We start from the raw sequence: 54375 nt of genomic DNA, 5'->3' as shown, positions 1-54375 counted from the left end.
GGCCGATGCCCGGGAACTCGGTGAGCCGCCGACGCAGCCCGGCGGGGTCGCCCTGGGCGTCGCGGTGCAGCCGTCGCAGGTCACCGTGCCAGCGGTCCAGGCACAGTCGGGCGCCGGTGCCGAGCATGGTGGCGGTGCGCTCGTCGTAGCGGCGGTAGTGGCCCCGGCCCAGCGCGTCGACGCGTTCCTGCCAACTGGCCGCCTCCATCGCCTGCGGCGTGCGGTAGCCCGCGGCGAACAGCTCGCGTGCCGCGTCCACCGCCACGCACGCCCGGATCCGGGTGCTCAGCAGGGTGGTCAGCACCAGCAGCTGGTACAGCGGCCCGGGGCGGTCGGAGAGCCGGATACCGGCCTCCTCCGCGTACGTGCGGCCACGCCGGTCCAGCAGGACCCGCACCACCGTTCGATCGTTGCCCACACCCACCGGGTACCCGATCCGGGCCCTGCTAGCCGTCGCGTCGGCAACCACTGTCGGAATGCCGCCGGGGTGGGCGGGTATGCGACGGTGGAGGCGGTCGATGCCGCCCGCCGTACCGGGAGGGAGACACCCATGGTCAACCCGCAGCAGGAGGAATTCCGGCGTAACGCCAAGGGCGCCACCAGTCAGGACAGCAAGGGGCCCAAGCCGACCGGTCATCCACTCAACCGCGGATCGTCGCGGGGCGATGAGGGTCGCCCGGTGCCCAAGGGGCAGGTGTCGCCGTACGGCCCGGCCGGTGAACCGGTGGCCGAGGACGACAGCGACACCCGCTGACCAGACCTTCAGCTAGCGACCGCGATCTGACGGCCGCCGCAACCTGTTCCAGGTGGCGGCGGCCGTCAGGCCGTACGCCAGGTGCGGAACGATGTCGGAGATCCAGTCGGAGCGCCGCCAGGTACGCGGGTCGCTGATGCCCAGCGCGGTGATGGACCCGTCGGTCATCGTCATCACGCCGGCCCCGAGCACGCCGGCGGCCATCGGCAGCGGCTGGCGCCGGCCACCGGCGTAGAGCGCGAAGGCGACGCCGGCGGCGATGCCCAGTCCGTAGCCGATCAGCGGGCCGAGGCCCGAGCGGCGGTTGGCCGCCCGGGCCCCGGACCCCAGGTTCACGTGCGCTATATCGGCCAACCGGTCGACGGTCTCACCGGGGACGTCGCTCTCCGGGCGAGCCCGCAGCGCCACGTCCAGATAGCTGACCACGTTCAGCGCGGTGCTGCCGACGGCGCCAGCGATGGCGCCGTCGGCAAGGTCGACCCTCCTCATTTCGGGTCGCCCGGTTCGCGCTCACTCTTGGGACCGTACGTGCGCTCACCACGCACCACGCCCCGCTGGCCGCGATCCTCCTGCAGGATCCTGTTCGCGACCTGGTTGGCCTTGCCGTCGGGTACCCGGCGTCCGGAGTCGTCGATCGCGTTGCGCAACCGCGCCCGCTGCTTGTCGTACGCGTTGCTGCCCGGCCGTGGTCCTGGCATCTGCTGCCTCCTTCGTCGGTCCGGACGTCTACCCGTCTCGCGACGGGCCAACCCCGGCCTAACGCGGCGCGCGGACCACGGCGACCGGGCAGTGCGCGTGGTGCAGCAGCGACTGGCTCACCGACCCCAGCAGCAACCCGGACACCTCGCCGCGCCCCTGCCCACCGGCCACCACGAGTTGGGCGGAGCGGGACGCCTCGGCGAGCACGGCGCCCGGCCGGCCGTGGACCGCCCGGCAGGTGAGTCGCACCGCCGGGTGCTGCTCGGTCAGCCCGCTCAGCCACTCGGCGACCATCCGGTCCTGCTCGCCGTGCAGCTTCCCCTCGTCGTACACCAGGGGTTGCATGTCGCCCGGGCCGCTGCTGCCCGGGTGCCGGTAGGCGTGCATCGCCACCAGCGGCACCCCGCGCGACACGGCGGTCTCGGCGGCGAAGTCGGCCGCCTGCCGGGAGGCCGCCGAACCGTCCACCGCGACCAGCACCGGTTCGTCGGGTCGTTGCTCACCGCGGGCCACCAGCACCGGGCAGTCGGCGTACGCGGCGACCTGCACCGCGACCGAGCCGACCACCAGCGCGGAGAAGCCGCCCAACCCACGGTCGCCGAGCACGATGAGCGCGGCCGTGGGGGATTCGCCCACCAGCACCGCCGCGGCCTCGCCGTCGATGATCTCGCCGGAGATCGACAGCCCGGGTACGGTCGCCTCGGCCTCGGCCACCGCGGCCTCGACGAGCTCCTCGGCCTGGTGGCGAAGCCCACCGCCGGGCGGCGCGTCCGGGGCGGGGGAGACCGGCACGTGCAGCAGCGGCCAGATGAAGCCGTGCACGACCCGCAGGGGTCGCTGCCGGCGCGCCGCCTCGGTGGCGGCGAGGCGAACGGCGCGCAGCGCCGGCTCCGAGCCGTCGACGCCGACCACCACCGCCGCGTTGTTCGCCGAGTTCACCGCCCACCTCCCGCTCGCGGCCAGTATCGCGGGCCCGGGCGCCTCCGCGTCGCGATACCGCCGACAGCGTCCCGGTCGGTACGCTGGCGACGAGCGGTCGGGGAGGGGGAGTCATCGATGGGTGAACCGGACCAGCCGAGCACGGCACGCATGATCGACTTCTGGCTCGGCGGGGAGCATCACTTCCCGGTCGACGTGGCCGCCGCGAACGCTTTCGAGCAGGCGTACGGGCCGTGCGCGCCGGTGTTCCGGGAGCTGCGGGCGTTCCTGGGTCGGGCCGTGCGGGCGATGGCCGAGCAGGGCGTGGACGGGTTCCTGGTGTTCGGCGCGGGGGTGCCCACGATGGGCAACGTGCACGAGGTCGCCACCGACGCGACGGTGCTCTACACCGACGTCGACCCGGTCACCATCCGGCTGGGGCAGAGCATCCTCGCGGGCAGCGACCGGGCCGGCTACGGCTTCGGCGACGCGACCGACATCGGCACTATCGACCCGGCGCAGCTGCACCGCTTCGTCCCGGGCTGGGGTCGACGGCCGGTCGGGGTGGTCTTTCTCGGGCTCGCCGCGTTCCTCGACGACGACACGCTGACCCGCACGCTCGACGAGCTGTACGCCGCCGCCGCGCCGGGCAGCCTGCTCGCCGTGGACTTCGACACCGAGGAGCTGGCGGGTCACCCGCAGGCGCTGGCGATGATGGGGCCACAGTTCCGGATGCGCCCACCGGCGGCGTTCGCGCCGCTGCTGGGTCGCTGGGTGCCGACGGCGGACGGGATCGTCCCGGTCGCCCAGTGGCGGCCGGAGGGTCCGCCGACGCAGGTGCCGGACGCGTTCCACGGCGTGCTCGCGGCCCGGGACGGCGACTGACCGCGCCGGTTTGGTCGTCCGGGGGCGTCCGTATGATGCTTGCCCTGTAGCAAGCTTCTGGAGAGGACGAGCATGGTTGACGTGCCGGACGTGGTGTCGCGCGCACTGCGCGATGCCCCGCCCGACCAACTGGCGGAGGCGGCGGACCGGGTGATCCGGTCGACGATGGGCGCGCTGCGCACCGACGTGTTCGTCGCCGACTACCGGATCAGTGGGCTCTGGCCGCTGCTGGATCCGGATCTGCCGGCGGCGGGCTTCCTGGCCTGTCACACCGTGGCTCAGCGGTGTTTCAGCAGCCAGCAACCGGTGCGCGACGGCGATGGCCCGTGCCGGCTCTACCTGCCGTTGACGGTGTGGGGGGAACGGCTGGGTGTGCTGCTGATCGAGCTTCCCGACGTGGCCAACCCGGCCGTCACGGGCCGGGCGACGGACATCGCCGGCGCCCTGGCGGTGGCGATGCGTGCGGCGGACCGGGAGACCGACCGTTACCGGCGGGCGCGCCGCCGCGAGCGAATGACGATGGCCGCCGAGATGCAGTGGGATCTGTTGCCGGGCCGCAGTGTGGCGCACCACGCGTTCGATCTGGCCGGTCAACTCGAACCTGCCTACACGGTGGGTGGGGACCACTTCGACTGGTCCCTGGACGGCGACCGCCTGACCGTGACGGTGCTCAACGGCGAGGGCAACGGTCTGACCGCGTCGATGCTGACCTCGGTCACGGTCAACGCGATGCGTAACGCGCGCCGCTCCGGCGGGGGCCTGGTGGAGCAGGCCGAGCTGGCCTCGGACACCGTGTTCTACCAACACCGGGGTCGCCGGTACGTGGCCACCCTGCTGCTGGAGGTGGACATCCGCACGGGTCAGGTACGGGCTGTCGATGCCGGTTCCCCGCACATGCTGCGGGTGCGGGGGTCCGTGGTGGAGCCGGTGAAGCTGGATCAGCAGATGCCGCTGGGCATGTTCGCGGAAACTCGTTACGAGCTGCAGGAGTTGCAACTCGCCCCCGGTGAGCGCCTCTTCGTGGTCAGCGACGGGGTGTGGGCCGCCGAGCCGGCGGGTCGGGAACCGTACGGGGACCGGGCGATGGCGCGTTCCCTGCGCGCCACGCGGTTGCAGCCAGCGGCCGAAGCGGTTGGTACGGTGATGCGCGAACTGCACGCCTACCACGCGGATTCCGATCTGCGCGACGACGCCGTCGTGGTCTGTCTGGACTGGCACGGTCCGCGTGGGCGGAGCGGCGGGTGAGGGTGGCCGCCGCCCGGCTGGGCGGTCAGCAGCGCGACGACGGCAGGGGACATCGGGTGGAGCGACCTGCGGATCTCGCCGCGGCGATCGACGCGGCTGCCGAGACACTGATCGCCGTTCTCGACTCTGCCGCGTCGCGGCACCAGGTGCCGCCGACCCAGTTGCGGGTGCTGGCGCTGATCAGCAGCCGGCAGGAGACAAACGTCAACGGGTTGGCGGAGCTGCTGGACGTGGTGCCGTCGTCGGCGAGTCGCCTCTGTGACCGGCTGGAGGCGACCGGGCTGTTGCGTCGGGTGGCGGATCCACGCGACCGGCGTGAGGTGCGACTGGTGCCGACCGCGGCGGCGCTGACCCTGCTGGGGGAGTTGGCCGAGCGGCGGCAGCGGGCGGTGCAGGCGGTGTTGGATCGGATGCCGGCGCGGATGCAGCACGACCTGTTGCTGGCGTTGCTCGCGTTCGGCCGGGCGGCGACGCAGTCGGTGCCCGAGCAGCAGACCGATCCCGCAGCGCAGACGGCATGAGCACGCCCCGCCTTCCACTAGTATCCTAGGACGCTCTACGCGTGGTGATCCACGCCACAGAGCGGCAGAGCCTCAGCCGGACGCCGCACGGCGGCACCCGGGACGCTGGGGCAAGCCCGATATAGTGACAGCGCACTTACCCGGCCCGCGATCATCGAGATCGCGGGCCGCATCAGGGGAGGGCCCCGCCAGGGGCCGCAGGGGGAGCCGGCGGTGGCCGGCCCGACAGCGCGTACGACCCTCAGCCACGCTCGACGTCGGCTCGGGGCCCACGTGCCGTGGAGGAGGATCGGTGTCGCGTCGGCCGGCTCGGGCAGAGCAACCGCCGGACACCGGTGACCAGACTCCCGGCAACCAGGTGCTCACCCTGCCCAACCTGATCAGCTTCGGGCGGCTGCTGGGCGTGCCGCTCTTCCTCTACCTGTTCCTGGTCGAGCGGGCCGACGTGGCGGCGATCATCGTGCTGGCCATCGGCGGCACCACCGACTGGGTCGACGGTTGGATCGCCCGCCGACTGCGCCAGGTGAGCCGACTCGGTGAGCTGCTCGACCCCTTGGCCGATCGGCTCTACATCCTCGCCACCCTGCTCGCCTTCACCGCGCGGGAGGTGGTGCCGTGGCAGTTCACGGCGGCGCTGCTGGCCCGTGAGCTGCTCCTGCTCGCCTCGCTGGCGGTGTTGCGCCGCTACGGCTACGGGCCGCCGCCGGTGCACTACGTGGGCAAGACCGCCACGTTCCTGCTGCTCGCGGCGTTCCCGGTGCTGCTGTTGGCCACCGAGTGGAGTGCGGCGTCGACGGCGATGGCCGCGATCGGCTGGGGGCTGGCCTGGTGGGGGCTGGTGCTCTACTGGGTGGCCGGTGGGATGTACGTCGTGCAGGCGGCTCGGCTGGTGCGTGCGGCGCGCGGCCCGGGGGCGGCGGCGTGAGCGCGCCCGAACCGGGCAAGCCCCGCCAGGACCGGGTGTACGCGCCGGATTTCCTCACCGAACTGTTCCGCAACCCCCTGGACCCGGGCTACGCGGACGCGGCGGCTGCCCGTCAGCGGTCGGCGTCCACCGGGCGCGCCGCGGGATGGCGGGCCTGGCCGACGCGGTCGGTCAGTCTGGTCGTGCTGGTGATGCTCGGTTTCCTGTTCGCGGTCGCGTACCGGCAGACGATGGCGGACGAGCCGGGGCGCAGCCAGGCCCGTTCCGGCCTGGTGGCGCAGATCAAGGAACGGGAGAACCAGACCGACCGGTTGTCCACGCGCGCGGATCAGCTGCGCGAGGAGGTCAGCCGACAGCGCGACGCGGCGTTGAGCGGGACGGCCGCCGCCCGGTTGCGGGACATGGAGGCGAGCACGGGGCTGGGTCGGGTGCGCGGCGACGGTGTCGTGGTGCGGTTGGCGGATGCTCCGGACAAGGCCGACGTGGTGACCGGTGCTGGCGCTGGGCCGTCGCGGGTGCTCTACAGCGATCTGCAGGGGGTGGCGAACGCGTTGTGGAGTGCCGGCGCGGAGGCGGTCTCCATCAACGGGCAGCGGTTGACGTCGACGTCGACGATCCGGTCGGCGGGTGAGGCGATGCTGGTGGATTTCCGGCCGGTGACCGGGCCGTACGAGGTGTCGGCGATCGGGCCGGGTTCGATGCGGCGCAAGTTCGAGGACAGTCGTAACGCGGCGTTGATGCGGGAGGTCGCGCAGAAGACCGGGTTGTCGTTCGGTGTGCGGGAGGCGGATGACCTCACCCTGCCGGCGGCTCCGGAGCCGCAGCTACGCTACGCCAAGCCGTCGGTCAGTCCGAGCCCTTCCGCGTCGGGTGTCCGTTCCGGCAGTCCTGGGTCGTCTGGTCCGACGACGACCGTTAGCCCCTCCGGAGGTGGCCGATGATCGCGGTGCTGGCGTTGCTCGCCGGTGTGGTGCTCGGTGTGTGGCTTGATCCCACGGTGCCGGCGGCGTTGCAGCCGTACCTGCCGATCGCGGTGGTGGCCGCGTTGGACGCGGTGTTCGGTGGGGTGCGGGCGAGGTTGGACCGCATCTTCGACGACAAGCAGTTCGTGGTGTCGTTCATCTCCAACGTGCTGGTCGCTGGTCTGATCGTGTATCTGGGTGACCAGTTGGGGGTGGGCGGGCAGTTGTCCACCGGTGTGGTGGTGGTGCTGGGTGTGCGCATCTTCGGCAACGTGGCGGCGATCCGCCGGCACCTGTTCCGGGCGTAGGTTGGGTTGCGATGAGTGACGAGCAGACCGACACGGGGACGGGGTGGCCGCAGCCTGCGGGTCCGGCGCGGCCGGGTGGGCCGGCGGGTGAGCCGGATCCTCGTCCGGACGCGCCGGATCCGGACGAGTTGAGCCCGTTGGCGCCGCAGGGGCCGGCGGAGCGCGAGCCGGTCGATGAGCCGGCGGTGGAGGATGAGCCGGCGGTGGAGCCGGTCGACGACGGTGCGACGGTGGACCTGAGCGCGGTGCCGCGGTCGGGGGAGCCGGTTGCGGGTTCCGACGGGTTGGGTGAGCCGGTTGGTGAGTCGGCGGCGCCGGCGGCGGGTCGGTCCCGGTGGAGTACGGCCGGGGTGATGATCGCCGCGTTGTTGGCGTTGCTGGGTTTCACGTTGGTGGTGCAGTTGAAGACGACGTCGACGGATCCGACGTTGGGTGCGACGCGCCAGGAGGACCTGGTCCGGATCCTGTCGGATCTGGATGCGCGGGAGAACCGTCTTCAGCAGGACATCCGGGCTCTGGAGGACAGTCAGCGGCAGTTGCAGTCGGGTGAGCAGGGGCGTCAGGCGGCGTTGGACGAGGCGACGCGGCGGGCGGACGAGTTGGGCATCCTGGCGGGCACGTTGCCGGCGGTCGGGCCGGGGTTGACGGTGCGGTTCGACGCCGGTGCCAAGCCGATCTCGGCGAATCGGGTGCTGGACGCGGTGCAGGAGCTGCGGGGCGCTGGCGCGGAGGCGATGCAGATTTCCGGCGGTGACGGGGCGTCGGTGCGGATCATCGCGTCGACGTACTTCCTCGACGGGGACAACGGGTCGTTGGTGGTGGAGGGGCGTCGGTTGACGGCGCCGTTCACGATCACGGTGATTGGTGATCCGGCGACGATGCGCACGGCGTTGAACATTCCTGGTGGGGTGGTGGCGTCGGTCCGTGGTGTCGGCGGTAACGTGACGTTTGGGGAGCGTGAGGTTGCCGAGGTTTCGGCGCTGCACGTGCCGATCAAGTTGGAACACGCCCGTCCGGTCTCCTGACCGGCGCGGCCGCGCCGGATCCGGGTGGTCCGGGGCACCGATGGATGAAGGACGCGTCTGGTGATTCCCGAGGATCTGCGATACACCGCCGAGCATGAGTGGGTGGCGGGTGACGGCACGGGTTCGATCCGGGTCGGCATCACGCACTTCGCGCAGGACGCGCTGGGTGACATCGTGTACGTGCAGTTGCCCGAGGCGGGTGCGGTGGTCGCGGCCGGTGACTCGTTGGGTGAGATCGAGTCGACCAAGAGCGTGTCGGAGATCTACGCCCCGGTCGCTGGTACGGTCGCTTCCCGCAATGAGGCGTTGGGTGACACGCCGGAGCTGATCAACACTGATCCGTACGGTGAGGGTTGGTTGGTGGAGATCACGCCGAATGATCCGACCGCGACGGACGGGTTGCTCACGGCCGGCGCGTATCAGAAGATCACCGAAGGCTGAGTGTGCTTGATCCGGCGCGTGGGTTGTCTGCGCGCGTCCGGTTGCCCTGCATTTCGGCGCTGGCTAGGCTCGCCCAGTCGACCGAGAACCCAATAGTTGAGCGTTGCGGAATTGCCTTCCCGGGCACGGGGAGCCAGCCGCCGGGTGTTCAAGTGCCCGGCGGCCAGACCCGCCATTACCCGACGCCGACCGAACAGATCCGTGAGGTGGTCCCATGACGCGGCCAGACGACGAGTTCCCCCCGCTCGACGTCACTTCGACGCTCAATCTCGGTTCGCTCGACGAAGTGCTGGAGGGTCCGGACACCGATGTGGTGCCGAGCCGGATGTCCGGTTCGTTGCCGCCGGGTATGGCGCTGCTGGTGGTTCGTCGAGGCCCGAATGCGGGTGCCCGGTTCTTGTTGGACCACGATGTGACGACCAGTGGCCGGCATCCGGACAGTGACATCTTCCTCGATGACGTGACGGTGTCGCGTCGGCACGCGGAGTTCCACCGTGACGGTGGCACGTTCACGGTGCGGGACGTGGGTAGTTTGAACGGCACCTATGTGAATCGTGAGCGCGTCGAGGCAGCCACGTTGAGTAATGGTGATGAGGTTCAGATCGGTAAGTTCCGGGTCGTGTTCATCGCCGGTCCGCGCCCGGAGGAGGAGGCCGGCCGGGGGTGAACGAGCCTGCGGCCTCCACGTCACCCGGTGCGGCCCGGTCTCAGCCGCTGATGAGCATCGGTGAGGTGCTCGGGCAGTTGCGGGTGGATTTCCCGGACACCACGATTTCGAAGCTGCGGTTTCTTGAGGCTGAGGGTCTGGTCGAGCCGCAGCGGACGGCTGCGGGTTACCGGAAGTACAGCTGGGACGATGTGGCGCGGTTGCGGTTCGTGTTGACCGCGCAGCGGGACAAGTACCTGCCGTTGCGGGTGATCCGTGAGCAGTTGGCGCAGTGGGATTCGTCCGGTGAGCAGCCGGGGCGGTCGCGGCCGGCGTTGGTGGCGGTTGGTCCCGATGGTGCTGTGCCGGGCCGTGAGTTGGCGGAGCCGGCCGAGTCGTCGCAGGTGCGGCTCGGCCGGGCGGATCTCGTGGCGCGCAGTGGGATCGACGAGTCGACGTTGGTGGAGTTGGAGCGGCTCGGTGTGCTGGTGTCGGACCCGCCGGGGTGGTATGACGCGGACGCGTTGATCATCGCGTCGGCGGTGGCGGGGTTGGCGTCGTACGGGTTGGAGCCGCGGCATCTGCGGGGTTACCGGACTGCGGCTGACCGTGAGGTTGGTTTGTTCGCGCAGTTGGTGGCGCCGTTGGCGCGGCAGAGTGATCCGGCGGCGCGGGCGCGTGCGGCGGAGATGGCGCGGGAGTTGGTGGCGTTGTCGGAGCAGTTGCACGCGGCGTTGGTGCGGGTGGGTTTGCGGTCGACGTTGGGTCGGTGATGTGCCCGGTGGGTGGCGGCTGAGCGGAAAGATCTCTTCCGGGAAGCGTGCCGTAGGCTTGCCGGGGTAACCCCTTTCTGGCGCGGGCGTGGTGCTGTAGCGCATGGGACGGCCGTGTCGCGGTCCGTGTACCGTGCAGGGAAGGGCGCGGTGCGGCGTAGGTGACAACGACACGGAGGCGGCGGTGCGCGAGCTGAGCGTGGTCGGAGTTCGGGTGGAGCTGCCCAGCAACCAGCCGATCGTCCTGCTCAGGGAGGTCGAGGGTGACCGCTATCTGCCGATCTGGATCGGCGCGGTCGAGGCGACGGCTATCGCTTACGAGCAGCAGGGGGTCAAGCCGGCCCGGCCGTTGACCCACGATCTTCTGCGGGATGTGTTGGCGGCGTTGAAGGCGCCCTTGCAGGCGGTGGAGATCACCGAGCTCAAGGAGAACGTGTTCTACGCGGATCTGTTGATCGGTGATGGGGTGCGGGTGTCGGCGCGGCCGAGCGATTCGATCGCGTTGGCGTTGCGTGTCGGTGCGCCGATTCGTTGTTCGGAGCAGGTCCTCAGCGAGGCGGGGATCGTTATCCCTGACGAGCAGGAGGACGAGGTGGAGAAGTTCCGCGAGTTCCTGGAGCAGGTGCGTCCGGAGGATTTCGCGGGCTGAGGTGGGCCTGGGCTCTGCGCCTTGAAGTGTCACTGTGGGTGATGCTGCGGGCGGGTTGGTGATCTTTCTCGGTGGCTGCGCGGCGTGTCGCGTCGGTTCCTCCCTGGTAACCCCTGGCGGTGGCGTTAGGGTTGCCATGTCGAGGGGTGCGCGTCCCGGAAACGACGCGTCGCCACACTGACGGGGAGGTTGTCCGGATGCACGAGCCGCGGGATTCTGATCCGGGTGGACAGTTCGATGAGCCTGGTGCCTCGTCGCCTCATGGGGTGGCTGAGGGTGAGGGTTCGGTTGGCTACCGGGGTGTGACGGCCTGCCACGCGGTGGGCATCAGTTACCGGCAGTTGGATTACTGGGCGCGGACGACGCTGGTGGTGCCGAGCGTGCGGGACGCCTCGGGTTCGGGGACGCAGCGGTTGTATTCGTTCCGGGACCTGGTGGTGTTGAAGGTCGTGAAGCGGTTGTTGGACGCGGGGGTTTCTCTGCAGAACATCCGTAAGGCGATCGAGGCGTTGCGGTCGCGTGGTGTGGAGGATCTGGCCGGGATCACGCTGATCTCCGATGGGACGACGGTGTATGAGTGCCGGTCTCCGGAGGAGGTGGTCGACCTGTTGCAGGGTGGCCAGGGTGTCTTCGGGATCGCGATCGGTGGGGCTTTCAAGGAGATCCAGGGGTCGTTGTCGCATCTGCCGGCGGAGCCGGCGACGAGCGGCCCGGTGGAGCCGGCGGCGGCGTCCGAGTCGGATCCGGTCGGTGACGAGTTGGCGGCGCGGCGGGCGCGGCGGCGGGCTGGCTGAGCGCCGGGGGCGTTGGCGGGTTCCGGGTTTTCTTTCGGTTCGTTTTATTCGCGACCGTCGGTGACGGTGGGCGGGTTCGCCAGGCCTTGTTGTCTACTGTGGACACTGTGGGTGTCGTTGTGGTGGCTCCTTGTGGAGATACTCATCGGTAGTGGTGACGCAGCGTGTCTTCGTGTTGTCGGGAACCCGATAAGGGGGCACTGACCGGAGGCGGTTGACACGCTATGGTCCGACACGGTTCTGGCCCCTTCACCCCCCGGAGGAATGACCGTGACGGTTACCGAAGAGACCGCGCCCGCCTCGCACTACGACCGCATTGGCGGTGCCAGCGCGGTGAAGGCGGCCGTTGACCTGTTCTACGACAAGGTGCTCGTCGACCCGGAGTTGGCGGGTTACTTCTCCGATGTGGACATGGTGGGTCAGCGGCGGCATCTGACGTTGATGTTGACCACGGTGCTGGGTGGCCCTGACGAGTACGCCGGTCGTGGGTTGGCGGAGGCGCACCAGCCGTTGAACATCCCGGTGGAGCACTACGCGATGGTCGGTGGGCACCTGGTGGCGACGCTGACCGAGTTGGGTGTGCCGGCGGACATCCTGGCGGACGTGCAGACGGTGCTGGGGCAGGTGCAGGACCAGGTGGTGTCCCGCGGAAACCGGTCGGGCGTCTGAGCGTGGACGCGGCCCGGCTCAAGCAGAGTTGGTCGGTGGTCGCCGGGCACGGTGATCAGGTGCCGCTCTACTTCTACTCGACGTTGTTCCTCGCTCATCCCGAGACGCGGCAGATGTTCCCCACGAACATGGCCGGGCAGCGGGATCGCCTGGTGACGGCGTTGGGTCACATCGTGTCGAACGTGGACCAGGTGGAGCACCTGGTGGGTTTCCTGCAGGACCTCGGTGCGGACCACCGCAAGTTCGCGGTCCGCGCGGAGCACTACCCGGCGGTCGGTGAGGCGCTGTTGGCGACGTTGCAGCATTTCCTCGCCGAGCAGTGGACCGACGAGTTGGCGTCGGACTGGGCGGCCGCGTACGGGTTGGTGGCCCAGGTGATGACGGAGGCCGCGCAGGCCGCCGAGGCGGTGAACCCGCCGTGGTGGGTGGCGGAGATCGTGGCCCACGAGCGGCGGGCGTTCGACGTGGCGGTGTTGACGGTGCGCCCGCAGTATCTGTTGCCGTTCACTCCGGGTCAGTCGATCGGGGTGTCGCATCCGGCTGTGCGGTCGTGGCGGTACTACTCGCCGGCGAACGCGCCGCGTGCGGACGGCACGTTGGAGTTGCATGTGCGGGCCGCGCCGGGTGGGGCGGTGTCGTCTCGGTTGGTGTACGGGTCGGCGGTGGGGGATCGGATCCACCTGGCGGCGCCGGTGGGGGATCGGCTGGGGTTGTGGTCGGCGGGTTCCAGTGACCTTTTGTTGGTGGCCGCGGGGACGGGCTGGGCGCCGGTGAAGGCGTTGGTGGAGCAGGTCGCGGCGGAGGGTTCCCGCCGGCGGGTGGATCTCTACGTGGGGGCCCGTTCCCGCAGTGAGCTCTATGACAGCGAGGCGATCGACAAGTTGGCGTCGTCGTACCCGTGGTTGACGGTGACCTACGTGGTGGGTGCCGACGTGCACCGGCCGGGGGAGTTCGTGCACGCGGTGGATCGGGCGTTGGCCGACGGTGACTGGCGTTCCCGGCACGTGTTCGTGTGCGGGTCCGACGAGATGGTTTCGCATGCGGTGCGGACGTTGGCCCAGGCGGGTTTCCACGCGGGTCAGGTGCACCACGAGGGCCTGGGCGCGCAGTGGTATGGCGCGGCCTGGCGCACGGCGGTGCAGGAGACGACCGCCGGTGACACTTCGGGAGGTGGGCTCAGGTGAGCGCGAGAGGTGAGCTTGCGGGTCCCGCAGTCGCGATCGGAGGGGCGGACAGGTGAGCGCGACCCCGATCAGTCGGTATGACGGGATGCAGGTTTCCGGTGGTGTGCAGGTGCGGATGACCGCCGACCGGGTTCGGCGGTGGGAGTTCGGCGCCGCGTCGTTCGCCCGGCGTGGTTACGACAACGCCGACGTGGACCGGTTCCGGATGCAGGTGGCCGACGAGTTGGACCTGTTGGCGACGCAGATCGCGACGTTGCGGGCGGAGAACGAGCGGCTGACCGACCGGGTGGAGTTGCACCGGCACGGGGTGATCCCGAGTACGGGGGCGGCGGCGAAGGTCCCGGCGGCGCGGGAGGTGAATCTGCTGTCCGCGGCGCAGCGGGAGGCGGAGCAGATCATCGCGCAGGCGCATGACTACGCGCGGCGGGTCGCCGAGTACGCCCGGGTGCAGTACGAGAGTTACCTGCATGCGGCGGAGGCGGAGGCGAAGCAGGAGGCGGAACGGGCGGTGGCGGAGTATCGCAGCGCGGCGGGGCCGAGCTTCGACGACACGGTGGCCACCCGGGAGGCGTTGCGGATCTTCGGCGAGATGATGGTGTCGCACATGCAGGCGGCGGCGCGGCATCTCGACGATGGCAGTGAGCAGTTGGCCCGCACGATGGACCGGATCGCCGCGGAGACGCCGGGTGCGCCCTTCGTGGGGGGCACGGCGGGGCAGTCGGCGTTGCCGCGGCACCAGCAGCGGTGACGCCGCCGGGGTGGGGTCCGCTTCTGCCGGACCTCACCCCGGCTCCGGGGTGGGTGGGAACGACGAACCGCCGAGTTCGAGGTGGGTCCGCGAGGGCATGAAGATCGAGGGAGCTGCTGTGGCGCTGCCCGGGTCTTTCAGAGCCGGGGCGTAGCCGGGGCCGGTGGCCCACATGGCGCATTCCGCTTGTCGTGGATCGACATAGACAGCATGACGCTATCTGTCGGAATCGACATAGACAGTGTGACGCTATCTGTTCAAATGCGAACAGGTGCAGTTTCGGCGACCGCTTTCAGGCCCTTGTCGCCTGTGAAGTAACTTTACGCGAAGATCAGTTACCGCTCGTTCAGGCGGCCGAAATTCGCGCGCGTTTGCAACTGTGAGAGAAGACATGACTACCGATAGTGGTGGCAGGGATCGTTCGTCGGTGACTACCAATCGTCATGGCCAGCGTGGTGCGGAGTTGGGCGGGGTTGAGCCTCCGCAACGCCATCGTCGCCGGCCTCGGCTCCGGAACAGATTTCTTGTGCTGACCTCTGTCGTTGTCGCGGGACTGGTAGTCGCCGCCACGACGAATTACGCGGGGATCATGGACAAGCTGTCACCGGGCTCGTCCTGCGGGAAGGGCGCGGAGTCCCTGCGCGTCGTCGTGGCCCCCGAGATTGTGCCTGCGGTGGCAGCGGCGGTGGGAAAGATGGGTGATGTCTGCGGTGCGGTGGATGTCGTCGGGGAAGATCCGGCGATCACGGCACAGAAGGGTGCGCCGGAAGGGCTGCAGGTGTGGATCCCGTCGTCTCGCATCTGGCTGGACAGCGTCGACCCGGACCGGCGTGTCTACCCCATCCACGACGACTCCCTGGCACGGTCTCCTGTGGTTCTTGCTGCGCCCGCGGGTGTGGCTGGTTCGCCCTGGGCCCGATCCGGCTTTTCGTGGGCGACGTTGTTGAGCGGTGTCGTGGGAGGGTCGGTCAAGCTCAGTATGGGTGACCCGACCCGGGACACCGCCGGTCTGCTGTCTTTCGTGGCGGTGCAGGCCGCCGCGGCCGTGCCTGGAACCGAGCCCGGCGTAGCGAAGCTTCGGGCCCTCGCGCTGCGCAGCAGGCTGCTCGACGCGGACGCGTCGGCCGGTGAGTTGCTACGTGTCGCCGCCGAGCAGGGCGGCGACAGAAAGGCCCTTGCCGACCTCGGGATGTTCCTGGTGCTCGAGCAGCAGCTCTGGAAGCACAACGATGGCCGGGACAATCCAGTGCTGAACCTGTATGCCACCGACATCGCGGTCGAGGCTGACTACCCCGTGGCGATCGCAGGTCAGTCCACCGCCACTGCCGTGCAGCGCCGGCTGCTCACCCAGTTCATTGGGGCGCTGCGATCGGTGGACACCAGCAACGCCCTGGTGGCCGCAGGTTTTCGCCTCACCGGTTTCGGGGGGCCGTCGCCTCGGGTCGGCGTACCCAAGGGTCTGCCCTTGAAGATCGCCGAGCCGACGGCGGTCGCAGACGTGAGCTTGGGCCTGGAAGCGGCCGAATGGTCCCGCTACCTACCGGAACGCTTTCGGGTGCTCGTGGTCGTCGACCGTTCAGGCTCCATGGCCGCTCCCGTGGTCGTCGGGCCGGGTCGCACCGAGACCAAGGCGACGCTGCTTCGGTCCTTCGGCGCTGTCGCCGCGCAGACGTTCACCAATGACACGGAACTCGGATTGTGGTTCTTTGGCACGCCAACTGCGAAAAGCCCGCCAACCGAGGTGGTTGTTCCCCTAGGGCCCATCACCGGCACCGTAAAGAGCGAAACGCGTCGCGAAGCCGTCGGCCGAAAGATTGCGGCATACACTCCTATTCCTGATGGCGGAACGCCGCTGTATAAGGCGGTGCTCGACGCCGTGGAGTATATGCAAACCAAGATCAGGCCAGATCGCAGGGCGATCGTCGTCGTCTTGACCGACGGTCGAGACGGAAACTCACCCCATGCCATGGACAAGGCGCAATTTCTCAAGCAGCTCACCCAGAGCCAGCCCCCGGTGCCGGTGTTCTCGATCGGCATCGGCGAAAGCGCGGACCTGGACACGTTGCGCGCGGTCGCCGAGACAACCGGCGGCCGGGCCGAGGCCGCGCAGAACCCCAAAGATCTTGCCGCTGCGATGGCGAACATCTTCCTGGCAGCGGCTGGAGCAGGCGACTAGCAGCCCGGGGCGGGCGGCGCTGTCCCCGTCAGGCGTGGGCGGCCTGGACGGCGTCGGCGATCGGGGTGGGCCCGTCGACGAGTTCCAGGGTCGCACCGGCGGTGCCGGGTGTGTCCAGCAGTGCGGCGAGGACCAGGGCGACGTCGGCGCGGCTGATCGCGCCACGGCCGGCGTGCCGGGTGAGGGTGACCCGCCCGGTGGGCTCGTTGTCGGTGAGCTGGCCGGGTCGCAGCACCGTCCAGGCCAGGTCGCGGCCGCGCAGGTCGTCCTCGGCGGCGCGTTTCGCCCTCAGGTACGCCGCCCACACGTCGTCGGTGCCGGCGGCCGGTGGGTCGTCCACGCCCATCGAGGAGACCAGCAGGTAGCGGTGGACACCGGCGCGGGTGGCGGCGTCGGCGAGCAGCGCGGCGGCCCCCCGGTCGACGCTGTCCTTGCGGGCGGCGCTGCTGCCGGGGCCGGCGCCCGCGGCGAAGATCACCGCGTCGGCGCGGTCGAGGTGCGCGGCGACCTCGGTGACGTCGGCGTGTTCCAGGTCGCAGACGACGGGGGTGGCTCCGGCGGCGTGCAGTGTCGCGGCCTGCTCGGGGTTGCGGATCAGACCCACCGGGGTGTCACCGCGCCCGGCGAGGTGACGTTGCAGCAGTAGGGCGATCTTGCCGTGACCTCCGGCGATGACGACTCGCATATGACCAAACTACCGGCGGTGCCGCCAGCACGTGCGGCACAAGGCGTCCCAACCCGAAGCGCGCGGTCCGGGTCTTGACGTTGACCTTTGGTCAAGGCCCAGTCTGGTGCCTGTCGGTCGCCGTGACCGGCACGAGGAGGAAGCCGACGTGGGGCTGCTGACCATCGGGGCGTTCGCCCAGGCGGCGGGACTGACACCGAAGGCCCTGCGCCTGTACGACCAGGTGGGGGTGCTGCTGCCGGCGGCGGTCGATCCCGAGTCGGGGTACCGGCTCTACGATCCGGACCAGGTGCCGCTGGCCCGGCTGGTCGCCCAGCTGCGTCGCATCGGCATGCCGCTGGCCATGATCCGCACCGTGTGTGGGTTGGCGCCCGCGGCGGCGGCTGAGGCGATCACCGCGTACTGGCGGCAGGTCACCGCCGACACCGCGGCGCGCGCCCGGCTCGCCACCATCCTCGTGGATCATCTGTCCGGAGGGAGCACCACCGTGTCATCACCGAACCCCACCCTTGCCGTCCGTTACGCCTCCGACTGTGAGACCGGTGCCGTGCGCGACAGCAACGAGGACGCCGCGTACGCCAGCCAGCGGTTGCTCGCCGTCGCCGACGGGATGCGAGGGGCCGGTGGCGCGGACGCGAGCGCTGCCGCCATCGACGCCCTCAGGCCGCTGGAGCTCACGGACGCGCCGGCCGTGGAGCTGCTGACGATGCTCGCCGGTGCGGTCGCCGACGCCGACCGTGCGGTGCGCGGGTTGGCGACCGACGATCATCAGCCGGTCACCACGCTGACCGCGTTGCTGCGCAGCGGCTCCCAACTGGCCCTCGTGCACGTCGGTGACACCCGGGCGTACCTGTTGCGCGACGGTGAGCTGTCGCTGTTGACGCAGGACCACACGTGGGTGCGGGCCCAGGTGGATCAGGGTCGCCTCGACCCCGTTGAGGCCGCCACGCATCCGCAGCGGGCGATGCTGGTGCGTGCCCTCGGCGCCGGTCCGCAGGTCGAGGCGGATCTCGCGCTCCGTACGGCGCTGCCCGGTGACCGGTACCTGCTGTGCTCCGACGGGTTGTCCGCCGTCGTCGACCGGGCCGATCTGTGCGCGGTGCTGGGCGCGGCCACCGATCCCGAGCAGACGGTGCGGGGGTTGATGGACCTGGCGCGGGCCGAGGGTGCGCCGGACAACATCGCCTGCGTCGTCGCCGACATGGTGGCGGTGTAGACGTCGCGGCGCTTCCCGCCGGGGTGAGGGCTCGGCGTCGGCGGGTGCGCTGAGGCAGCATGGAGGGGTGACGGAGAGCTTCGACGCGTTGACCTCGCTGGTGGCCGGTGGTGGGGTGGTGGTGCTCAGCGGTGCGGGCCTGTCCACCGAGTCGGGCATCCCCGACTATCGGGGGCCCAGCGGGGTGGCCCGGCGGCACACCCCGATGACGTTCCAGGCGTTCACCCGTGACCCCCTCGCCCGGCGGCGCTACTGGGCGCGCAGCCACCTGGGATGGCGGTTGATCGCGGGCGCGGCGCCCAACGCCGGGCACCGGGCGGTCGCCGGGCTGCAACGGGCCGGGCTGGTCGACGCGGTGATCACCCAGAACGTCGACGGTCTGCACGGCGCGGCCGGCAGCACGTCGGTGATCGAGTTGCATGGTCGCCTCGACGAGGTGACCTGCCTGGACTGCGGCAACCTGACCTCCCGGGAGGAACTGGACCGGCGGCTGCGCGAGGCCAACCCGGATTTCGTGGCCCGGGTCGCCGCGGTCAACCCGGACGGTGATGTGGATCTCCCCGACGAGCAGGTGGCGGCGTTCCGGCCGGTGGACTGCGGGATCTGCGGCACCGGCATGTTGAAGCCCGACGTGGTGTTCTTCGGCGAGACGGTGCCGCCGCAGCGGGTGGCGCGCTGCTTCGCGGCCGTGGGGCAGGCCCGGTCGTTGCTGGTGCTGGGGTCGTCGTTGACGGTGATGTCGGGGCGACGTTTCGTGATTCGGGCGGCGAAACAGGGCATCCCGGTGGCGATCGTCAACCAGGGTCCGACGCGGGGCGACGCACACGCCAGCGTGTGCGTCGACGCCCCGTTGGGTGCGCTGCTGCCGGAGCTGGCCGCCCGGGTCGCCGGCAACGCGGCGACGGTCGGGGTCTGAACGGCGGGCACGGGGGCCGGGGGTAGGACATCTGCGGGAAACACCGGCGCTGGTAGCGTTGGGAGCGCCGGTAACACCCACGTGGGAGAGACCGCCCGACAGCACGCAGGGCGGCGCCGAAGGGGCAAATCCTCCCCGGAACCTCTCAGGCAAAAGGACCTCGTGGGCAGGCACTGTGGAGCGCCCCCTGGGGTGCGACAGAGGGGGAGGCCGACACGTCGACCTCGCCCCGGGAGTGCCTCCTATGACCGTAGAGCAGTTCGCCACCCGTCACATCGGTCCCGGCCCCGACGACGAGCGTCGGATGTTGGAGGTCGTCGGGCACGGCTCGATCGACGAGCTGATGGACGCCGCGATCCCCGAGGTGATCCGCTGGCACGGCACCCTCGACCTGCCGGACCCGGCCACCGAGGCCGAGACGATCGCCGAGCTGCGCGCCCTGGCGGCCCGCAACACCGTCGCCGTCTCCATGATCGGTCTCGGCTACCACGGCACGCACACCCCGGCGGTGATCCGCCGTAACGTGCTGGAGGACCCGGCCTGGTACACGGCGTACACGCCGTACCAGCCGGAGATCAGCCAGGGCCGCCTGGAGGCGCTGCTGAACTTCCAGACGATGGTCACCGACCTGACCGGCCTGGCCACCGCGAACGCCTCCATGCTCGACGAGGGCACCGCCGCGGCCGAGGCCATGACCCTCGCGCGGCGGGCCTCCAAGAGCAAGAGCCGGGTGTACGTGGTCGACGCCGACGCGTTGCCGCAGACCATCGCGGTCATCGCCAGTCGGGCCGAGCCGCTGGGCATCGAGGTGCGGGTCGTCGACGTCGAGCGCGACGAGGTGCCGGCGGAGTTCTTCGGCCTGCACCTGCAGTACCCGGGGGCGTCCGGGACGGTCCGGGACCACAGCGCCCTCGTCGAGGCCGCACACGCCGCCGGGGCTCTCGTCACGGTCGCCGCGGACCTGTTGGCGTTGACGCTGCTGCGGGCGCCGGGCGAGATCGGGGCGGACATCGCCGCCGGCACCACCCAGCGCTTCGGCGTACCGATGGGCTTCGGTGGGCCGCATGCCGGTTACCTGGCGGTGCGGGCAGGCCTGGAGCGGATGCTGCCCGGGCGCCTGGTCGGGGTGTCGCGCGACGCGGACGGCAACCCGGCCTACCGGCTGGCGTTGCAGACCCGCGAGCAGCACATCCGGCGGGAGAAGGCGACCAGCAACATCTGCACCGCGCAGGTGCTGCTCGCCGTGATGGCCGGCATGTACGCCGTCTACCACGGCCCGGACGGGCTGCGTGACATCGCGGGGCGTACCCATCAGATGGCGGCGCGGCTCGCGGCCGGGCTGCGCGCCGGCGGCGTGGACGTCGCGGACGTCGCGTTCTTCGACACCGTGACCGTCAGCGTGCCGGGCCGGGCCGCGCAGGTCGTCGCGGCGGCCGCCGAGCGGGGCGTGAACCTGCGGCTGGTCGACGCCGACCGGGTGGGCGTGTCCTGCGACGAGACCACCACGCTCGCGCACCTGGCGCAGGTGTGGGCGGCGTTCGGGGTGCCCGCGTTCGACGGGGCAGTGGACGCGGCCCTGCCTGTCGACCTGGCCCGCACCAGTGACTTCCTCACCCACCCGGTGTTCCGCAGCCACCACTCCGAGACGGCGATGCTGCGCTACCTGCGCCGGCTGTCGGACTTCGACTACGCCCTGGACCGGGGCATGATCCCGCTCGGGTCGTGCACGATGAAGCTGAACGCGACCACCGAGATGGAGCCGATCAGCTGGGCGGAGTTCGCGCACATCCACCCGTTCGCGCCGGACGCGCAGACCGCCGGGTACCGGGAGATGATCGGCCAGCTGGAGTCGTGGCTGGCCGAGGTGACCGGCTACGACGCGGTCAGCGTGCAGCCCAACGCGGGCTCCCAGGGTGAGCTGGCCGGGTTGCTGGCGATCCGCTCCTACCACGCCTCGCGGGGTGAGTCGCACCGCGACGTGTGCCTGATCCCGTCGTCGGCGCACGGCACGAACGCGGCGTCGGCGGTGATGGCCGGCATGCGGGTCGTCGTGGTGGCCTGCGACGACGACGGCAACGTCGACCTGGTCGACCTCGACGCGAAGATCGACAAGCACCGGGACGCGCTCGCCGGGATCATGGTGACGTACCCGTCGACGCACGGCGTGTACGAGACCGGCATCGCGTCGCTGTGCGCGAAGGTCCACGACGCCGGCGGTCAGGTGTACGTCGACGGGGCGAACCTCAACGCCCTGGTCGGGTTCGCGAAGCCGGGCAAGTTCGGCGCGGACGTGTCGCACCTGAACCTGCACAAGACGTTCTGCATCCCGCACGGCGGCGGTGGCCCCGGCGTGGGCCCGGTCGCGGTGCGCGCGCACCTGGCGCCGTTCCTGCCCGGTGACCCGCTGGGCGCGCACGCGGACTCCACGCTGGCGATCTCGGCGGCGAAGTACGGGTCGGCGGGGATCCTGCCGATCCCGTGGGCGTACCTGCGGATGATGGGCGCCGAGGGGCTGACCCGGGCGACCGGTGTGGCGGTCCTGGCGGCGAACTACGTGGCGGCGCGCCTGCGGGGACACTTCCCGGTGCTGTACGCCGGCAACAAGGGCCTGGTGGCGCACGAGTGCATCCTCGACCTGCGGCCGTTGACGAAGGCGACCGGGGTCAGCGTCGACGACGTGGCGAAGCGGCTGATCGACTACGGCTTCCATGCGCCGACGATGTCGTTCCCGGTGGCGGGGACGCTGATGGTGGAGCCGACCGAGAGCGAGGACCTGGCCGAGCTGGACCGGTTCTGCGACGCGATGATCGCGATCCGGGCGGAGATCGAGCAGGTGGGTTCGGGGCAGTGGCCGGCGGCCGACAACCCCCTGGCCAACGCGCCGCACACCGCGGCGATGGTCAGCGGTGACGAGTGGCCGCACCCGTACCCGCGGTCGGTGGGCGCGTACCCGGCCGGGGTGGACCGGGCCGGGAAGTACTGGCCGCCGGTGCGGCGTATCGACGGCGCGTACGGCGACCGGAACCTGGTCTGCTCGTGCCCGTCGCCGGGGGCGTTCGAGGACTGACAACGCCGGGGGCGTTCGAGGACGAACGACGGCGAGCCGGGGCGGGCGGTGTTGGCCGCCCCGGCAGCCGCTGCGACCTGGGCTCGGTGTCCCTTACCGGGGGACCAGCCTGGGTCGACGGCGGCTATTCGGTGACTCTGAGTGGTCGATCAGGCGACGAGGGCGTGACGGGCGGGGCCACGGTGCGGTGCGATGCTGCTGCCGTCAGGGAGCAGCTCGCCGGTGTCCTCGAAGACGATGACACCATTGCAGAGCAGGCTCCAGCCCTGCTCACGGAAGCAAGCGAGGACTCGCGCGGCTTCCCGATCGGTGGCTTCAGCAGAGGGGCAGGTCGGTTGGTGCTGGCACATCGGGTTCTCCGGACTGTGGGGGCACTGTGTCATGGTTCACATGACCAGTGACGCACAGTACCAAGCGAAAGTGTCCAGCATCGAGCAGGTGCCCACCTGGCGCACCGGAAATCCACTGAACGGATGAGGAAGGTCGGACCGTACGGCGTGGAAACGCTCCCACAGGTTGGTGCCGCGGGCAGCGGCTCAGCTCAGTTGGCCGCGGGCAGCGGCCCGACCGCGTTGGTCGATGTGCCGGCGGCGCCGGCCGCGTGCCGAGGCGCCCTGACCGAACGCGCCCGACTGCAGTGGCGCCTCAGTGACGGCGGCGACCCCGCCGCACTCGCCGAGGAGTTCCTCGCCGCGCACGGCCTGCCACTGCACGACCTCACCCGACCCGCCACCCGCCAGCACGACACCGGGGTCTGCGGGGCGGCGCTCTACCTGTCCGCCGCGGCCGGGGCCCACCTGGCCGGCGCACCCGGCGCGGCGCCCGAGCCCGCGCCGACCCTGCCCGACCTCGCCGTCGTCGTCTACGACCACCGCCCCACCCGGGCCACCCCACCGGGCGCACCGGCGTCGCCGTGGTGGCTCGGCGAGTGGACCGAGAGCTGGACGCCGCGTCAACACGCCGACGCCGTCGACCAGGTCCGCGCCGCCATCGGCCGCGGCGACGTCTACCAGACCAACCTCGTCGGTCACGCCGCCGCCCGCTACGCCGGCGACCCCCTGCCCGCCCTCAGCCGCCTCGGCGCGCTCCCCGGCGCCCGCTACGGCGGCGTCCTCACCGGCGAGGGCTGGGCCATCGGCTGCGCCTCCCCGGAAACCCTCATCGAGGTGACCGACGGACATCTGATCACCCGACCCATCAAGGGCACCCGCCCGGCCACCGCCACCGGCCGCGCCGAACTCCTCGCCAGCGCCAAGGAACGCGCCGAACACGTCATGATCGTCGACCTGGAACGCAACGACCTCGCCCGCATCGCCCGCACCGGCACCGTCACCGTCGACGACCTGTTCACCGTCCGCCGCTGGTGCGACCTGTGGCAGGCCGAGTCGACAGTCCGCGCCGCGGCCGCTGACGGCCTCGGCCTCGCCGACCTGTTGCGCGCCACCTGCCCCGGCGGGTCCGTCACCGGCGCGCCCAAGCGCGCCGCCCTCACCCAGATCGCCGCCCTCGAACCCGTCGGTCGCGGCGCCAGCATGGGCGCGCTGGGATGGGTCGCCCCCGGCCGCGTCGACCTCGGCCTGACCATCCGTACCGCCGCCGCCGACGGCCAGCACCTGCACACCTGGGCAGGCGGCGGCATCACCTGGGACAGCGACGCGTCCGCCGAGGTCGCCGAAGCCGCCGCGAAGACAGCCCCGATCCGCGCCACCCTGGCCGGGCGGTGACCCCACCGCCACCGGCGATACGCTGACCGACATGACCATGCGGCCCATCCGGATCATCGGCGACCCCGTCCTGCGCACCGAATGTGAACCGGTCACCACCTTCGACGCCGAGCTGCGGGCCCTGGTCACCGACCTGATGGACACCCTGCTCGGCGCCCCCGGCCGCGCCGGCGTCGCCGCACCCCAGATCGGCGTCAGCGCCCAGGTGTTCGTCTACGACGCCGACGGGCACCGCGGCCACCTGATCAACCCCACCCTCGAACTGTCCGACGAGCTCCAGGACGACGAGGAGGGCTGCCTGTCCATCCCCGGGCTGTACTTCCCGACCGCCCGGGCCCTGCACGCCACCGCCCGCGGCGTCGACCAGCACGGCGAACCGTTGACCATCGCCGGCAGTGGGTTCCTCGCCCGCGCCCTGCAACACGAGACCGACCACCTGCGCGGCACGCTCTACGTCGACACCCTGCGCGGTGACATCCGCCGCCGGGCCCTGCGCGAGATCCGCGCCGGCCGCTTCGACTCACCCAGCCGCCGCCGCTGACCCGACCGCGGGCGGCACCACCCGAGACGAGCGGCGAGGCGTCACCGGGCCGTCAGCGTCCACTCCTCGTAGTCGGCGACCCGGGTGAACCCCACCCGCTCGTAGAGCCTTACCGCCGCCGTGTTGTCCGCCTTCACGTTCAACGTGACGTGCTCCACGGTATCGCGCAGCCGCACACACAACGCCGCCACCACCGCCGCGCCCAGCCCTCGCCCACGCCACAGCGGATGGGTCGTGACGTTGCCCAACGCCGCCACCCGGTAGGCCGGGGACCACACATGCACCCCGGCCACCGCCACCAGCTCACCGCCCTCGCGTACGCCCAGGTACTGCCCGGTGTCCAGCATCCGAGGATCGAACCAGTTCCCCGGGTACGCCCGCTCGTACAGGTGGCGCAGCCCCGGCAGGTCCGCCGGCCCGAGCACCACACCCTCCGGACGCACCGCCGACAACCGGACCGGATCGGTCAACGCCATCCGGTGGTGCGCACCACCGGAGTCCAACCGGAACGACCCGGCCAGCACGTCGGACAGCCCGGGGGAGAGGTGCGCGTACAACCGGGCGGGCAACCCCGGCGCAAGGTCGGCCAGCAGCGCCGCCAGCGCCCCGGTGTCCGCCGGCGCCGCGAACGCCAGCAGCGTCGGCGGGTCCACCCCGCGATAGAGCAACGCGACCTGCTCCCCGGAGCGGAACCACGAGGTGTACGGCCAGAAGAAGTCGTCCAGGTCACCCAACTGGTAGGCGTGCAGCACCGGATCACGGCCCAGCAACCGCGCCAGGACCGCACGGTCATGCTCGGGGCGTACCGCCATCAGCGGGCCACCCACTGGTCGTACCCGAGCTTCGCGACCAACGCCACCACCACGACCAGCAGTACCACCCGCACGAACCCCGACCCGCGGCGCAACGCCATCCGCGCCCCCAGCACCGCGCCGGCGATGTTGCACACCGCCATCCCCGCGCCCAGCAGCCACCACACGTGCCCGGTCACCCCGAACACCACCAACGCACCCAGGTTCGTGCCCGCGTTGACGACCTTCGCCATCGCCGAGCCGTGCACGAAGTCCGCCCCGACGACAGCGGTGAACGCCAACACCAGGAACGTGCCGGTCCCCGGACCGATCAGACCGTCGTACAGGGCGATGCCCACCCCGGCCACCGCGATCACCACCGCCACCCGCACCGGAGTCCGCTTCGCCGGCACCGCCACCACCCCCATCCGGGGACGCAGCAGCACGAACACCGCCACCGACACCAGCACCACCAGCACGACCGGCCGGTACGCCGATGCCGGCACCGCCCCGGCCAGCGCCGCGCCCACCCCCGCGCTGAGCACCGCCACCCCCGCCGCCGGTGCCGCCACCCGCCAGTCGACCTTCGTCCGGCGGGCGTACGTCGCCGCCGCGGTGGCCGTACCGAAGATCGCGGCCAGCTTGTTCGTGCCCAACGCGGTGGCCACCGGCAACCCCGGGGCAGCCACCAACAACGCCGGCAGCAGCAACAACCCACCACCACCGACCACGGCATCCACCCACCCGGCCATCGCGGCGGCGGCCAGCAGGGTACTCAGCGTCACGGCGTCCACGGGCGGCAATTCTCCCTACCCGACGCGCCCGACCAGCACCCGAGTGGCCAGCCTCACCCGGTCACCGACCCCTCGTACGCCGCAACCACACCCCCAACGCGCCGACCGCCACGAACACCAGCACGGAACACAGCAGCACCTTCAGCACCCGGCAACCATGCCACGGGCACGTAAGGTGCAGGAGTGCGCCTGGCCACCTTCAACCTGCTGCACGGACGATCCCTCACCGACGGGCTCGTCGACTCCGACCGCCTCGCCGACGCCGTACGCGCCCTCGATGCCGACGTGCTCGCCCTGCAGGAGGTCGACCGCGACCAACACCGCAGCGGCAAACTCGACCTCACCGCCATCGCCGCCCGCGCCCTCGACGCACCCCACCACCGCTTCGCCGCCGCCGTCGTCGGCACCCCCGGGGAACACTTCCGCCCGCTGCGCCACGACGACGACGGGCACGGCGAACCCTGCTACGGCATCGGCCTCATCAGCCGACACCCCGTACGCAGCTGGCACATCACCCGACTCAAACCGGCACCCGTCCGCTCACCGGTCTACGTGCCAGGCCCCCGCGGCGGCCTGATCCTCCTGCACGACGAACCCCGCGTCGTACTCGCCGCCATCCTCGACACCCCGTACGGCCCGCTCACCGTGGCCGCGACACACCTGTCCTTCGTGCCCGGCTGGAACGCCCGCCAACTGCGACAGACCGTCCGCGCCCTGCGCGCCCTGCCCGCCCCCCGCGTCCTGCTCGGCGACCTCAACCTGCCCGCCGGCGCGGCCCGCCTCGTCTCCGGCTGGCATCCACTGGGCCGCCGCCCCACCTACCCCTCCGGGCAGCCCCGCGTCCAACTCGACCACATCCTCGCCGACCGGCACGCCCTCGACCAGCTCCCACCGGTACGGGCGGTCACCGCACCGGCGTCCACCATCTCCGACCACCGCCCCCTGCTGGTCGACCTCGGCTGAGCGTCATCGCCCGACCGGCCGCACCGTGGCTCAGCCGCGCCCGGGGGAGCACCGCCCCGAGACGCAAGATTCCCTCAAGATCATTGCATCGACCCACTTCGACGATCATGCTGGTCGACACGCGCCACGATCAACTCGTCGGAGGCCACATGAGACGTCAGCGATCCACCTTCATCGCCGTATCCACCCTCATCGCTCTCACCCTCACCACCGCACCCACCCCCGCCAACGCCCAGAGCGCCGCGGAACCCCACCAGGTCACCGCCCTCACCGTCCGCCAAGCCGACGGGTACGCCACCCTCGCCTGGCAACCCGTCGACGGCGCCACCGACTACCAGATCGAACGCACCGCCATCGACGCCACCGGCACCCCCACCGGCGCACCGACCATCGTCGGTATCTGGCGACCCAACCGCCAGATCAACCAACAGGCACCCACCTTCGCCGACGCCGGCTTCAACCCCGGCGACACCTTCCAGTGGCGCGTACGCGCCCGCACCGACACCACCGAACAGCCCTACTCCGACCCGGTCGTCGCCACCACCACCGCACCCTGGGGCAACCCCACGACCCCCGGCGAGCAACTGCGCACCGGCTGGGAGACCACCAACGCCGCGCAGTACACCAGCGACACCGACGAGTACGCCTACACCGCCGCCATCGACGCCCTCAGCGACCGCGTCCGCGTCGTCGAACTCGGCCGCACCGTGCAGAACCGACCCATCAACATGATGGTCATCGGCCACCCCACCCCGGCGACCACCCCGGAGGCAGTCGCCGCCACCGCACCGGTGGCCATCAACTGCAACGTGCACGGCAACGAACCGGGCGACCGCGAGGCCTGCCTCATCATGGCCCGGCAACTCGCCTTCAGCACCGACCCCCGGATCACGGACCTGCTCAGCCGAACCACCGTCCTGATCGTCCCCACCATCAACGGCGACGGCCGGGCCAACAACACCCGCGGCAACTCCACCGGCCAGGACCTCAACCGCGACTACTCGCTCATCCGCCAGCCGGAAACCGCCGCGTACATCAAGATGGTCCGCGACTACCGACCCGTCGCCGGCTACGACGGCCACGAGTTCGGCAACTCCCGCGCCGGGGACCTGCCCATGCTGCCCCCGCGGCACCAGAACGTCGCCCAACCCATCTTCGACCAGTCCCAGGACATGATCGAAGGTCACATGTACGCCAAGGGCGCCGAAGCCGGCTGGTGGGCCTGCCCCTACGGTTGCGAAGGCGGCGGCAACATCGGCCTCAGCGAGGAAACCATCCTGCGCAACACCCTCGGCCTCAAGAACGTCGCCAACTCCCTGCTCGAACTGCGCAGCTCCGGCGGTCAGACCCGACCCGACGAGGGCAACACCGCCAACAACCGGCGCCGCAAGACCTACTCCGCGCTGTGGACGTTCCAGCAGTTCCTCGACTACCACCGCGCCGACCGTGCCGACATCCTCAACTCCCGCGCCGAGTCCATCGAGATCCAGGCCGCCAACACCGGCCGCCTCGTCTTCCGCGGCTCCCGACCCATCCCGGCCTACCCCGCCCCGCACCCCGGCGACAGCCCGCCGCCGCTGGACGCACCCCGCGCCGACCTCATCCTCGACAACGCCCCCTGCGCCTACAAACTCACCGACGAGCAGTACAACGGGGCCCGCACCGACGGACCCGGCGGCGTCGGCACCACCGTCGCGCAACGCATCGCCGCACACGGCTGGAAGGTCATCAAAACCGAGGACGGCTACTACGTCCCCCTCAACCAACCCGAACGCGGCCTCATCCCGCTGCTGCTCGACACCAAGGGCGTGGAGAAGCTGACCGACGGCGAACGCGTCTACCCGACCCTCACCGGCCGACGCAACGGACCACTGACCGTCTCCGGCTTCACCTGCGCCGACGACGCCACCATCAACGGCCCCGTCACCGTCCGGGCCGGCGCGGCACTCGTCGCGACCGGAACGACCATCAGCGGCCCGGTCACCGCCACCGGCGCCGCCGGCATCCTCCTCGCCGACAGCACCATCAACGGCCCGGTCCAGATCGCGAAGACCACCAACGCGGTCTCCGTCATCGACGTCACCATCGCCGGTCCGGTCAGCCTGACCGGCAACACCACCGGCACCGACGCACCCTTGCTGGCCGGAAACACCATCCGCGGCCCGCTCAACTGCACGGCAAACAGCCCCGCCCCGACCAACCTGGGCGTCGCCAACACCGTGCACGGCCCCCGCACCACCCAGTGCGCGGCACTGTGACGGCCACCTGACCGAACCGAACTGCCGGCGGCGCGGGTCTCGAACCCGCGCCGCCGGCACATCCCCACCCACCCGAAACCGTGGAGGCCGCCGTGTCGCAACCCGCCACCCCACCGCGACGCCCCCGACTGCTCACCCTCGGGCTCCTCGCGCCGACACTGCTGCTCGCCGCCTGCACCAGCAGCCCCGCGACTCCCCGCACCGACGCCGCACCACCGGCCAACGCACCCCAGGTCACCGGACCCCTCTGCGCCGCCCTGCCCACCGGCACCGACCCCGGAAACCCGACCTTCCTCGCCAGTCAGCCCGTCGACCAGGCGCTTCGGTGGATCCCCACCCTCACCACCTTCGAAGCGGCAGTGCGTACCAGCGGAGTCCTCACCGACCTGCCCACCGGCGCCGGCGTCACCATCCTCGCCCCCTCCGACGACGCCTTCGCCGCCAAGTTCTCCGAGGACAACTGGGACGACCTGATGACCCGCCACACCGACCAGCTGCGCACCCTGCTGAAGGCCCACCTGATCCAGGGAACCCACCCGATCGGCGAACTGGCGAACAGCGGCACCGCCACCACCCTCGACGGCACCACCGTCGCCATCACCCGCAACGGTCCCATCGTCCGCCTGGCCGACCGCGCCGACGCCGTCTGCGCCGACTACCAGGCCACCGACACCCGCATCCACATCATCAACGCGGTCCTCGGCCCGCTGCCCACCACCGCCAACGACAGCGACCACCGGGCACACTGACCGCGCTCACTCCTGGTTCACCGGCACCAGACCCGCCAGCGCCCGGTTGGTCCGGTTCGCGCGCACCGCGTCGCGCTGCTGCCCAGCCGTCACCTCGATGTACGTCTGCGACGACGCCAACGACGCGTGCCCCAACAAACGCATGATCTCCGCGGCGCTCGCCCCGTCCTCGGCCAACCGGGTCGCGAACGTGTGCCGCAACGCGTGCAACCGCGCACCCCGCGGCACCCGGTCACCGATACCCGCCCGCCGAAAACACGACTCGACGAGATACTGCAGCCCACCCCGGCGCAACGGCTCACCACGCCGATCCACCAGCAACGCCGAGCCGGGGCGCACCGACCGCGAACCGAAGCGCCGCGCCCGACTGTCCAGGTAGTCCACCAGCACCCGGTCCAGATCCGCCTCGATCGGCACCACCCGGGGCCGCCCACCCTTCCCGAGCACCTCGATCCGCCGCTCACCAGGCCGGCCACCCAGCGAGCCGACCCGTAGCGCCAGCAGCTCCGACAGGCGCAGCCCCGCGCAGAGCGCCACCGCCAACACCGCGACGTCCCGCTCCGGCCACGGGTCGCGCTGCCGACCCTCGTCGCGCGCGGCGGACGCGAGCAGCACCTCGGGAGTGTCCGCCCCCCGAAGCGGCTTCGGCTGGGGGAGTAGCGCCCGAGGTCGCCCGACCGCCGGCATCGGGTTGCCGGCCACGATCCCGTCGGCCACCAGGAACGTGAAGAAACTGTTCCAGGTGGACCAGGCCCGGTGCACCGACGCCGGCGCGCGGGGCCCGGCGAACCGGGCGAAGGCCGCCCGCATCACCCTGGGGGAGAGATCGGTGATCGACAGCGCGCCCAGGGGGAGGGGAGTGGCGGCGTCCCTGGCGACCAGGGCCGCCACCGCGTGCAGATCCCGACGGTACGCGGCCAGGGTGTGGGGGGAGGGCTTGCGGGTCGCTCGGGCGGTCAGGAACTCCTCGATCAGCACCATGAGCGATTCGTCCTGTTTGTCATGCATAAGGGATATTATGCAGCATTTTCGCGTTGCGGGGAAGCGTGGGGAGAGGGGGAGCGGACCCGGTCCGCACGGGAGGCGCCGCTGTCTCCTCAGGTGCCTGTAGAGCTGCCCCACGTGTGGGGCGGATGCCCGGCGCGTGGACCAGGTGTGGTTGGTTCTTCGAAGCCGACCACGTCCCGGCAAACACCATCCCGCTGTGGGTGGATGACCAGCGGTGAGGGTCGGCCCGTCCCTGCGCCGATGCGGGCGGTTCAAGCGCCGCTGGTCGGCGCGCCCCACGGATGCGCCGATGCGGGCGGTTCAGGCGCCGCTGGTCGGCGCGCCCCACGAATGGGGCAGCTCTACAGGCACCGAGCGACACATCGGCTCGCCTCCAGCGCCGCAGGCCAGTGGCGCTGCTGAAGAAGCACGTATCGTGCGCGGCATGACGTCGCCCGTCGCCACCTGCCCCGCCTGTGGTCGACCCGGCACGCCCACCGTCTACCGGGACCCGGTCCACCCCGTCGATGTGGTCTGCCCCGAGGGGCACCAGTGGCGGCCGGACGGCGAACCCGGGTGGGCTCCCTCAGCATCGCCCACCGTCGTGGCTGGACGCCCTCACGCTGACGGCGCCTCGACACAACCCCTGGACGTCCACAAGGACGGACGGAACTGGCGGATCGGCACGGCCAGCGACGTCGCCTGGCTCGCCGGTCACACCACACAGGGCCTCGCGATCACCACCGCGATCCCGGAGGTGTTCGACGCGTACGCCACCTTCCACCCGCCCGAGGGTGTCGGTGTGGACGCCCACGAACAGGCCGTGGTCCGCGAGCTGGCGGCACGTACCGCGGAGCAGCCCTGGTGGCTGGGCTACCTCGACACCGGCGCGCACGACGTCGTCTTTCCGCGTGCCCCGAGGGTGTCGCTCTACTGGGGTTGGCCCTACGTCCTGGTCGAAGCGGGACCCGAGCAGGCACTCACCTGGCGGACCGGTCACATGCGCGGTGACGGTCCGCTGCCCGACCTGTTCTTCCCGGCGGATCACTCCTGGCTCGTCTCCGCCCTGTGGGACGACACCTGGACCGACGTCGGCGGCAGCGCCGCTGTCATCGCCGGTCTGCAACGCAACCCGCTGGTCAGTGCCCGCCGCGTGCGACCCGACGAGGACGCGTGTCCGCCGGGGCTGACGCGCGACTGAGAGTGCCCATCGGTGGTCGAGGGGGCCGTCAGATAACGCAGCTTTACATAATGTGCATTATCGAATCAGGATTCAGGTCGCGGATAGAGGGGGTAGCCGGTCAAAACTCTCCGACGACGGTGTCGGCCCACCTGGCCCAAGCGTCACGCCAGCGTCGGTCGACGGCCTCGCGCTCGCTGATGGGCGCGCCCTGTCGGGGCATGAGATGTTGCCGTTCGCGCCAGGCGCGTTGAGCCGGGTGGCTGGACACGCCTTCACCCAGCCCGGTGCCGTACAGCAGGATCTCGTTGATGGCGCGGTCACGCAGCGTCGGGTGCTCATCGAACCAGGTGGTGTCGTCAGCGAGGCTGGTGACGTGGGCGACGATGTCGCTCACCGTACGGTCGGCGTCTGGTTTGTCCTGATCGGTGAGTTGCCTCTGTCGGCGTACGGCGGCCTGCCAGAGCGTCGACCAGTACGGGGGCAGGTGCGGCGGTGCTCCCCCGTCGGCCATCCAGGCGTTGTGGTCCCGACGGGTGCGCAGGGCGGCGTCGATGAGCGCCCTATGTGGTTCCCGGGCCAGGCCGGGCGGCAGGGCGACCGGTTCCGTGGGCGGTGTCTCCCCCGCAGGGCGGCTGCCCAGTGCGTCGAGCAGTGGCGTGAGGTCGGTGACCGAGCCGAGGTGGACGGTGGCCGGGTGCCAGTCGCGGGCCGTCACGGTGATCTCGACACCGTCGCGTTCGCAGCGGGTCGCCCACCACCGGTGGCCGGCTCGTACCGTGCGGCCGGGAACTGGCTGCTCGTCGACCAGGACAGTCGTGTCGTTCTCGGTCCATTCGACGTCGGAGAACCGGTCTCCGGTGAGTCGCATGCCGTGTTCGAGGTGCGCGCGTAACGGGCCGGCGTTGACCGGGAGGTCGGCCCAGCGGGCAGTGTCGACGGTTGCCCACGGTCCGGCGGTGGGGTCGCCGTGCACGATCCGGACGACGGTGATCGTGCCGTTGAAGGTCTCGGTGCCGGCGAAGCACCCGGCCGCCGGGCGGTCGGGGCCGGTGAGCGCAACGACCGGTGTCGCGCTGTCCAGCAGTTCCTGGCGGACGCGTTCGGTCTGTTGCACGAAGCGTTCATCCGGGCCGGGCGACGGGTCACGTTTCATCCCGGCCTCCTCGTCGGTACTGGCTGTCCCCTGCTGCCGTTCACCATGGTGCCAGTGCGGGCGAGATCGGGCGAAGGTGCTGGCCGGGCTGGGTATGGCCCGGCCAGCACCCAGGGTCGCTTCCGCTCAGGTGATGGTCGTGGAGGTGGTCGGCGAGTACGAGTAGCAGAGCCAGCCGTTCGCGGTGATCGTGAAGCTGCCCCAGGTGACGGTGGCGTTCGCCCAGCCGCGGGTCAGGTTCAGAGTGCGGGCCTTGGCGGCCCAGCCGAGGCCGATGCCGGAGTAGTAGCCGTCGTACTCGTCGTAGTTCTGGGTGGAGTAACCGCCGTTGTCGGCGATCTCGACGTGCCAGTGAATGTCCCACGGGCCGCCGGAGTCGTGCACGAGGGTCATGCCGGTCGTCAGTACGGCACGACCGCCGCCTCTCGGGTCGAGGCCGACCCAGGAGGTGCCGCAGTCGCCCGTTGCCTGGCCGTAGCTGTTGGTCGAGAAGGAGCTGCCCTTCTTCAGGACGCCCTGTCGGGGCACGTAGGTGCCTTTGGTGGCTGCCTCTGCCTTGTCGGTGGGCACCGAGGCCTGGGATCCGTCGGGCAGGGTCACGATCCGGTGGCCGTGAGCGTTGGCTACCTCGGCGTCGAAGCCGACCAGGGTCATGCCCAGTGTCGCGGTGGAGGCGGTGGAGTCCGGTGCGGCGGCGTTCGCCGGGATGGAGGTCAGACCGGAGGCCGCCAGCGCGAGAGCCAGCAGTGCCGCCGCAGAGATGGACCTGCGGCGCGCGCTTGTACGCGTCATTCAGTTCTCCCCGTGTTGGTTGGTGCCGCTCCCCAAGTTCGGGCTGTCAGGTGTTCGTGCGGCGCAGCCAGTCCTGAGTGAGCGACCGCAGCAACGCGGGTTGTTCGTACGGCAGGTAGTGCCCCGCCGCGTCGATCACGGTGAAGGTGCCGCGCGGATAGCGGCGCATGGCGCGGAACTGGTCGGCGTAGCCGACGATCCTGTCCTGTCGGCCGGTGATCACCGTGACCGGGCCGTCGAAGACGACGTCGGCGTTTTCGTCGGGCAACGCGTAGTCGGGCCCGGTCTGCAGCTTCTCCTGGAAGGTCGCGTCACCGGGACCGCCGGAGTTCAGTGCCGCGAGCACCGTCGCGACGACAGTTGACGTGCGATTGCCCAGGGCGGCGTCGAGGTGGGCGTGCAGGGCTGCGGGAGCTTCGTCGAGCCAGCCCTCGGGCGCTTCCGGCGGCGGGTCGTCGGGCAGGTCCCGGCTGTCGCGGGCGATAGTGACGCCCGGGCAGACGAGAAGCAGGCCGCGGACGAGTTCGGGTCGTCGGCGGGCGATGCCGGTGGCCAGGTACGCGCCGTAGGAGCCGCCGGCGAGCAGGACCGGCGCGTCGACGTGGTGGTCGAGCCACCCGCACACGGTGTCCAGCACCGCCTGGGACGTTGGTGGGCAGTCCGTGGGGCTGTCGCCGTGGCCGGGTAGGTCCAGGTATGTCTCTCGCAGGCCCGCGCCCGCGAGGGCTGGGCCGAACGCGGCAGCCGTGGCGGTGCGGGTCATGCCGAACATCGGCAGGCACACCACCTCTGGTGCTGTGCCCGGTGACTGGTCGACTGCCAGGTTCATTGTCGGGCTCTCCCCTGCTGGCCGGTGCGGTCCATTCTGTACTGCTCGTCAGGGGTTCGGTTGCCCGCCGTGAATGTGGGTGAGGGTGGTCTCAGCGCTGGCGTACCTGCCTCCCTGGGGCGCGCGGGAGTCGATGGGGTCGTCGGCGCCGACGACGTGGGCGGCGTGGTCTTCCGCGTTGTCGACTGGCGTGTAGCCGAGTTGGATGCCGGCGTCGAGGTCCCAGAACCGGCGGGTGTTGGCGGAAACGGCGTAGGCGGTGGCGAAGGAGACGTCGGGTGCGGTGATGGCCGCTCGGATGAACCCGAGGCAGTCGCGTGGGCTGAGCCAGGTGGCGAGATATCGGGCGTCGTCTGGTCTGTCCTCGTAGCTGCCGATGCGCAGGCACACCACGGACAGGGCGAACTTGTCCGCGTACAGGCGGGCGAGAGCCTCGATTGTCACCTTGCTCACTCCGTAGAAGCCGTCCGGTCGGACCGGGTCTTCGGGGTTGACGGTCTTTCCGACGGGGTGGAAGCCGGTGACCCGGTTGCTGCTGGCGAGGACGACCCTGTCGACCTGTTGCCGGCGGGCGGCCTCGAGGACGTGGAACGTGCCCAGCACGTTGGCGTCCAGCAGGTCGGCGAGTGGGGCCTCGTCCGGCAGCCCGGCGAGGTGGATCACCACGTCAGCGCCCTCGAACGCCGAGATCAGGGCGTCGAGGTCGGTGAGGTCCAGGCGGATGACCCGCTCCACCGGTGACTGCGCGGTCAGTGGGTCGCGATCGATGAGGACGAGGTGGCGGGTCTCGGCGCGCAGGGCGTGGCGGAGTGCGCTGCCGATGCGGCCGGCGGCGCCCGTGATGACCACGGTCCCGAAGGGTGGACTCATGTCGGCAGTCTCTCCTCCCCTACCGACAGGTCTTCGCAGGCATTATGATGATCGAACTTCGTCGATCACGGTGGGGCGTTGCCCGCATCACACCTGAGCTGCGAACCTTCTTAGGGTAAGCGCCGTCGCTGTCGCCGACCTCACGTGCGCCCCTCGCAGGGGAATTCTCGCGCTGGGCCGCGCCGTTGTCCGTTCGGAAGATCAGAATTACATGATCGAATGGAAGTGTCATGCGCATGCGTTCAGACGCGGTCGTGCTGTTCGGCGTCACGGGAGACCTCGTTTCGAAGAAGCTGTTCCCGGCGTTGTACGAGTTGACCCGGCGCGACCGTCTGGACGTCCCGGTGATCGGGGTGGCCCGCTCCCCCTGGGATGATCAACAGCTCGTCACGATGGCCCGCAAGTCGGTCGCTGAGGCCAACGACGAGGTCGACGACGAGACTTTCGACCGGCTGGCGGGGAACCTTTCGATGATCTCCGGCAACTACGCGGATCCGGTCACCTATCAGCGGTTGGCGGAGCGTCTGCGGGGTGCCGAGCGGCCGGTCTTCTACCTGGCGATTCCTCCGGCGGTGTTCGGTGCCGTCGTCGACGGTCTCGCGGCGGTCGGTCTGGCTGACCGGGGCCGGGTGATCGTGGAGAAGCCGTTCGGGCGGGACGTGGAGTCCTCCCGCGAGCTGGACCGCACGCTGCGGGCGACCTTCGACCCGGAGCGGGTGTTCCGCATCGATCACTACCTCGGTAAGGAAGCCGTCGAGGGCCTCTACGCCTTCCGGTTCGCCAACCGGCTGTTCGAGCCGTTGTGGAACAGCGAGCACATCGACAACGTTCAGGTCACTCTTGCCGAGGGTTTCGGCACGCAGGGTCGGGCCGGTTTCTACGACACCGTCGGCGCCACCCGTGACGTGTTGCAGAACCACATTCTGCAGGTTGTCGCGCTGGTGGCGATGGAGGCGCCCGCCGCTGACGACGCGGCCGCGTTCCGTGAGGCTGAGGTCGCGGTGCTGCGGCAGATCGAGGCGCTGTCGCCGCAGTCCACGGTGCGGGGTCAGTACGCCGGGTACCGCGACGAGCCGGGTGTGGCTGCGGACTCGAACACGGAGACGTTCGTGTCCACCCGGTTGACGATCGACTCCCCCCGCTGGGCGGGTGTGCCGTTCTACCTGCGTGCCGGTAAGTCCCTTGCGGGGACGGCGACGGAGGTCGTGGTCGAGTTCAAGCAGCCGCAGCGGTCGCTCATCCCGGCCGAGCGGGGCACGGTGACGGCTGCGAACCTGTTGCGGTTCCGCCTCGGGCGTGGTGACGGCATCACGATGTCGATCCAGGCGAAGAGCCCGGGCGCCGAGGTGGCGAGCCGTGCGGTGGACCTGTCGGTCGACTTCGGCATGGCGCTGGGTCGCCGTCAGGAGGCGTACGAGCGGTTGCTCGACGACGCGATGGATGGGCAGCATCTGCGCTTCGCGCGTGAGGAGACGATCGAGCAGGAGTGGCGCATTGTCGAGCCGATCCTGGATCTGCCGGCGGCGGTGCAGTCGTACGAGAAGGGCAGTTGGGGTCCGGCGGACGCCGACGCGTTGGCTGGCGGCTGGCACACCCCGGATCTGCGCTGATCGTCAGGTCCGTGCGGTCGCTGACTGACCGCTCAGCTCACCGGGATGACCGTCCGGCGACGGTGAGGTTTGCGGTGTGCGTGTGGTGTGGGCACGTTGTGCGGGACGTCCTTCGTCCTCCTCGGAGAGGAAGCACCGCATGCTTTCCGCACTCGATCGTCGGCACACCGTCGCGCCGCCCGGTTACAGCAGGTGGCTCATTCCCCCGGCGGCGTTGGCCATCCACCTCTGCATCGGCCAGGTTTACGCGACCAGCGTCTACAAGAACTCGCTGATCGCCCACTTCGACGCCAGTCAGACGGCGATCGGGGTGATTTTCAGTATCGCGATCGTGATGCTCGGGTTGTCCGCGGCCGTGGCCGGGACCTGGGTGGAGGCGAACGGCCCGCGTAAGGCGATGTTCGTCTCGGCCTGTTTCTGGGCGGCGGGCTTCCTGGTGGGTTCGCTGGGCATCGCCACGAAGCAGCTGTGGTTGCTGTATCTGGGCTACGGGTTGCTCGGCGGCATTGGTCTGGGCATCGGTTACATCTCCCCTGTCTCCACGTTGATCAAGTGGTTCCCGGACCGGCCGGGTCTGGCCACCGGGTTGGCGATCATGGGGTTTGGTGGTGGGGCGATGGTCGCCTCTCCCCTGTCCCGGCAGTTGTTGTCGTTCTTCGACGCCGGTTACGACCCGTCCAACGCGGGGTCGACGGCGTCGGGCAGCGCCCTGGTGTGGTTGTTCGTGACGCTCGGCCTGGGTTACTTCGTGATCATGATGTTCGGGGTGGCGAACGTTCGGGTGCCCGCGGAGGGCTGGCGCCCGGCCGGCTTCGACCCGGCGAGCGTCGCGGCGAAACCGCTGGTCACCACGGCGAACGTGTCGGCGGCGAACGCGGTGAAGACCCGCTCGTTCTGGCTGCTGTGGGTGGTGTTGTTCTGCAACGTCACGGCGGGCATCGGCATCCTGGAGCAGGCCAGCCCGATGATCCAGGACTTCTTCCGGGACAACGGCACCTCGGCGGTGAGCGTCGCCGCGGCCGGCGGGTTCGTGGGTCTGCTGTCGCTGTTCAACATGGCGGGCCGGTTCGTGTGGTCGTCGACGTCGGACGTCATCGGCCGCAAGCCGATCTACATGGTGTACCTGGGTGTCGGGATGGTGCTGTACGCGCTGCTGGCTCTCGTGGGGCAGACCGCGACGGCACTGTTCGTGTTGTTGGCGTGCGTGATCCTGTCGTTCTACGGCGGCGGGTTCGCGACAGTGCCGGCGTACCTGCGGGACCTGTTCGGCACGTTCCAGGTCGGTGCGATCCACGGCCGGTTGTTGACCGCCTGGTCGGCGGCGGGGATCGCGGGTCCGCTGATCGTCAACGGGTTCCTCGACGCGCAGGGTGAGCCGGGTTCGTTGACGGCGGCGGCGTACCGGCCGGCGCTGTTCACGATGGTGGGGGTGCTGGCTGTGGGCTTCGTGGCGAACCTGTTGGTGCGGCCGGTGCCGCAGCGCTACCACGAGCCGTCGGCGGATCGGGACGTTGACGAGGACAAGACGGCGCAGAGGAGTGGTACGCGATGAGCGACGACAGCCGATCCGGGCAGCAGGCCCGGTTGTGGATTTCGTGGTTGGTGGTGGCGGCGCTGCTGGGCTACGGGGTGACGCAGACGGTCATCACCGCGGCGAAGCTGTTCACCCAGTGACCCGGGTCCGGCGGTCTCTGACTGGGCGAAAGCGAGGTCAGAGGCCGCCGGAGACCCGCAGGACCGTGCCGGTGGCGTACGAGGCGTCGGCGCTGAGCAGCCAGGCGATGGCGGCGGCGATCTCGTCGGGTTCGCCGGCGCGGCCCAATGGGATGCGACCGACGGCGGTGTCGGCGCGGTCGGGTACGCCGGAGTCGGCGTGGATGTCGGTGCGCACGATGCCGGGTGCGACGGCGTTGACCCGGATGCCCTTCGGGGCGAGTTCCTTGGCCAGGCCGACGGTGAGGGTGTCGGTGGCGGCCTTCACGGCGGCGTAGTGCACGTATTCGCCGGGGCTGCCGAGGGTCGCGGCGGCCGACGAGACGTTGACGATCGCGCCGCCGTCGGTGAGGCGGCGGGCGGCTTGCTGGGCGCAGAGGACGTAGCCGACGAGGTTGACGTCGACGACGCGGCGCAGGTCGTCGACGCGCAACTCGGTGAAGGGCCCGATCGGGCTGGTGACCCCTGCGTTGTTGACCAGGCCGGTGAGCGGGCCGAGGTGGGCGGCTGCGTCGAACAGCTCGGCGACCTGGTCGGGGTCGGTGGTGTCGGCGCGTACCGCGATGGCCTGTGCGCCGGCGGCGCGCAGGTCGGCCAGGACGGCGGTGGCGGCGGCTTCGTCACGGCGGTAGCACAGGGCGACGTGGTGACCGGCGTTGGCGAGGCGGCGGGCAGTGGCCGCGCCGATGCCGCGACCACCGCCGGTGATGACGGTGACGGGTGCCACGGTGCCTCCCCAGGGGTGCTGACGGCTGCGCAGGTGTCGTGCCGACGCTACCGTGACCGGCGCGGGTCGGTCGTCGAGAGGAGAGTCACATGCGGCGGGCTTTGGTGCTCGGTGGTGGCGGGGTGACCGGGGTGGCCTGGGAGTTGGGGCTGCTGGCGGGTCTGGTCGAGCGGGGTGTGCCGGTCACGGAGGCGGACCTGGTGGTGGGGACGTCGGCGGGTTCGGTGGTCGGCGCGCTGGTGTGCTCCGAGCTTCCGGTGCAGCGGTTCTACGAGGAGCAGTTGGCGCCGCCGTCGAGTGAGGTGGCGGCGCGGTTGGGCTTCGCGACGCTGGCGCGGCTGGTGTGGGCTGGTGGTCGTACCCGCGACGCGGCGCGTTCCCGGGCCCGGATCGGGGCGATGGCGTTGGCGGCGCGTACCCCGTCGGAGGCGTCGCGACGCGCGGTGATCGAGGCCCGCCTGCCGGAGCGGGAGTGGCCGCGGCGGCGGCTGCTGGTCACGGCGGTGGACGCGTCGTCCGGTGAGTTCGTGGTGTTCGACCGGGACAGCGAGGTGTCCCTGGTGGACGCGGTGGGTGCGAGTTGCGCGGTGCCCGGGGTGTGGCCGCCGGTGACGATCGGCGCGCGCCGGTTCGTCGACGGCGGGATGCGCTCGACGGTGAACGCGGACCTCGCGGCCGGCGCGGAGCGGGTCCTGGTGCTCGCGCCGACGTCGGCGGCGATCGGGCCGATGCCGCGGCTGTCGGCGCAGGTCGACGGGTTGCGGGCGGCCGGGTCGCGGGTGTCGGTGCTGACGCCGGACGCGGCGGCGCGCACGGCGATCGGCCGCAACGTGCTGGATCCGGCCCGGCGGGCGGGCGCGGCGCGGGCCGGGCGGGCCCAGGCCGCCGCGGTGCTGGACGAGGTGGCGGCGCTCTGGGCTTGATCGCTTACGCTCACCGCCTGTCCGGTCTGACGATGGAGGTGCGCGGTGGCGAGTGTGGGTGTCGGCGACGTGGTCGAGGATTTCGAGCTGCCTGATGAGACGGGCACGCCGCGGCGGCTGTCGGAGTTCCTGGCGGCGGGGCCGGTGGTGCTGTTCTTCTACCCGGGGGCGATGACCCGTGGGTGCACGGCGGAGAGCTGCCACTTCCGGGACCTCGCGGCGGAGTTTACGGCGTTGGGCGCGTCCCGGGTGGGCATCAGCCGCGACCCGGTGGCGAAGCAGGCGGAGTTCTCCAAGCTCAACGGGTTCGACTATCCGCTGCTCTCGGATGAGGACGGGACTGTGGCGCAGCAGCTCGGGGTGAAGCGGCGGCTGCCGTTGGGGCCGTTGAGCACGAAGCGGATGACGTTCGTCATCGGCGCCGACAGTCGGGTCATCGAGGTGATCCACAGCGAGGTCAGCATGAACGACCACGCGGACCGGGCGCTGCGGGCGTTGGGCGGCTGAGTGGGCGCGAGCCCTGTGCGGCGGGTGTCGCAGCCGGCTGGTATCAAGACAGCAATCAAACAGGTGTACGGAAGAGGGTTGTGATGGATGCCGGCCAGGGTTTGTCCACTAGCGAGGTGCAGAGCATCCGGGAGGCGTTGGCTGCCGGGCGTAAGCCGCGGGTGGTGTTCACCGCGTCGGCGGGGCAGATCGCCGGTCAGGTCGGTCAGGTGATCGAGCTGACCGACCCCGAGGTGTCCGACGAGTTCGTGGTGGTGCGTTTCGGCCGCGACGAGTTGCCGTTCTCCCCCGCGGACCTGGCCGTGGCGCCCAAGGGTGTGACGCGTCGGGTGGTGGAGCCGAAACCGGAGCCGGAGCCGCAGGAGTCGCCGGTGGCGGCGGCGCCGGAGTTCGTGTTGGACACGCCGCGGGTGCCCGCGCAGCGACAGGAGGAGCCGAAGGTGGAGCAGACCGAGAAGCCGCCGGCGCGGCGGGCGGTCAAGGCCGTCAAGCCGAAGGGTCCCGCGGGTCTCACGGTGACGCTGGCGTACGCCGACGGTGAGTGGACCGTCGCCGCGCAGCAGGGCAGCAAGGCCCTGGCGAAGCCGTACGTGGTGAAGCCGGCGGAGGCGTTGAAGATGGTGGGCCTGGTCGACGTGCCGGGTGTGCAGGAGGCGGTGGAGCAGATCCTCGGCACCGAACGGGCCGAGGCGGAGCAGCAGGCGGACAAGCTGCGCGCCGAGCTGGCCGAGATCGAGGCCCGGTTGGCGGAGTTGCGCGAGGCCCGCTGAGGCGGGTCACGGCCGGCTGTGGTGCGCCAGCAGCCGGGTGAGCAGGCGGGTCAGCTGGTCGCGCTCGGTGGCGGACAGCGGGGCGAGCAGGTCACGTTGGACGCGGTCGAGGGTGTCGCCCAGCCGGCGGGCCTCGTCGGCGCCGACGTCGGTGATGCTGATGACGTTGCGGCGGCGATCGGCCGGGTCGGGGGCGCGCACGACGAGCCCTCGGCCGGCCAGGTCGTTGATGGCCGCGACGACGTCGCTGCGGTCGATGGCGCAGCGGCGGCCGAGGTCGGCCTGACTGGCCGGGCCGTCCTCGGCGAGCGCGGTGAGCAGCCGGTAGTGGTAGCCACGGAGGTCGTGGGCGGCGAAGCCCTCGCTGAGCAGGCGGGCGGCATGGCCGGCGGTCTGGTTGAGCAGCCAGGTCGGGGCGCTGCGGAGCCCGGCGGGTGACTGCGGGGCCACGGGATCCATGGGTGCAGCCTACCAGTAATCGTTGGCGCGACCCACGATCTGGTGTTACGTTGGCGGCTCCAACGTTGGCGTTGCCAACGTTTTGAAGGAGGCCCCATGTCCACCGCCCCCACCCTCAACGGCCAGGTCATCGGCCAGGCCCACTACGCCACCCGCGCCCTGCTCGAACGGGCCGTGGCACCGCTCGGGCTCAGCTTCGGTCAGGTGCTCGCGCTCAACGTCCTCGCCGCCGGCCCCGTCGAGCGGGCCCGGCTCGTGCACCGGGTCACCAGCACTCTCAAGATCGACGAGCCGGCCGTGCGCGAGGTGACCGACGCCCTCGTCGACGCCGACCTCGCCCAGGTCGACGGACCCGCCCCGCACATGCGGCTCACCGACACCGGTCACGCCACGCAGGCCCGCGTCGCCGACGCCGTCGCGGGCATCACCGCCCGGCTGTACGGGGACATCCCGGCCGACGAACTCGCCGCCGCCGCCCGGGTGCTCACCCTGGTCACCCAGCGGGCCAACGACGAACTGGCGGGTGTCGTCTGACCTGACAGCGGCTCAGGTGAGCCGGTTCATGGCGGCCCGGATCCTCAGCCAGGACGGGTCGGTCCCGGAGTCCTCGCTGACCACTTCCAGGTCACCCGGCTGCCAGGTCCGCGTCCCGTCGGTGAGGTCGAGCTGGTCCATGTCGACAACCGACGCCTCGGAGGTGGCGGCGAGGAACTCGGTCACCGCGGCCCGGGGCGCCTCGTCCGTGCCGATCCGCCCTCCCGACAGCAGGAGAAGCATGCCGTCGTTGCCCGCGACGACGAGGTCACCCGCGGCGGTGGCCGCCAGCGCCGTCACCGCGGCCCCCGGCAGCACCTCGTGCTCAGTCACCCGTTTCCCGTCGATCTCCAGCTCGACCACCGCGCCCTCGGGTGTCCCGATCCAGAGGACCCCGGCAACGGACCGAACACGACGTTGTGGCGGGACCAGGCGTGCATCTCGTCCAGCCATTCCTGCGGGTACGGGTACCCCGGACTCGGCTCCCCCAGCGTCATGCTCAGGACGCGCCGTAGCGAGGGGAACTCGAACACCTCCAGCGAGTTGTCGTACGCGTTGCCGCGTACCGCGAAGTGCCGGCCGTCCGAGCTGAAGGTCGGAGCCTCGTAGCCGTCGCAGTCCAGGACCAGCGCACGGCGCAACGGCCGCAGCACCGGCCCGGTGTCCTCAGAGAAGAGCACCAGCGTGGCACCTTGGCCGCTCTGGAGGGTGCACACGAGGCCGCCCGCCGGGTGCGCCACCACCCCGGTGTCCCACCCAGGGCCGATGGAGGTCGTTCCCGAGGCGAGGTCGAGCGCGACTGACTGTTCCCATCCGTTCTCCCCGTCGGCGGGCGACAACCAGAGCGTCCGACCGTCCGGACTGAACGCCACCTCGCGTTGGTACTCGGTCGGCGCAACGCCGTCGATCGGCGAGGTGCCTGACGGTGTCCAGCGGGCGACGCTCTCGGCGTCCGCGACCACCAGCAGCGCCTCGCCAGGATGCCAGGCGGCGGAGGGTGTCCGCTTGGACCGCTCATAGCCGATGTCGTCGCCGTAGACGGACGAACCGGCGCCGACGGCCCCGCACTCCCGCAGCTGCCCGTCCCCGTACTCCCAGATCCTGACCGCCGGACGGTCGGCGTCCCAACCGGCCACCAGCGGAAGGTGGGGGTGGCACAGCAGCCGCTGCACCGTCGCTCCAGAGTGGATCCGCGCCAGAATTTCCACCGGCACACCGTACCGGCGAGGCGGACCCGTGATCGTCCCCGACGGGCAATCACCGGAGTAGATGCGAGCTCGAACGCCCGGCTCCGGGAACGCCGTCAGAAGTAGTCGAGCAACTGCGCCGGCCCGCCAGCGCCGAGGAGGTCGAGCGCGGCCGGGTCGACACCCGCGCTGTGGTGCAGCAGCCCGGCCTGCGCGACCGCGCGGGCCCGCGCGGCGCCGGCGTAGAGCAGGGCGAAGCCGCGTACGTCCAACCGCAGGTCAGCCTCGCCGCTGACCCGGGTCAGCTCGGCGGCGCCGTCGGCGACGGTCAACCGCCAGGTGCCGGTGTTCCACTCAGCGAGGGTGTCGGTGAGGCCGAAGTCGACGACGCCCCGGGTGTGGGCGGGCCACCCCCGCGCGCTCACCGCGCGGGCGACGTCGACGGGTCGGTGCATCCACAGGTCCCGCTCGTGGTCACGGGCCGACTCCAGTGGCAGGACGGTGCTGACCGCGTCGCCGTCGAGCGGGCACAGCCGCAGCGTCGGCGCGACACTGGCCCAACTGCCGAGCACCCCGACGAGCTCCCGCGCGGCCTCGGCGGTAACGGCCAGGGCCTCGTCGACGGTGAGCACCGAGTCGGCGCCGTAGCCCGATCCCCGCTGCCAGGTGGCGTAGCCGACCAGGTCGCCGCCGCGCTCGACGAGGGTGAGACCGTCGCCGGGCAGACCCCGGTCGGCGGCGAAGAAGTCGAACAGCTCACCCCGGCGGGTCAGCATGCCGTTGCGGTGGCAGGCGACCCGCTCGTACAGGTCGGCGACGGCGGGCAGGTCGACCACCGCGCCGGCCCGCACGGTCAGGTCCGGGGAGGGCCGGTGCCGGGGCAGCGCGGCGGTGGCCAGATCGACGGTACGCAGCACACCGGCGGCCTCCCACCCACAGGCCCGGTAGGGGGCGGCGACGGTCGGGTAGAGCGCGCTGATCGCCGCCCCCCGCTCGTGGGCCCCGCGCAGCAGACCGGTGAGCATGGCACGGCCCACGCCCCGCCCCCGGGCCTCGGGGGCGACCGCCACACCGGCGACGTCGGCGGCCGGCACCGCCCGGCCCGACCACCACTGGTCGTGGTGCAGGTCGACGGCCTTGCCGACGAGCCGACCGCTGGCGTCGAACGCGCCGTAGCGGCTCATGCCGGGCACCGCGACGGTGGTGCTGGCGGCTCGTTCCGAGGTGGCGCCGAACGCGACCCGTCCCAGCTCCCAGGCGGCGTCGAGGTCGTCGGTGGTGAGTTCGCGAACGTGCACAGGCTCGGGCATCGGCACACCCTAGCGGGGGCGACTCCCGACGACCGCCGATTTACCGCCGGCGGCGTGCTCCCCCGGCCGCCGGTCAGTGCTGCGGGATGTTGGCCACGCCGATGCGCTTGCGGAACACCCAGTAGGTCCAGCCCTGGTAGGCCAGCACGATCGGAGTGAAGATCACCGCCACCCAGGTCATGATCTTCAGGGTGTACGGGGTGGAGGCGGCGTTGGTGGCCGTCAGCGTGCCGGCCGCGTCCAGGGTGGACGGCAGCACGTTCGGGAACAACGCCGCGAACAGGGTCGCCACGGCCAGGCCGATCGCCACGGCGGTGCCGGCGAACGCCCAGCCCTCCCGGCGTACCCGGGCGGCGGCCAGACCACCGAGCAGGGCGAGGGCCGCGCCGACGGCGAGCACGACGGCCGCCGCGCTGGAGCGGATGTTCAGCGTCCAGGTCAGGAACCCGACGGCGAGCACGGCGGCGCCGACGCCCAGGCGCACCGCGAGCGCGCCCGCGCGCTCGCGGATGTCACCGGTGGTCTTCAGGGCCAGGAACACCGCGCCGTGGGTGAGGAACAACGCCAGGGTGGTCGCGCCACCGAGCAGGGCGTACGGGTTGAGCAGGTCCACCAGGCCACCGACGTACTCGTGGTCGGCGTCCAGCGGCACCCCGCGCAGGATGTTGGCGAAGGCGACGCCCCACAGGATCGCCGGCAGCAGCGAGCCGACCACGATCGCGGTGTCCCAGCGGCGCTTCCAGGACGCCTCCGGGCGCTTGTGCCGGTATTCGAAGGCGACCCCCCGGACGATCAGGGCCAGCAGGATCAGCAGCAGCGGCAGGTAGAAGCCGGAGAACAGGGTGGCGTACCACTCGGGGAACGCGGCGAACATGGCACCACCGGCGGTGATCAGCCACACCTCGTTGCCGTCCCAGACCGGGCCGATGGTGTTGATCAGGACGCGGCGCTCGCGGTCGTCGCGGCCCAGGACGGGCAGCAGCATGCCGACGCCGAAGTCGAAGCCCTCCAGGATGAAGTACCCGGTGAACAGCACGGCGACGAGGAGAAACCAGATGGTGGTCAGTTCCACGATGGGCTCCGGGATCAGTAGGCGAAGGCGAGCGGGCGCTCGGCGTCGTCGTGGGTGTCGTCGATGGGGTGCTCTTCGCTGACGTCGGGCACGCCGGCCTTGGCGTAACGCAGCAGCAGCTTCACCTCGATCACGGCGAGGGTGGCGTAGATGAGCGTGAAGGCGGTGAACGAGGTGAGCACCTCGGCCAACGAGACGCTGCGGGACACCCCGTTGCGGGTGAGCATCTCGCCGAAGACGATCCACGGCTGGCGGCCCATCTCGGTGAAGATCCAGCCGAAGGAGTTGGCCAGCAGCGGCAGCACCGGCATGGCCAGCCCGGCGCGCAGCAGCCACTTGCTGCTCGGGGTGCGGCCCTTGCGCTGGCTCCAGAGCACCAGCAGGGCGATGGCCCCGGCGGCCATCCCGAAGGCGATCATGAAGCGGAAGCTCCAGTAGGTGACCGGGATGATCGGGGTGTAGCTGCCCGCGCCGTACTGGGTGGCGTACTGGGCCTGCAGGTCGTTGATGCCCTGCACGGTGCCGTTCGGGTCGCCGGTGCCCAGGTACGACAGCAGGTACGGGATCTTGAGGGCGAACACCTCGCGGCTGCCGTCGAGGCTGCCGATGGTGAGCACGGAGAACGAGGCGGGGCTCTCGGTGGTGTAGAGGCCCTCGGCGGCGGCCATCTTCATCGGCTGCACGTCCGTCATGATCTTGCCCTGGATGTCGCCGGTGAACAGCACGGCCGCGGAGGCGACCAGGACCACCCAGGAGCCGAACTTCGTGGCGAAGCGGTAGGCGCCGGTGTCGGCGGAGTCGCGGTTGCGGATCACGTGCCAGAGGCCGACCGCGACGACCAGCGACCCGGCGACCAGGAACGAGCCGGCCAGGGTGTGCGGGAAGGTGATCAGGGCGACCTTGTTGGTCAGCACGGCCGGGAAGTCGGTCAGCTCGGCGCGCCCGCTGTCGGGGTTGATGCGGTAGCCGACCGGGTTCTGCATGAACGAGTTCGCCGCGAGGATGAAGTACGCGGACAGGTTGGTGCCGATCGCGGCGGCCCAGATGCTGGCCAGGTGCGCCCGCTTGGGCAGCCGGTCCCAGCCGAAGATCCACAGGCCGATGAAGGTGGATTCGAGGAAGAACGCGACCAGCGCCTCGATGGCCAGGGGTGCGCCGAAGATGTCGCCGACGAAGCGGGAGTAGTCGCTCCAGTTCATGCCGAACTGGAACTCCTGCACGATGCCGGTGACCACGCCCATCGCGAAGTTGATCAGGAACAGCTTGCCGTAGAACTTGGTGAGTTTCAGGTACCGCTCGTTGCCGGTGCGGTGCCACAACGTCTGCAGGATGGCCACCAGCACCGACAGACCGATGGTCAGTGGCACGAAGAGAAAGTGGTAGACGGTGGTGACACCGAATTGCCACCGGGCGACGTCCAACGCGTCCACCTGAAACCCCCAGCTGCTGTTCGTACTACGAGACGTAGTAAATACTACTGCTCGTCGTAGACGATTGGGCAGGGCCGGGCGGCCCGAACCGTCCCGGGACCAATGACCCTGATCACCCCGGACCACGGACCTGGGCAACCCGCCGACCCGCCCTCGCGACCACACCGCCGCGTGCGACGATGTCGCGCTGATGGACACCGCGCACTCCCCCTGGCAACCGCCGCTGATCTGGCGCGGCGCCCTCCTGCTGACCCGGGCCCTGGTCGGCCTGCTGGCCCGCCTCGAGGTCACCGGCGACGTCCCGGCGCACCTGCGTCGTGGCCCGCTGGTGCTGGCCGCCAACCACATCAGCCCGTTCGACCCGGTCGTGATGGCCGCCGCCTGCCACACCCGGGGCATCGCCCCCCGGATCATGGCGACCGCCGGCCTGTTCCGCGCCCCGGTGCTCGGCGCCGCCATGCGCCACGCCGGGCACATCCGCGTCGACCGGGGCACCAGCGCCGTGCACCGGGCCCTCGACGATGCCGCCACCGCCGTCGCGCGCGGGTCGGTGATCCTCATCTACCCCGAGGGGCGCATCGGCCTGGACCCCGGCATGTGGCCCGAAAGCGGCAAGACCGGCACGGCCCGACTCGCGCTGGCCTGCGGCGCCCCGGTCATACCGGTCGCCCAGTGGGGCGCCCACGAGGTGCTGCCCTACCGGGCGCCCCGGGGCATGCTGCGCGGCATCGCCCGCTCGCTGTGGCGCCGCCCGGTGATCCGGGTGCACTTCGGCGCGCCCGTCGACCTCGGCGAGTCGAGCGCCGCGAGCCCCGGGGCCGCCCGCCGGGCCACCGGTCGGATCATCGACGCGCTCACCGACACCCTCGCACCGCTGCGGCCCGACGAACCCGACCTGCCCCGGCACGTCGACCCCGGTCGGCCCAGCGACTCGAGTCGCGCCCACCGCCGCAACCAGGGATGATGTTGCTGGCCGCGCCCGCGGGCTGACAGATTAGATAATTTTTGCAAGATCATCTAATCTGTCTACCGTGAGCAACACTGAGATGGACGTCGAAGACCCGAAGCGCGCAACAGTCCTCGTGGCGGCGGTCGGGGTGTTCGGCCGCTACGGGTTCCAGAAGACGTCCATGGAGTCCGTAGCCAGGGCGGCCGGCATTTCCCGCCCTGGCCTTTACCTGATGTTCCCCAACAAGGAAGAGTTGTACCGCGCCACCATGCAGGGCGTCCTGGAGCGCGCCCAGCGGGCCATGGAAGTCAACCTCGCCGACCGCTCGCTGAGCTTCGACGCGGGCATCGTGGCCGCGCTCGACGCGCTGATGGGCCCCTACATCGACACCCCGCTGGCCCGCGACCTCAACGAACTGCTGGAGAACAGCGAACCCCGGTTGGGCTCGATGTTCCACGACTACCAGGAGCGGGCCCGGGCGACGCTGAGCGCCCACATCACCGCCCTCGCCCCACCCGGCCTGCTGCACGCCGACCTGACCGGACACGACGTGATGGATCTGCTCTTCTCCGCCGCCCTGACCTGGAAATCGACCGCGGCCACCAGGGGCGAGTTCCGCGACCGCATCCGGCGCAGCCTCCAGCTGATCCACCGACCCACCGGCTGAACCTCCGGGCGCCGACCGCATCGCCTCCCGCTGGTCAGCTCGGCTGGCCCCGGACGGCGGCGCGAGCGGGCGACAGACGCCGGCCGGCCACCCACCGGCCACCCGCCGAGGGCATACTGCGTCGCGTGTTGACCCGACCCGGCTACCTCGACGCGCCCGCGCCGCTGGCGTTCGCCCACCGTGGCGGCGCCGCCGAGGGCGACGAGAACACCACCGAGGCGTTCGCCCGGGCCATCGGGCTCGGCTACCGGTACGTGGAAACCGACGTGCACGCCACCGCGGACGGCGTCGCGGTGATCTTCCACGACCCGACGCTGCGCCGGGTCACCGGTGAGGCGGGGCGCATCGCCGAAATGAGCTGGGCCGACCTCGCCTCGGTACGCGTCGGCGGCGCTGCCGTCGTACCCCGGCTCGACGAGGTGCTCGGCGCCTGGCCGCAGGTCCGCTTCAACATCGACGTGAAGGCTGACAGCGGCGTCGCGCCGACGGTCGCCACCGTGACCCGGGCCGGCGCCGCCGACCGGGTGCTGCTGGCCTCCTTCAGCGACGCCCGCCTGACCCGGCTGCGCGCGCTCACCGAAGGGCGCGTCGCCACCAGCCTCGGCATGCGCGGGGTCGCCCGGCTGCGGCTCGCCTCCCTGCACGGACGCCCGCTGCGACTGCCCCCGTCGGTGGTCGCCGCGCAGGTGCCGCCGAGCTACGGGCGGGTGCCGGTGGTGGACCGCCGGTTCCTCGACTACTGCCACCGGATCGGCCTGCAGGTGCACGTCTGGACGATCGACGAACCAGCCCAGATGCACGACTTACTGGATCGTGGCGTGGATGGCATCATGACCGATCACGTCGGCGTGCTGCGCGACGTCTACCGCAGCCGCGGCCACTGGGCCGCCTGACCATCGAAGGACCCCCGATGGCCGAGACCGTGACCCCCACGGTGGACGACACCCCGCCTCCGGCGAGCACCCGCCGGGAACGCAGGGGCTGGTACATCTACGACTGGGCCAACTCCGCGTTCCAGACCACCGTGATCACCGTGTTCCTCGGCCCGTTCCTGACCACCGTCGCCGAGTTGGCGGCCGGCTGCGAACTCGGCGCGGACTCCTGCGACGGCTCCGTCTACCCACTGGGCATCAAGATCGCCGCCGGGTCCTACTACCCGTACCTGATCTCGCTGTCGGTGTTCCTCACCGTGTTCGTGCTGCCGGTCATCGGGGCGATCGCCGACCGCTCGGCGCACAAGAAGCGGCTGCTCGGCGGAGCCGCGTTCACCGGCGCCGGCGCCACCATCGCGATGGCCTTCGTCACCGGCGACCGCTACCTGCTCGGCGGGGCGCTCTTCCTGGTCGCCAACATCTCCTTCGGCGCCGCGATCGTGGTCTACAACTCGTTCCTGCCGCAGCTCGGCGGCCCCGACGAACGCGACGGCATCTCCAGTCGCGGCTGGGCGCTGGGCTACCTCGGCGGCGGCCTGCTGCTGGCCCTCAACCTCGTCGCGATCACCCTGCTCGACGAGGGCGACAACCCGCAACGCACCCTGGATCTGGCCCGCTGGTCGATCGTGTCCGCCGGCGTGTGGTGGGCGTTGTTCACCCTGGTGCCGCTGCGTTGGCTGCGCGAGCGCCCCAGCGTCGCGGCCCTGACCAGCGGCGGCAACGTGCTCACCGACGGGTTCCGGCAACTCGCCCGCACCATGCGCGAGGTCAAGGCGTACCCGCTGACGCTGTACTTCCTGCTGGCGTTCCTGGTCTACAACGACGGCATCCAGACCGTCATCACCCTGGCCAGCCAGTACGGCACCGAAGAGCTGCGCCTGGAGCAGAGCACCCTGATCATCACGATCCTGCTGGTGCAGTTCCTCGCCTTCGGTGGCGCGTTGAGCCTGGGCGCGCTGGCCAAGCGCATCGGCGCATGGAAGACCGTGCTGCTCAGCCTGGTGCTCTGGACCGGTGTGATCATCGCCGCGTTCCGGCTCCCCGCCGAGGCGCCGCTGCCGTTCATGATCCTCGGCGCGGCCATCGGTCTGGTCCTCGGCGGCAGCCAGGCGCTGAGCCGGTCGCTGTTCAGCCAGCTCATCCCGGCCGGCAAGGAAGGCGAGTACTACGGCTTCTACGAGATCAGCGACAAGGGCACCAGCTGGCTCGGGCCGCTCGCCTTCGGCCTGGTGTTCCAGCTCACCTCCTCCTATCGGGTGGGCCTGGTCTCACTGCTGATCTTCTTCGTGGTCGGCTTCCTGCTCCTCGCGGCCGTGCCGATCCGCCGGGCCATCGTGGCCGCGGGCAACACGCCACCCCGGGTGCTCTGAGCACGCGTCCCGCACCCGACACATCAGAGTCGGTCGATCAGCTAGGCTGCCCGACCGTGACTGACGACGCCGCCGCTGCCCCGACCTGCCTGGCCCACCCGTTCCCCGGCCAGCCGCACGCTCCGGCCGGGTGCGCGGCTGCGCGCGGGCTCGACGGGCGTCCGGTGCACGCGGCGGCGTTGAAGTTCTTCTGGGGGCCGATGGACTGCGGCAAGTCCACGATGGCGTTGCAGATGAACTACAACCACGCCCGGCAGGGCCGTCGGGGGCTGGTCACCACCCGCATCGACCGGTCGCTGGGCCCGCAGGTCACCACCCGCATCGGGCTGGCCCACGAGGCCATCGAGGTCACCGACGACCTGGACCTGCGGGCCCTGGTCCGCGGCCGGTGGGCCGACGGCGTGCGCGTGGACTACCTGATCTGCGACGAGGCGTGCTTCTACACGGTGGACCACGTCGAGCAGATGGCCGAGCTGGTCGACAGCTACGACGTCGACGTGTTCGCCTTCGGCCTCGCCACCGACTTCCGGTCCTGCCTGTTCCCCGCCACGCAGCGGCTGTTCGAGCTGGCCGACGAGGTGGCCCGCATCCAGGTCGAGGTGCTCTGCTGGTGCGGCCGGGAAGGGCTGCTCAACGCCCGGGTCGTCAACGGGCGGGTGGTTCGCGAGGGCGCCCAGGTCGTCATCGGCGACACCGTCGACACCGCCGACGTGCGCTACCAGGTGCTGTGCCGCCGGCACTACCGCTCGGGCGACCTGGGCCCCCGCGACTGAGGCGTCGACGCGGTGGCCGGCCGCCCCCGTGCTGGGGACGGCCGGCCGTCGTACGGGTGGATCAACCCACGCAGACCTGCTGCGCCCTGACGTTCCACGCCCCGGCGAACGCGACGATCTCCCGTCCGGTCGCCTCAGCGGTGTCCAGTGCCGGCTTGGGTAGCAACGTCGCCACCGAGCCGTCCCCGGTGAGCCCGGTCAACACCGCGCCGACCCCGGCGGTCTGCGACCCCGCAGGGCAGGCCGGCGTCGTCACGGACTTCGGCGAGTTCGCGTTGAACGCGCTTGTCGCCTCCGTCAACGCCATCGCCGGCAGTGGGGTGGCGCAGAACGCCTGGGTCTGCAACGTGAAGTTGCCCGGGGCGCCGAACACGTACGCGGTGCTCGACACCGAGCCGAGCGCCGAGGTGAACGCCAGCTCGTCGATCGCCACCGCGGCGTTGGCGTTGTCGATCCGGTACCCACCGCCGAAGGTCTTCTTGCCCGGCGGGCACACGGCGGTGATGCCCACCTTGTCGAGGGCGTTGTTCGCCGAGGTGGTGGTGACCAGTTGCAGGCCGGCCACCGCCCCGGCCGGGGCGCAGACCGCGAACGCGTCCACCGACCACGGCACGTTCGTGGCGTTGGCCTCCACGCCGAGCACGGTGACCGTGTGCAGTGTCGCGTCGGCGTAGACCCGGGTCATCAGGACGTCACCCTGACCGTCGTTGATCCGTCCGCCGGCACCGACCACCTGGTCGACGCCGTTGCACGAGATGGCCATCGTCTTGGCGTTCGTCGCGTCCAGGACGCTGGTCGAGGCGACCCGGTACAGGCCCACCGACGCCTGCGCCGGGGTCGTCGGTGCGAGCAGCGTCGTGGCCGCCGCCATGCCGGTCAGCACTGCCAGACCAGCCAGTTTCCGCTTCATCGGATGTTCCCTCCGCACTGCCTCGTCGACTGTCGACGACGGCGTTGGGCCCAGACTCCGCACGGTCGTCAGGAGCGCGTCAGCACGGCGACCGCGCTCGGCGTACTGACGCCACGATGACGTGCGACTGCGACAGTGCCGGTGACGTCAGCGCGGCGTCACCGGACTCCTCACGGGGTCCACGAACAGGAGGTTTCATCATGCGTACCCGAGTGGCGGCGGTGCTGGCCGCCCTCCTGCTCAGCGGCACACTGGTTGGCGTGGGCGGCGCCGCGGCGCAGGCCGACCCGGACGCGAACCCGTGCGCCACCACCGACGGCGACCCGATCATGGGCACCGAGGGCGACGACACCCTGTTCGGCGGTGGCGGGCCCGACGAGATCTACGGGCTCGGTGGCAACGACACCATCTATGGTGAGGGCTGCGGGGACTTCATCGCCGGCGGCGCCGGCGCCGACCTGCTCGCCGGTCTGGAAGGCAACGACGTCCTCTCCGGCTCCCACGGCGCCGACCTGCTGATCGGGGTGGCGGGCGACACCGTCACGGGGCCCGGCGGTGACACCCTCGACGGTGGGCCCGGGGTGGACACCTGCGCGGAGGACGAGACGGCCGACCCCGGCGCGATCTTCTATTCGTACGTGCTAACCGACGCGGGCCAGGAGAACTTCTACGCCTGCTGACCAGCCCCTGCC

The 54375-nt window shown here is 70.9% G+C and carries 61 protein-coding genes and 1 riboswitch (2 of these 62 cut by a window edge); of the genes, 39 read left to right on the top strand and 22 right to left on the bottom strand.

Going from position 1 to position 54375, the window contains the following annotated elements:
* Positions 1 to 418 carry the 5' portion of a hypothetical protein gene (locus KBX46_RS23440; protein WP_210794064.1) on the bottom strand. The gene continues 233 nt to the left of window position 1, outside the view, so the window shows 418 of its 651 coding nt (coding positions 1–418); the start codon lies at positions 416 to 418; the stop codon falls past the left edge of the window.
* Between the two features lie 132 nt (positions 419 to 550).
* Between KBX46_RS23440 and KBX46_RS23435 the strand changes: the two genes are divergently transcribed.
* Positions 551 to 754: a hypothetical protein gene (locus KBX46_RS23435; RefSeq protein ID WP_091397934.1), complete on the top strand. Its 204-nt coding sequence runs from the start codon at positions 551 to 553 to the stop codon at positions 752 to 754.
* A gap of 12 nt (positions 755 to 766) precedes the next feature.
* On the opposite strand, the gene KBX46_RS23430 is transcribed toward KBX46_RS23435, so the two are convergent.
* Genes KBX46_RS23430 through KBX46_RS23420 form a run of 3 tightly spaced genes read right to left on the bottom strand, consistent with a single transcriptional unit; the run spans position 767 to position 2392 of the window.
* The gene (locus KBX46_RS23430; protein ID WP_088948251.1) at positions 767 to 1243 is read right to left on the bottom strand and encodes a hypothetical protein; all 477 of its coding nucleotides are present in this window, start codon (positions 1241 to 1243) and stop codon (positions 767 to 769) included.
* Positions 1240 to 1452 carry a phosphatidylethanolamine-binding protein gene (locus tag KBX46_RS23425; protein WP_088948250.1) on the bottom strand — a complete coding sequence of 71 codons (213 nt, stop codon included), beginning with the start codon at positions 1450 to 1452 and terminating at the stop codon, positions 1240 to 1242. The genes KBX46_RS23430 and KBX46_RS23425 overlap by 4 nt, the downstream gene beginning before the upstream one ends.
* Before the next feature lie 58 nt (positions 1453 to 1510).
* Positions 1511 to 2392, bottom strand: coding sequence for a universal stress protein (locus KBX46_RS23420; RefSeq protein ID WP_210794063.1), 882 nt, complete (start codon positions 2390 to 2392; stop codon positions 1511 to 1513).
* A gap of 117 nt (positions 2393 to 2509) precedes the next feature.
* Between KBX46_RS23420 and KBX46_RS23415 the strand changes: the two genes are divergently transcribed.
* From KBX46_RS23415 to KBX46_RS23340, 16 genes are all read left to right on the top strand, one after another.
* Positions 2510 to 3256: an SAM-dependent methyltransferase gene (locus KBX46_RS23415; protein WP_099853684.1), complete on the top strand. Its 747-nt coding sequence runs from the start codon at positions 2510 to 2512 to the stop codon at positions 3254 to 3256.
* 72 nt (positions 3257 to 3328) lie between these two features.
* Positions 3329 to 4501: a PP2C family protein-serine/threonine phosphatase gene (locus KBX46_RS23410; protein ID WP_088948247.1), complete on the top strand. Its 1173-nt coding sequence runs from the start codon at positions 3329 to 3331 to the stop codon at positions 4499 to 4501.
* 56 nt (positions 4502 to 4557) lie between these two features.
* Entirely contained in the window at positions 4558 to 5022 is a 465-nt protein-coding gene (locus KBX46_RS23405; protein WP_088951761.1) for a MarR family winged helix-turn-helix transcriptional regulator, read from the top strand.
* 292 nt (positions 5023 to 5314) lie between these two features.
* Positions 5315 to 5947, top strand: a complete 633-nt coding sequence (locus tag KBX46_RS23400; RefSeq protein ID WP_088948246.1) for a CDP-alcohol phosphatidyltransferase family protein — start codon at positions 5315 to 5317, stop codon at positions 5945 to 5947.
* Positions 5944 to 6888: a DUF881 domain-containing protein gene (locus KBX46_RS23395; RefSeq protein ID WP_210794062.1), complete on the top strand. Its 945-nt coding sequence runs from the start codon at positions 5944 to 5946 to the stop codon at positions 6886 to 6888. The genes KBX46_RS23400 and KBX46_RS23395 overlap by 4 nt, the downstream gene beginning before the upstream one ends.
* Positions 6885 to 7217 (top strand): small basic family protein, encoded by a 333-nt coding sequence (locus KBX46_RS23390; protein WP_030327710.1) that lies wholly within the window; start codon positions 6885 to 6887, stop codon positions 7215 to 7217. The genes KBX46_RS23395 and KBX46_RS23390 overlap by 4 nt, the downstream gene beginning before the upstream one ends.
* A gap of 11 nt (positions 7218 to 7228) precedes the next feature.
* The gene (locus KBX46_RS23385; RefSeq protein ID WP_099853676.1) at positions 7229 to 8242 is read left to right on the top strand and encodes a DUF881 domain-containing protein; all 1014 of its coding nucleotides are present in this window, start codon (positions 7229 to 7231) and stop codon (positions 8240 to 8242) included.
* 60 nt (positions 8243 to 8302) lie between these two features.
* Positions 8303 to 8683, top strand: coding sequence for a glycine cleavage system protein GcvH (gcvH, locus tag KBX46_RS23380; protein WP_088948243.1), 381 nt, complete (start codon positions 8303 to 8305; stop codon positions 8681 to 8683).
* A 214-nt stretch (positions 8684 to 8897) separates the two neighbouring features.
* Positions 8898 to 9350, top strand: coding sequence for an FHA domain-containing protein (locus KBX46_RS23375; protein WP_007071101.1), 453 nt, complete (start codon positions 8898 to 8900; stop codon positions 9348 to 9350).
* A gap of 50 nt (positions 9351 to 9400) precedes the next feature.
* Complete coding sequence (locus KBX46_RS23370) at positions 9401 to 10102, top strand: MerR family transcriptional regulator (RefSeq protein WP_172862197.1); 702 nt, start codon at positions 9401 to 9403, stop codon at positions 10100 to 10102.
* Positions 10103 to 10286: 184 nt separating this feature from the next.
* Positions 10287 to 10751 carry a bifunctional nuclease family protein gene (locus tag KBX46_RS23365; protein ID WP_088951760.1) on the top strand — a complete coding sequence of 155 codons (465 nt, stop codon included), beginning with the start codon at positions 10287 to 10289 and terminating at the stop codon, positions 10749 to 10751.
* A gap of 197 nt (positions 10752 to 10948) precedes the next feature.
* A complete protein-coding gene (locus KBX46_RS23360; RefSeq protein ID WP_088948241.1) occupies positions 10949 to 11545 on the top strand; it encodes a MerR family transcriptional regulator in 597 nt (198 codons plus the stop codon).
* A 270-nt stretch (positions 11546 to 11815) separates the two neighbouring features.
* Positions 11816 to 12214 (top strand): group 1 truncated hemoglobin, encoded by a 399-nt coding sequence (locus KBX46_RS23355; RefSeq protein ID WP_210794061.1) that lies wholly within the window; start codon positions 11816 to 11818, stop codon positions 12212 to 12214.
* Between the two features lie 2 nt (positions 12215 to 12216).
* Positions 12217 to 13398 (top strand): globin domain-containing protein, encoded by a 1182-nt coding sequence (locus KBX46_RS23350; protein ID WP_088948239.1) that lies wholly within the window; start codon positions 12217 to 12219, stop codon positions 13396 to 13398.
* 52 nt (positions 13399 to 13450) lie between these two features.
* Positions 13451 to 14146 (top strand): DivIVA domain-containing protein, encoded by a 696-nt coding sequence (locus KBX46_RS32945; protein ID WP_088948238.1) that lies wholly within the window; start codon positions 13451 to 13453, stop codon positions 14144 to 14146.
* 589 nt (positions 14147 to 14735) lie between these two features.
* Entirely contained in the window at positions 14736 to 16322 is a 1587-nt protein-coding gene (locus tag KBX46_RS23340; protein ID WP_210794060.1) for a substrate-binding domain-containing protein, read from the top strand.
* 28 nt (positions 16323 to 16350) lie between these two features.
* Here the strand turns inward: KBX46_RS23340 and KBX46_RS23335 are convergent, their stop codons facing one another.
* Positions 16351 to 17007 (bottom strand): SDR family oxidoreductase, encoded by a 657-nt coding sequence (locus tag KBX46_RS23335; protein ID WP_210794059.1) that lies wholly within the window; start codon positions 17005 to 17007, stop codon positions 16351 to 16353.
* A gap of 148 nt (positions 17008 to 17155) precedes the next feature.
* Between KBX46_RS23335 and KBX46_RS23330 the strand changes: the two genes are divergently transcribed.
* From KBX46_RS23330 to gcvP, 3 genes are all read left to right on the top strand, one after another.
* Positions 17156 to 18223, top strand: coding sequence for a MerR family transcriptional regulator (locus KBX46_RS23330; RefSeq protein ID WP_210794088.1), 1068 nt, complete (start codon positions 17156 to 17158; stop codon positions 18221 to 18223).
* Between the two features lie 67 nt (positions 18224 to 18290).
* Positions 18291 to 19139: an NAD-dependent protein deacetylase gene (locus KBX46_RS23325; RefSeq protein ID WP_210794058.1), complete on the top strand. Its 849-nt coding sequence runs from the start codon at positions 18291 to 18293 to the stop codon at positions 19137 to 19139.
* A 72-nt stretch (positions 19140 to 19211) separates the two neighbouring features.
* A riboswitch (glycine riboswitch) is annotated at positions 19212 to 19310 on the top strand.
* 73 nt (positions 19311 to 19383) lie between these two features.
* Positions 19384 to 22206, top strand: a complete 2823-nt coding sequence (gene gcvP, locus KBX46_RS23320; RefSeq protein ID WP_210794057.1) for an aminomethyl-transferring glycine dehydrogenase — start codon at positions 19384 to 19386, stop codon at positions 22204 to 22206.
* Positions 22207 to 22355: 149 nt separating this feature from the next.
* Here the strand turns inward: gcvP and KBX46_RS23315 are convergent, their stop codons facing one another.
* The gene (locus KBX46_RS23315) at positions 22356 to 22556 is read right to left on the bottom strand and encodes a DUF5999 family protein (protein ID WP_007460326.1); all 201 of its coding nucleotides are present in this window, start codon (positions 22554 to 22556) and stop codon (positions 22356 to 22358) included.
* A 123-nt stretch (positions 22557 to 22679) separates the two neighbouring features.
* On the opposite strand from KBX46_RS23315, the gene KBX46_RS23310 reads away from it, so the two are divergent.
* Both KBX46_RS23310 and def read left to right on the top strand, forming a co-directional pair.
* A complete protein-coding gene (locus tag KBX46_RS23310) occupies positions 22680 to 23930 on the top strand; it encodes a chorismate-binding protein (protein WP_374225013.1) in 1251 nt (416 codons plus the stop codon).
* Positions 23931 to 23961: 31 nt separating this feature from the next.
* The gene (gene def / locus KBX46_RS23305) at positions 23962 to 24471 is read left to right on the top strand and encodes a peptide deformylase (protein ID WP_088948232.1); all 510 of its coding nucleotides are present in this window, start codon (positions 23962 to 23964) and stop codon (positions 24469 to 24471) included.
* Positions 24472 to 24512: 41 nt separating this feature from the next.
* Here def and KBX46_RS23300 read toward each other — a convergent pair whose 3' ends face one another.
* Both KBX46_RS23300 and KBX46_RS23295 read right to left on the bottom strand, forming a co-directional pair.
* Complete coding sequence (locus KBX46_RS23300; protein WP_210794056.1) at positions 24513 to 25283, bottom strand: GNAT family N-acetyltransferase; 771 nt, start codon at positions 25281 to 25283, stop codon at positions 24513 to 24515.
* Complete coding sequence (locus KBX46_RS23295) at positions 25283 to 26056, bottom strand: TSUP family transporter (protein WP_308159670.1); 774 nt, start codon at positions 26054 to 26056, stop codon at positions 25283 to 25285. The genes KBX46_RS23300 and KBX46_RS23295 overlap by 1 nt, the downstream gene beginning before the upstream one ends.
* Positions 26057 to 26239: 183 nt before the next feature.
* Between KBX46_RS23295 and KBX46_RS23290 the strand changes: the two genes are divergently transcribed.
* The 3 genes from KBX46_RS23290 to KBX46_RS32670 all read left to right on the top strand — a co-directional run bounded on the left by KBX46_RS23290 (position 26240) and on the right by KBX46_RS32670 (position 30026).
* Positions 26240 to 27019 carry an endonuclease/exonuclease/phosphatase family protein gene (locus KBX46_RS23290; protein ID WP_141909448.1) on the top strand — a complete coding sequence of 260 codons (780 nt, stop codon included), beginning with the start codon at positions 26240 to 26242 and terminating at the stop codon, positions 27017 to 27019.
* A 149-nt stretch (positions 27020 to 27168) separates the two neighbouring features.
* The gene (locus KBX46_RS23285) at positions 27169 to 29277 is read left to right on the top strand and encodes a M14 family zinc carboxypeptidase (RefSeq protein WP_210794055.1); all 2109 of its coding nucleotides are present in this window, start codon (positions 27169 to 27171) and stop codon (positions 29275 to 29277) included.
* Positions 29278 to 29369: 92 nt separating this feature from the next.
* On the top strand, positions 29370 to 30026 hold the full coding sequence (locus tag KBX46_RS32670) for a fasciclin domain-containing protein (RefSeq protein ID WP_210794054.1): 657 nt from the start codon (positions 29370 to 29372) through the stop codon (positions 30024 to 30026).
* Between the two features lie 6 nt (positions 30027 to 30032).
* Here the strand turns inward: KBX46_RS32670 and KBX46_RS23275 are convergent, their stop codons facing one another.
* A complete protein-coding gene (locus tag KBX46_RS23275; RefSeq protein ID WP_210794053.1) occupies positions 30033 to 31034 on the bottom strand; it encodes a tyrosine-type recombinase/integrase in 1002 nt (333 codons plus the stop codon).
* A gap of 424 nt (positions 31035 to 31458) precedes the next feature.
* Between KBX46_RS23275 and KBX46_RS23270 the strand changes: the two genes are divergently transcribed.
* Positions 31459 to 32214 (top strand): hypothetical protein, encoded by a 756-nt coding sequence (locus KBX46_RS23270; protein WP_247668005.1) that lies wholly within the window; start codon positions 31459 to 31461, stop codon positions 32212 to 32214.
* A 100-nt stretch (positions 32215 to 32314) separates the two neighbouring features.
* On the opposite strand, the gene KBX46_RS23265 is transcribed toward KBX46_RS23270, so the two are convergent.
* The 4 genes from KBX46_RS23265 to KBX46_RS23250 all read right to left on the bottom strand — a co-directional run bounded on the left by KBX46_RS23265 (position 32315) and on the right by KBX46_RS23250 (position 35840).
* A complete protein-coding gene (locus KBX46_RS23265; protein ID WP_210794052.1) occupies positions 32315 to 33349 on the bottom strand; it encodes a hypothetical protein in 1035 nt (344 codons plus the stop codon).
* 126 nt (positions 33350 to 33475) lie between these two features.
* On the bottom strand, positions 33476 to 34141 hold the full coding sequence (locus KBX46_RS23260) for a hypothetical protein (protein ID WP_210794051.1): 666 nt from the start codon (positions 34139 to 34141) through the stop codon (positions 33476 to 33478).
* Between the two features lie 46 nt (positions 34142 to 34187).
* Positions 34188 to 34970, bottom strand: a complete 783-nt coding sequence (locus KBX46_RS23255) for an alpha/beta fold hydrolase (RefSeq protein ID WP_210794050.1) — start codon at positions 34968 to 34970, stop codon at positions 34188 to 34190.
* Between the two features lie 48 nt (positions 34971 to 35018).
* On the bottom strand, positions 35019 to 35840 hold the full coding sequence (locus KBX46_RS23250) for an NAD(P)-dependent oxidoreductase (RefSeq protein WP_210794049.1): 822 nt from the start codon (positions 35838 to 35840) through the stop codon (positions 35019 to 35021).
* Between the two features lie 230 nt (positions 35841 to 36070).
* Between KBX46_RS23250 and zwf the strand changes: the two genes are divergently transcribed.
* The 3 genes from zwf to KBX46_RS32940 all read left to right on the top strand — a co-directional run bounded on the left by zwf (position 36071) and on the right by KBX46_RS32940 (position 39124).
* Entirely contained in the window at positions 36071 to 37450 is a 1380-nt protein-coding gene (zwf, locus tag KBX46_RS23245) for a glucose-6-phosphate dehydrogenase (RefSeq protein ID WP_210794048.1), read from the top strand.
* Between the two features lie 139 nt (positions 37451 to 37589).
* On the top strand, positions 37590 to 39002 hold the full coding sequence (locus tag KBX46_RS23240) for an OFA family MFS transporter (RefSeq protein ID WP_141909442.1): 1413 nt from the start codon (positions 37590 to 37592) through the stop codon (positions 39000 to 39002).
* Positions 38999 to 39124, top strand: coding sequence for a hypothetical protein (locus KBX46_RS32940; RefSeq protein WP_255508866.1), 126 nt, complete (start codon positions 38999 to 39001; stop codon positions 39122 to 39124). Before KBX46_RS23240 ends, KBX46_RS32940 begins: the two co-directional genes overlap by 4 nt.
* Before the next feature lie 37 nt (positions 39125 to 39161).
* Here the strand turns inward: KBX46_RS32940 and KBX46_RS23235 are convergent, their stop codons facing one another.
* Positions 39162 to 39890 (bottom strand): SDR family NAD(P)-dependent oxidoreductase, encoded by a 729-nt coding sequence (locus KBX46_RS23235; RefSeq protein WP_210794047.1) that lies wholly within the window; start codon positions 39888 to 39890, stop codon positions 39162 to 39164.
* Positions 39891 to 39979: 89 nt separating this feature from the next.
* Between KBX46_RS23235 and KBX46_RS23230 the strand changes: the two genes are divergently transcribed.
* From KBX46_RS23230 to KBX46_RS23220, 3 genes are all read left to right on the top strand, one after another.
* Positions 39980 to 40813, top strand: a complete 834-nt coding sequence (locus tag KBX46_RS23230; RefSeq protein WP_099853597.1) for a patatin-like phospholipase family protein — start codon at positions 39980 to 39982, stop codon at positions 40811 to 40813.
* Positions 40814 to 40858: 45 nt separating this feature from the next.
* Positions 40859 to 41320, top strand: coding sequence for a peroxiredoxin (locus KBX46_RS23225; RefSeq protein WP_141909441.1), 462 nt, complete (start codon positions 40859 to 40861; stop codon positions 41318 to 41320).
* 83 nt (positions 41321 to 41403) lie between these two features.
* Positions 41404 to 42090 (top strand): hypothetical protein, encoded by a 687-nt coding sequence (locus tag KBX46_RS23220; protein ID WP_210794046.1) that lies wholly within the window; start codon positions 41404 to 41406, stop codon positions 42088 to 42090.
* A 6-nt stretch (positions 42091 to 42096) separates the two neighbouring features.
* Here KBX46_RS23220 and KBX46_RS23215 read toward each other — a convergent pair whose 3' ends face one another.
* Positions 42097 to 42549, bottom strand: a complete 453-nt coding sequence (locus tag KBX46_RS23215) for a MarR family winged helix-turn-helix transcriptional regulator (RefSeq protein WP_210794045.1) — start codon at positions 42547 to 42549, stop codon at positions 42097 to 42099.
* A gap of 96 nt (positions 42550 to 42645) precedes the next feature.
* Here KBX46_RS23215 and KBX46_RS23210 point away from each other — a divergent pair, with 96 nt between their 5' ends.
* A complete protein-coding gene (locus tag KBX46_RS23210) occupies positions 42646 to 43083 on the top strand; it encodes a MarR family winged helix-turn-helix transcriptional regulator (RefSeq protein WP_210794044.1) in 438 nt (145 codons plus the stop codon).
* A 12-nt stretch (positions 43084 to 43095) separates the two neighbouring features.
* Here KBX46_RS23210 and KBX46_RS23205 read toward each other — a convergent pair whose 3' ends face one another.
* The 5 genes from KBX46_RS23205 to KBX46_RS23185 form a co-directional block, all read right to left on the bottom strand.
* Positions 43096 to 43416 (bottom strand): hypothetical protein, encoded by a 321-nt coding sequence (locus KBX46_RS23205; protein ID WP_210794043.1) that lies wholly within the window; start codon positions 43414 to 43416, stop codon positions 43096 to 43098.
* A complete protein-coding gene (locus tag KBX46_RS23200; RefSeq protein ID WP_210794042.1) occupies positions 43413 to 44291 on the bottom strand; it encodes a hypothetical protein in 879 nt (292 codons plus the stop codon). Before KBX46_RS23200 ends, KBX46_RS23205 begins: the two co-directional genes overlap by 4 nt.
* Positions 44292 to 44386: 95 nt before the next feature.
* Positions 44387 to 45580: an enhanced intracellular survival protein Eis gene (gene eis, locus KBX46_RS23195; protein WP_210794041.1), complete on the bottom strand. Its 1194-nt coding sequence runs from the start codon at positions 45578 to 45580 to the stop codon at positions 44387 to 44389.
* A 73-nt stretch (positions 45581 to 45653) separates the two neighbouring features.
* Positions 45654 to 46652 (bottom strand): cytochrome d ubiquinol oxidase subunit II, encoded by a 999-nt coding sequence (gene cydB, locus KBX46_RS23190; protein ID WP_210794040.1) that lies wholly within the window; start codon positions 46650 to 46652, stop codon positions 45654 to 45656.
* 14 nt (positions 46653 to 46666) lie between these two features.
* A complete protein-coding gene (locus KBX46_RS23185; protein ID WP_088948218.1) occupies positions 46667 to 48082 on the bottom strand; it encodes a cytochrome ubiquinol oxidase subunit I in 1416 nt (471 codons plus the stop codon).
* A gap of 190 nt (positions 48083 to 48272) precedes the next feature.
* Between KBX46_RS23185 and KBX46_RS23180 the strand changes: the two genes are divergently transcribed.
* From KBX46_RS23180 to KBX46_RS23160, 5 genes are all read left to right on the top strand, one after another.
* Positions 48273 to 49046 (top strand): 1-acyl-sn-glycerol-3-phosphate acyltransferase, encoded by a 774-nt coding sequence (locus tag KBX46_RS23180; RefSeq protein ID WP_210794039.1) that lies wholly within the window; start codon positions 48273 to 48275, stop codon positions 49044 to 49046.
* A gap of 67 nt (positions 49047 to 49113) precedes the next feature.
* Positions 49114 to 49698 (top strand): TetR/AcrR family transcriptional regulator, encoded by a 585-nt coding sequence (locus KBX46_RS23175; RefSeq protein WP_210794038.1) that lies wholly within the window; start codon positions 49114 to 49116, stop codon positions 49696 to 49698.
* Positions 49699 to 49823: 125 nt separating this feature from the next.
* Complete coding sequence (locus KBX46_RS23170) at positions 49824 to 50591, top strand: glycerophosphodiester phosphodiesterase (protein WP_210794037.1); 768 nt, start codon at positions 49824 to 49826, stop codon at positions 50589 to 50591.
* Between the two features lie 17 nt (positions 50592 to 50608).
* Positions 50609 to 52000 (top strand): MFS transporter, encoded by a 1392-nt coding sequence (locus tag KBX46_RS23165; RefSeq protein ID WP_210794036.1) that lies wholly within the window; start codon positions 50609 to 50611, stop codon positions 51998 to 52000.
* Positions 52001 to 52056: 56 nt separating this feature from the next.
* Positions 52057 to 52773, top strand: coding sequence for a thymidine kinase (locus KBX46_RS23160; protein ID WP_210794035.1), 717 nt, complete (start codon positions 52057 to 52059; stop codon positions 52771 to 52773).
* Between the two features lie 61 nt (positions 52774 to 52834).
* Here KBX46_RS23160 and KBX46_RS23155 read toward each other — a convergent pair whose 3' ends face one another.
* Positions 52835 to 53683, bottom strand: a complete 849-nt coding sequence (locus tag KBX46_RS23155) for a hypothetical protein (protein WP_210794034.1) — start codon at positions 53681 to 53683, stop codon at positions 52835 to 52837.
* 200 nt (positions 53684 to 53883) lie between these two features.
* On the opposite strand from KBX46_RS23155, the gene KBX46_RS23150 reads away from it, so the two are divergent.
* Positions 53884 to 54363, top strand: coding sequence for a calcium-binding protein (locus KBX46_RS23150; RefSeq protein ID WP_210794033.1), 480 nt, complete (start codon positions 53884 to 53886; stop codon positions 54361 to 54363).
* On the opposite strand, the gene KBX46_RS23145 is transcribed toward KBX46_RS23150, so the two are convergent.
* On the bottom strand, positions 54351 to 54375 hold the 3' end of the coding sequence (locus KBX46_RS23145; RefSeq protein ID WP_210794032.1) for a BTAD domain-containing putative transcriptional regulator. Its footprint extends 3083 nt past the window's final position; the window shows 25 of its 3108 coding nt (coding positions 3084–3108); its start codon lies beyond the right edge, outside the window; its stop codon occupies positions 54351 to 54353. The genes KBX46_RS23150 and KBX46_RS23145 overlap by 13 nt on opposite strands.

The sequence above is a fragment of the Micromonospora sp. C81 genome (genome assembly GCF_018070425.1).
GTDB lineage: Bacteria > Actinomycetota > Actinomycetes > Mycobacteriales > Micromonosporaceae > Micromonospora > Micromonospora zamorensis.
Note: the sequence above shows the minus strand (reverse complement) of the source record. Positions and strands in the feature narration are given on the sequence as shown.

Coding starts and splice junctions, on each gene's coding strand:
- KBX46_RS23435 (WP_091397934.1), top strand. CDS start 551: ATGGTCAACCCGCAGCAGGAGGAATTCCGGCGTAACGCCAAGGGCGCC.
- KBX46_RS23430 (WP_088948251.1), bottom strand. CDS start 1,243: ATGAGGAGGGTCGACCTTGCCGACGGCGCCATCGCTGGCGCCGTCGGC.
- KBX46_RS23425 (WP_088948250.1), bottom strand. CDS start 1,452: ATGCCAGGACCACGGCCGGGCAGCAACGCGTACGACAAGCAGCGGGCG.
- KBX46_RS23415 (WP_099853684.1), top strand. CDS start 2,510: ATGGGTGAACCGGACCAGCCGAGCACGGCACGCATGATCGACTTCTGG.
- KBX46_RS23410 (WP_088948247.1), top strand. CDS start 3,329: ATGGTTGACGTGCCGGACGTGGTGTCGCGCGCACTGCGCGATGCCCCG.
- KBX46_RS23390 (WP_030327710.1), top strand. CDS start 6,885: ATGATCGCGGTGCTGGCGTTGCTCGCCGGTGTGGTGCTCGGTGTGTGG.
- KBX46_RS23385 (WP_099853676.1), top strand. CDS start 7,229: ATGAGTGACGAGCAGACCGACACGGGGACGGGGTGGCCGCAGCCTGCG.
- KBX46_RS23375 (WP_007071101.1), top strand. CDS start 8,898: ATGACGCGGCCAGACGACGAGTTCCCCCCGCTCGACGTCACTTCGACG.
- KBX46_RS23370 (WP_172862197.1), top strand. CDS start 9,401: ATGAGCATCGGTGAGGTGCTCGGGCAGTTGCGGGTGGATTTCCCGGAC.
- KBX46_RS23360 (WP_088948241.1), top strand. CDS start 10,949: ATGCACGAGCCGCGGGATTCTGATCCGGGTGGACAGTTCGATGAGCCT.
- KBX46_RS23340 (WP_210794060.1), top strand. CDS start 14,736: ATGGACAAGCTGTCACCGGGCTCGTCCTGCGGGAAGGGCGCGGAGTCC.
- KBX46_RS23335 (WP_210794059.1), bottom strand. CDS start 17,007: ATGCGAGTCGTCATCGCCGGAGGTCACGGCAAGATCGCCCTACTGCTG.
- gcvP (WP_210794057.1), top strand. CDS start 19,384: ATGACCGTAGAGCAGTTCGCCACCCGTCACATCGGTCCCGGCCCCGAC.
- KBX46_RS23315 (WP_007460326.1), bottom strand. CDS start 22,556: ATGTGCCAGCACCAACCGACCTGCCCCTCTGCTGAAGCCACCGATCGG.
- KBX46_RS23310 (WP_374225013.1), top strand. CDS start 22,680: ATGAGGAAGGTCGGACCGTACGGCGTGGAAACGCTCCCACAGGTTGGT.
- def (WP_088948232.1), top strand. CDS start 23,962: ATGACCATGCGGCCCATCCGGATCATCGGCGACCCCGTCCTGCGCACC.
- KBX46_RS23300 (WP_210794056.1), bottom strand. CDS start 25,283: ATGGCGGTACGCCCCGAGCATGACCGTGCGGTCCTGGCGCGGTTGCTG.
- KBX46_RS23285 (WP_210794055.1), top strand. CDS start 27,169: ATGAGACGTCAGCGATCCACCTTCATCGCCGTATCCACCCTCATCGCT.
- KBX46_RS23275 (WP_210794053.1), bottom strand. CDS start 31,034: ATGCATGACAAACAGGACGAATCGCTCATGGTGCTGATCGAGGAGTTC.
- KBX46_RS23270 (WP_247668005.1), top strand. CDS start 31,459: ATGACGTCGCCCGTCGCCACCTGCCCCGCCTGTGGTCGACCCGGCACG.
- KBX46_RS23265 (WP_210794052.1), bottom strand. CDS start 33,349: ATGAAACGTGACCCGTCGCCCGGCCCGGATGAACGCTTCGTGCAACAG.
- KBX46_RS23260 (WP_210794051.1), bottom strand. CDS start 34,141: ATGACGCGTACAAGCGCGCGCCGCAGGTCCATCTCTGCGGCGGCACTG.
- KBX46_RS23255 (WP_210794050.1), bottom strand. CDS start 34,970: ATGAACCTGGCAGTCGACCAGTCACCGGGCACAGCACCAGAGGTGGTG.
- KBX46_RS23250 (WP_210794049.1), bottom strand. CDS start 35,840: ATGAGTCCACCCTTCGGGACCGTGGTCATCACGGGCGCCGCCGGCCGC.
- zwf (WP_210794048.1), top strand. CDS start 36,071: ATGCGCATGCGTTCAGACGCGGTCGTGCTGTTCGGCGTCACGGGAGAC.
- KBX46_RS23240 (WP_141909442.1), top strand. CDS start 37,590: ATGCTTTCCGCACTCGATCGTCGGCACACCGTCGCGCCGCCCGGTTAC.
- KBX46_RS32940 (WP_255508866.1), top strand. CDS start 38,999: ATGAGCGACGACAGCCGATCCGGGCAGCAGGCCCGGTTGTGGATTTCG.
- KBX46_RS23230 (WP_099853597.1), top strand. CDS start 39,980: ATGCGGCGGGCTTTGGTGCTCGGTGGTGGCGGGGTGACCGGGGTGGCC.
- KBX46_RS23220 (WP_210794046.1), top strand. CDS start 41,404: ATGGATGCCGGCCAGGGTTTGTCCACTAGCGAGGTGCAGAGCATCCGG.
- KBX46_RS23215 (WP_210794045.1), bottom strand. CDS start 42,549: ATGGATCCCGTGGCCCCGCAGTCACCCGCCGGGCTCCGCAGCGCCCCG.
- KBX46_RS23210 (WP_210794044.1), top strand. CDS start 42,646: ATGTCCACCGCCCCCACCCTCAACGGCCAGGTCATCGGCCAGGCCCAC.
- eis (WP_210794041.1), bottom strand. CDS start 45,580: ATGCCCGAGCCTGTGCACGTTCGCGAACTCACCACCGACGACCTCGAC.
- KBX46_RS23180 (WP_210794039.1), top strand. CDS start 48,273: ATGGACACCGCGCACTCCCCCTGGCAACCGCCGCTGATCTGGCGCGGC.
- KBX46_RS23165 (WP_210794036.1), top strand. CDS start 50,609: ATGGCCGAGACCGTGACCCCCACGGTGGACGACACCCCGCCTCCGGCG.
- KBX46_RS23155 (WP_210794034.1), bottom strand. CDS start 53,683: ATGAAGCGGAAACTGGCTGGTCTGGCAGTGCTGACCGGCATGGCGGCG.
- KBX46_RS23150 (WP_210794033.1), top strand. CDS start 53,884: ATGCGTACCCGAGTGGCGGCGGTGCTGGCCGCCCTCCTGCTCAGCGGC.